Here is a 55,462-nt window from a genome sequence, read left to right as displayed (position 1 = left end):
TCTTAAGTTCAATCCAACAAAGTACTCAAAGAATCATTACTGACATCTGTGAGCACTCAATCTTTGCAACATTAAAACCGCCGAAGCAGTTCGGTCGCGCCAACCAAGCACCCACACTTATCGGTTGTCCAATTTTTTAAAGAACCGCCGCCGAAGCAGCGAGAAAGAGATTCTGACAAACTTAACTTCTTTCGTCAAGCACCGCAGCAAACTTTTTTAATTCGCCGCCGCACCGCCCTCTCTTTCCTGCCCTCCACCGCCGCCGCCAAGTCCGCCGCAGCGCTGAAGAGGCGCGAATTATATAGACCTCAAACAGGCCGTCAAGCGCTTTTTGCGGTCATCCGGAATTAAGTTCTTCAGGGGCGCGCCAAGGGGACGGGGGGATCGCCTGCGGCGGAAAAGTCGGCTCGGACTGTTACCGGTTCGACGAGCCGAATCGGTGCGGGCGAGGCATCCGACGAGCGAGAAGGACGCAGCTCGCGAACAGGGAAGCGCCGAAGACCAGATGGGTGAGGATGGTCACCCATCCGCGCGAGACGTCGAACCACGGGAAGACGTGGGTGAAGCCGTGGAGGTTGATCACGTAGATTGTCGCGCCGTAGAGGGCGCCGATGCTGATGGAGGCCGGGACGCTGAGGGTGCGCGCGAGAGGCCAGGCGATCAGCGCATAGATGAACGACAGTGCGAAGTGGATGGCGGTCGCCCACGCCATCACGTCCCAGCGCCAAGCTGGCCCCTGCCCCAGCACGCCTGTGCCCATGACGATGGCGGCAGTCAGGCGGGCGTCGCGCAGGAGCGTGTCGATGACGGGCGTGCCGTCGAACCACCACAGCAGCATCTGGGCGAAGGTGGCGATCGACCCGGCAATGATGCCGGCGCAGGCGGCAGGGAGCGCGTGCGGCGGGATCATGAGGATCGGGTTTCGTGACAGTGCAGCCGGGCGCAGACGTGGCGGGCGAGGCCTAAGCCGCCGGCGCGCATGAGGGCATCGTGGTTCCAGCGGAACACGGGACGGGCCAGGGGAGCGAGAAGGTTCATCCACAGGGGCCTGGTGGAGACGAGCCATTCGTAACGGAGGATGGTCATTCCGTCGCGGAAGGCAAAGTGCCAGCGGCCGATGCCTTCGACTTCACCGACGACCCGCGCTTCGAGGAGACGGTGGCGCTCGACACGGGTGACGCAGCTGGTGAAGCGCAGGCGGTAGGGCAGGCGCCCTTTCCAGGTGTAGTGCTGGCGCGCGCCGATGCCGTCGGGGTCGCCGGCATCCAGCGCGACGACGGATTCGGCGCCGGCCCACCAGTCGGGCCAGCGTTCGGGGTGCGTGATGACGTCCCAGACGGTCTCGAGCGGAGCGTCGAGTTGCCAGAGCGTCGTCAGGTGATATTGATTGGTGGCCGACGGCCGCATGCTTGCTCCCTGTCAGGGGGTGAAGAAACGCTCCGGAAAGGCTGGATCGAGCTCGGCATCGCTCATGTCGACGGTTTCGATGACGTCCAGTGCCACGTCGTAGCTTTGCACCTCCAGGGGAAAGAGGGTCCCTTGCTCGAACCAGACGCGGTAGCGATGCACGCCGTCGACGTGGGCATTCCCGGCTCCGGTGATTTCGACGAGGCGCGCCGGGCGCCCGGCAAGCTCGGCATCGACCGGTGCGCCGGCCCCGCCCCTTGCGCGCAGTTCGACGAGTCTTGCAAGCAGCGAGCCGACGTCGGAGCGGTCGACGCTGTGCCCCCCGGCACTGCGGATCAGGGGGTTGTCGGGAGCGAGGTTGAGGACGGGGAAGTGTCCGGCGCCGAAAGGCCAGAGGTGCGCGCGGCGCGCGGTGGGATCATAGACAAGCACCGCACCGTTGTGGGGTTCGACGAAGTCCAGGCGTATCCAGCCCGGCTTGCGGTAGGCGCATGCGATGATCTGTCGCTGACCGTCGGCGGCGAGCGAACGAAGGGTGACGCGATAGCCTTCGAGCGCACGAAAGCGTTCCTGCGCGTCGTGGAGGAGATCCGCGGCAGCCGGACCGGCCGCACTGAGGGCCAAGGCTAGCATCAGCCACCGCACGTCGGGCCCCCGCGCGTCATGACAGCGCCGGCGCGCAACGCGGGCGTGGTCCGCTGCTTATCGGCGGATCGCGCACCGAAGGCTCCGGGGTCCGGGTTCAGAACGTCGAACAATGAAAGAAGCCGCGATGGCCGATGCACGTGGTCGACGTGGGCATCCGGCTGTAACGCTCATAGCGCTCCTGCGCATTGAGCCGCAGGATGCAGTCGCGCCACTGGTCGGCGTCCTGCTTGTAGCCAAGCCTTTCGCAGGCCGGTCCATACACGGCGATCATTTGTTCGACCTCGCGTTCGACTTGGGCGGCACGCTCGGCTGGGGTGGCGCAGGACGCAAGCAGCGCGGCGAGCGCGAGAAAGAGGGCTGTACGCATCTCTGGCTCCGGATTTTTCGAAGGGTGATCAATGCTTGTTCGCGACCTTGTTCTATTAGAGTGAAGCCGGGACATGGTGGTTTCAGGATCGGCCGGAGTCTTTGCGGAGGCGATCCGACGCGGGACGTGGCCCCAGCTAGTTGCGGATTTCAAGCGTGCCGGACATGCCGCGTTCGCGATGGCTCTTGAACATGAGGAGGCGGTTCGGGCAGGTGTATGAATACCGCCCTGGCGGCAGGTCGATCTGAACCGTCTTCGGCGTCGTGGCGAGTTCGATATCGGCGACCGGTTTGCCATCCGGGCCGTCGAGCACGAAACGGTGCGGAACGATGCCCTCCTCCATCCTGACGATGAGGTGAAGCGGCTGGCCGGCCTTCGCGAGGATGCGATCGGGCCTGAAGAAGTAGCTCCCGCCGACGATGGCGATGCGCTGGACGCCGTCGCTGTCGATGGTGGTGACGGCCCTGTCCTGCGCGGGAAGATTCGGCGCCCAGACGACGGACAACGCGGTGCAGCCCGCGGCGACGAGGCGCCGGACAAGGTGACGGGGAGAGACTCGAGAGAGGGGCCGCACGCGGATCGTTCCAGGGGCGCGGGGATATTCTTTGGCTTGAAGTCGTTCTTCGCCGCGCTACACGAACAAGTGGCGCAGTCGGGATGCCGGGGCCGCGTGGGGAGAACCGCTTCAGCAGGCGGACCATGCCGCTTCTGCGTATTCCCGGCTGCTTTCGCGACTGCGACGTGCGCGGCACGCAACCACGGCCGCACGGCACCGGCAACTGCGTAGACTGCAGCGGGAAGAAAAATATCCCGGCACGCAACGACGCGAAAGTAGATGAAGAGCAAGGTGCCGCCGGGGAGCGCACCGTCCTTGCCTCTTTGCGCTAAGCTCTCGCGTTCGATCGCGGCCGATGCCCGGCCCGCACCCACCGCAAGAACAAAACGCCCGTGACACCCGCTGCGCCAGACTACCCCCGCCCGCGCTCGCCGCTGCATCTGTTCATCGCCTTCACCGTGCTCGCGCTGCAAGGCTTCGGCGGGGTGCTCGCCGTCGCTCAGCGCGAGCTCGTGGACCGCCGCCGCTGGATGACGCGGGAGGAATTCGTCGATGCCTATTCCGTCGCGCAGCTGCTGCCCGGCCCCAACGTCGTCAATCTGTCGTTGATGCTCGGCGACCGCTTCTTCGGCTGGCGCGGCGCGTTCGCGGCGATCAGCGGGATGCTGTTCGCGCCGCTTGTGCTGGTGATCGTGCTCGCCGCGAGTTACAACCAGCTCGCGAGCTTCCCTGCGGTGGCCGGCGCCCTGCGCGGAATGGGGGCGGTGGCGGCCGGGCTGATCCTCGCGATGGCACTGAAGATGCTCGGCACGCTGCGCCGCAATCCGCTCGGGCCCGTGCTGTGTGCGCTGCTCGGACTGACGACGCTGGTCGCGGTGACCGTGTTCCGGGCGCCGCTCGCGTGGGTCGTGATCGGGCTGGGCTCAGCCGGCTGGTGCATCGCGCGCTGGTGCATCGCACGCCGGGAACACGGCCGATGATGAGCACCCTGCCGCTGGCCGACCTCGTAGACCTGTTCCTGCGTTTCCTGATGCTGTCGCTGCTGTCGATCGGCGGCGCGATGTCGACGGCGCCCGAAATGCACCGCTTCCTCGTCGCCGAGCGCGGCTGGCTCGACGATGCGGAATTCACGACCGCAATCGCGCTGGCACAGGCCGCACCGGGGCCGAACGTGCTGTTCGTGCCGGTGCTGGGCTTCCAGGTCGCCGGTGTAGTCGGCGCCGCCGCCGCGCTGGTCGGCATCCTGCTGCCTTCCACGCTGCTGTCTCTGGGCGTGAGCCGCTGGGGGGCGCAGCGCCGCGATGCGCCGGTGGTGCGCGCCTTCACCGCGGGCCTCGCTCCGGTGTCGGTCGGACTGGTGTTCGCGACCGGCTGGCTGCTGAGCCTGCCCTTCATCGCGGCGCCGGATCACCGGCTCGGCGCGCTGGCGCTGATCGCCGCGACCATGGCGGTGACCTTGAAGACCCGGCTCGCTCCGATCTGGATGATCGTCGTCGGCGCAACGGCCGGCGCGCTGGGCGGGGTCTGAGAGGACCAGCCCCGGGGGCACCAGCCGACCGGGCGGCACCACCCGCCGACGCCTATTTCTTTCGATGTACTGCAAATTCGACAAGTATCTGACCTGCAAACACAATTCGCACTTTCTGAGATTGACACAGATCAAAGCTTCCGCGTATCTTGGAAGCAACAATCCGTAACACAAATCGGCACTCCCGCGCGAAAGGCGGGGTCGCAAAGCTTCCGGTCTACAACCTTTTAGAGGTCACGATAGCGGGGTTGCCGGGCCCGGTCCGCGCGCTGCAGGGCGGCGCGGACGGGGCTCGTGATGGCGTCGCGGGCGACAGTCTTCTTCACTGCCCCAGGCATTAACATGCATGGGGAACAATTTCGCAGGCGAAGCCGGTGCGCTCCGACACAATTCGAACGGCGAGGCTCAATCGCGCGGCCGGAAGACAGGCCGCATTCGGGCAGGCGCCGCACGAATCATCGTCACTGCGTGCAGCCGCCTCACTCCGACCTCACCAGACCGGTCGCGCCACGACGAGAGCGTTAGCATGCAACCGACAATCCGCAGCGCCGGCCGCACCCCCCGCACGGCGAGAAGGCATCGCGCGACCGCCCGTGCACCGATGCTTCCACCCTTGAAGGCGTACTGAACGATGGCAGCGCAACTGCCCGGCTCCTGTTGTTCGTCACGCCCCCTGCACGCCGCCGGCGAGTTGCTGAAGCGCGCGCGCAGCGCGCTGCCGCGGATGTTCGCCGGCCGCGTAAGCATGACGCGCTTCGTCGCGCATCAGGTCATCGTCTTCGTTGCGCTGCTGCTGGTGGCGATCCAGCTCGTGACCCTGCTTGCGCTGAACTGGGCGGTATCGGAGAACGCAAGCGAGTCGGTGCGCAAGGAAGTCGAAGTCGGACGACGGATCTTCGTTCGCATGATGGAGGATCGCACCCAGCAGCTGACCACGGCCGCAAGCGTGCTGGCCTCGGATTTCGGGCTGCGTCAGGCACTGATGAGCAGCGACCAGGCGACCATCGTATCCGCCCTGAACAACCACGGCGCTCGCATCGGCGCCGCGAAGATGATGCTGATCGGCCTTGACCGCCGGGTGGTGGGCGAAACCGCAGCGCAGAGTAACGGCGAACGGCCGCTGTTTCCGTTTCCGCACCTGATCGAGGACGCCGAACGCAAGGGTGCTGCATCCGCGATCGCGCTGATCGGACATGCGCCCTTCCAGATCGTCGTCGTGCCGGTGCTGGCGCCGGTTCCGGTCGCGTGGGTGATGGTGGCGTTCAGCGTCGACAACAAGCTCGCGCAGGACCTCGGCCTGCTCACCGGCCTCGACGTCTCTTTCGCCACCTGGGCGCGGGAGCGCGGCTGGAACGTCGCCGCAACGACGCTGCCGCCGGCCGGAACCCGCGCCCTGCTGGGCGCGCTCGGCCCCCCGACGGGAACCGCCGTGCCGCCGATCACTCCCGACCTGCTCGGCGCCGATTTCCTGCTTTCCGGTTCGGTCCTCGGTCGCGTGGACGAAGGTGCGGTCGTCGCCATCCTGCAAAGCTCGCTGCGCGACGCGATCGCCCGTTTCGACGGATTGCGCGTGATCCTGCTCGCGCTCGCGGCCTTCGGCCTGTGCGCAACGGTGGCCGGCAGCCTGCTGATCGCGCGCAGCATTTCGCGGCCGGTGTCGGCGCTGGCCGAATTCGCGCGCCGCATGGAACGCGGCGAATACGACCAGGGACCGCCGGAGACCCGCTCCGACGAACTCGGCGAACTCGCGGCCAGCTTCAACCGCATGAGGCTGGCGATCGCCGCGCGCGAACAGCAGATCAAGTCGATGGCCCTGCAGGACGCGCTGACGGGCCTGCCCAACCGCGCGCTGTTCAACGAGCGTCTGCAGCAGGCGCTCGGACTCGCCCGGCGGCTCACACAACCGGTCAGCGTGCTGCTCATCGACCTGAACCGCTTCAAGGAGGTCAACGACACGCTCGGCCATCATGTCGGCGACCGCCTGCTGTGCGAAGTCGCCGAGCGCCTGCGCACGGTTCTCGTGCGCGCGTCCGATACGCCCGCCCGCCTCGGCGGCGACGAATTCGCGGTACTGCTGCCGGCCTCCAGCGAGGCGATGGCCGAGGCGACCGCGCGCAAGATCCTGCAGGCCTTCGAAGCGCCGGTATTCGTCGAAGGACGGCAGCTCGACGTCAGCGGCAGCATCGGAATCGCAAGCTTCCCCGAGCAGGGCGACGACGCCAACGTGCTGATGAGCCGGGCCGACGCGGCGATGTACGTTGCGAAGCGCAAGCGTATGGGCTGCGCGGTCTACGACCCCCGCTTCGACGCGGAAGCCGGGAATCACGACCGGCTGTCGCTCACCGGCGAATTGCGCCAGGCGGTCGAGGAAGATCAGTTCGTGCTGTATTACCAGCCGCGCCTCGATCTCGCCAGCGGCGCGATCACCGGCGCCGAAGCGCTGGTGCGCTGGCAGCATCCGGTGCGCGGCCTGGTGCCGCCGGACCAGTTCATCCCCTTCGCCGAGCAGACCGGCTGCATCCGCGAAATCACCCAGTGGGTGATCGGCCGCGCGTTCGAGCAGTGCGCCCGCTGGCGCGCGTCAGGGCTGGCGCTGCAGGTGTCGATCAACCTTTCCGCGCGCGACCTGCTCGATCCCGAACTGCCGCAGCGCTTCGCCGAACTGCTCGCGCGCCATGGCGCCTCGCCGCAATGGTTCCTGCTCGAGATCACCGAGAGTGCGATCGTCGATGATCCTGCGCGCGCACACGACACGGTGACGCGGCTGCACGAGATGGGATTCGGCCTGTCGATCGACGACTTCGGCACGGGCTATTCCTCGCTCGCGCAACTCAAGCGCCTGCCGGTGGCCGAGCTGAAGATCGACAAGAGCTTTGTCCTGGACATGGCGCATGACCCGGACGACATGACGATCGTGCGTTCGGTGATCGATCTGGCCCACAATATGGGACTGAGCGTCGTCGCCGAGGGCGTCGAGACCGACGAGGTACACCAATTGCTGCACGACATGGGCTGCGACTACCTGCAGGGCTATCACATCTGCCGACCGCTGCCGGTCGCGCAGCTCGAACCCTGGCTCGCACGCGATGCGGCGCAACACGGCACGACGGCAAAGGAGACATGACATGAAGTTCGATGAGAGGCTGGCCTGCCTTGCGCTGGTCCTGTGCGCGGCGCAGGCATCCGCGGCACCGCTCGACGACCTCGGCGTCGAGCTCGTCTATGACGACAACCTCACGCGCGCGCAACTCGGGCGGGACATCAAGGGCGACCTCGCGCTCTCCGTCTCCACGTCGGGCGGCCCGCGCTTCCAGCTCACCGATTACGACAGCCTGGCGCTGAGGGGGGCCCTCGCCGCCACCAAGTACCGCCATTACGACGGACTCGACAACATCAACGCCGGTCTGGCGCTGGGTTACCGCCGGAAGTTCGGTCTCGGCCCCTACGTGCCGCAGTTCGCGCTGACCGGATCGGCGTCGCGGCTCGAGTACGACAACCGCCTGCGCGACGGGTGGCTGTATGCCGCCGAAGCGGAGGCGAGCAAGCGGGTAACGGACCGCCTCGCCCTGCGTGCCTTCGTGCGCAGCGAGCGGCGCGAATCGGACGACGTGCCCGCGCGCGTGGTCCCCTTCATCCGTGCCAACGTCTTCGACCTGAGCAGCCGCAGCGCGGGCATCGGCGCCGACTTCGCTTGCGACCCGCGCTACCTCGTTTCGGTCGGTTTCACCTGGCACCGCGGCGACATCGTATCCACGACGCAGCGCAACCGGCCGATCTTCCTCGCATCGAGCGCGATCGCACCCGATCCGGTGTTCGGCGACAATACCTATGCATACACGATGCAGGCACGGACGCGGGTGTTCAGCATCGGCGTGAGCCGCGAAGTGGGCCGCCAGTCCTCGGTCAGCCTCGGCTACGAATACCGCGACAGCCGTGCGGACGGCGGCATCGACTACAGCGGGAATCTGTTCCGCGCGACCTATCTTTACGGGTTCTGAACGGCGATGAAGACACGCGCTCGCTTACCTGCCGCACCACCCATCAGCGGATCGAAGGCCGCTCTCGGCCGCCTGCTAGCGCTGCTGATGCTTGCATTGCCGGCGGCCCCCGCCGCCGCAGGGGACATCCGCGCCACGGTGCGCGACCGCGACGGCAAACCCGTCGCCGATGCGGTCGTGGTCGCGGTTCCGTCCGGCGGCGCCACGGGCGCCGGCATCCCGCCGGGCCTCGCCGAAGAAGACCAGCGCAACAAGGAATTCGTCCCGTACGTGCTGCCGGTGCAGGCAGGCACTCGGGTCCATTTCCCGAACAACGACAACATCCGGCACCACGTCTACTCGTTCTCGCCGGCCAAGACCTTCGAACTGCCGCTCTACAGCGGCACGCCGACCTCGCCGGTGCTCTTCGAAAAGCCCGGCGTCGTCATCCTCGGGTGCAACATCCACGACTGGATGGTCGGCTACATCTACGTGTCTGAAAGCCCGCATTTCGCAAAGACCGGCGCCGACGGCAAGGCGACGCTCGGCGGCCTGCCCGGAGGCGACTACACGCTGCGGGTGTGGCATCCGCGGCTCGAAGGCAGCGAGCAGGCGACCGCGCGACCGCTCGCGGTGCCGGCGACCGGCGCGGTGGACGCGGCAACGACGATCGGGCTGACGCCGGACTTCCGCGCCCGGCGCGCACCGACGCCGGGCCGCGGCGGCTACTGAAGCGCGCCGGCCTGCACCGACACGGTACTCACGCCTTCTGCGGCAGCTGGATCGCCTTGTACTCGAGGAATTCCTCCAGCCCGTAGACGCCGTTCTCGCGGCCAAGGCCGGACTGGCGGAAGCCGCCGAAAGGCGCGCGCGGGTTCCACGGTGCGCCGTTGATGTCGATCTGGCCGCTGCGGATGCGCCGCGCGACGGCCAGCGCATGCTCGTCGCTGCCCGCCCATACACCGCCGCCCAGCCCGTAGATCGAATCGTTCGCCAGCGCGATCGCATCCTCGTCGCCGTCGTGCGGCAGGATCACCAGCACCGGGCCGAAGATTTCCTCCTGCGCAACGGTGGCCTTGCGGTCCTCGACGACGAGCACGGTGGGCGCGACGAAGAAGCCGCTGCCGGCCGGCGCGGCGTCCGGGCCGCCGGCGACGAGCTTCGCGCCTTCGGCGATGCCGCGGCGGATGTAGCCGACCACGCGCTCGCGCTGCACGTCGGAGACGAGCGGGCCGAGCTTGCTGTCATCCGCGAAGGCCGCTCCGACCTTGAACGATGCTGCCGCCGCAGCCGCGAGTTCGGCGGCCTGCGCGAGCTTCGCGCGCGGCACGATCATGCGCGTGTGCGCCGAGCAGGTCTGGCCCGAGTTCAGCAGGCAGTTCGACACCGTGCCCTTCACCGCGGCGGCGAGGTCGGCGTCGTCGAGGATCACCGCGGCCGATTTGCCGCCGAGTTCCAGCGCGACCTTCTTCACCGTCGCGGCAGCGAGTTCGGCGACACGGCGGCCGGCACGCGTCGAGCCGGTGAAGGACACCATGTCGACGCGCGGATCGGACGCGAGGACTTCGCCGACGACCGGGCCGTAGCCGGTCACGAGGTTGAACACACCCGCCGGCAGGCCCGCTTCGGCGATGACGTCGGCGAGGATGAAGGCGTTGATCGGTGCGACCTCGGAGGGCTTCAGCACCACCGTGCAGCCGGCCGCGAGCGCCGGGGCGACCTTGAGCGAGATCTGGTTGAGCGGGAAATTCCACGGCGTGATCGCGCCGACGACGCCGATCGGCTCGCGCACGACGAGCGAGTTGCCGACGCGCTCTTCCCACTGGAATTCGCGTGCGAGCTTCGCGTAGTGCTTCCAGCTGCCGACCGGCCCGGCGACCTGGAAGCGCCCCGCCATCTTCAATGGCATGCCGACTTCGTGCGCAATCGCCGCGGCGAGCTCGTCGCGGCGCGCTTCCAGTCCGGCGGCCACGCGCTCGATGCAGTCCGCGCGCCCGGCGGCCGGCAGGCGCGACCACGCATCGAAGGCGGCTTGGGCCGCAGCGATGGCGGCTTCTGCGTCGGCGGGGGCGCCTTCGGGGATGCGGGCGTAGACCGAGGCGTCGCTCGGATCGATGACGTCGATCAGGCCGCTGCCGGCCGGGGCGACCCAGCGGCCGCCGATGTAGAGCTTGTCGCGCAGGATGGTCATGGGGCTGTCCTCGGGGTAAGGAAACCCGCCGATTCTAGCCCGCGAGCCCGTATTTCCGGATCTTGTCGTGCAGCGTGGTCTTCGCGATCTGCAGCGCCTCGCTGCTGCGTGCAAGGTTGCCGTTCTGGCGGCGCAGCTCGGCGGCGATCAGCGAACGCTCGAAGTTCTCGACCGCTTCGGCGAGCGAGGCGCCGCGCGCTTCCGGCGACGGCGAGGCGCCGAAATCGCGGCGCAGGCCGAGCACCAGACACTCTGCTGCGTTGCGCAGTTCGCGCACGTTGCCCGGCCAGTCGTGCGCCATCAGCTGCTGCATCTGGTCGCGCGCGACTTCGGGGATGGGACGCTGGTGCACTTGCGCGGCATGCAGCATGAAGTGTTCGAGCAGCAGCGGGATGTCCTCGCGGCGCTCGCGCAGCGGCGGCAGTTCGACGCGTGCGACGTTGAGGCGGTAATAAAGGTCGGCGCGGAATTTCTGCCGGTCGGCGAGTTCGCGCAGGTCTTCCTTGGTCGCGGCGACGACGCGGCACACGACCGGGATCAGCGCGTTGGAGCCGAGGCGCTCGACGACGCGCTCCTGCAGCACGCGCAGGAGCTTGATCTGCACCGCCATCGGCATCGACTCGACCTCGTCGAGGAAGAGCGTGCCGCCGTTGGCGTGCTCGATCTTGCCGATGCGGCGCTTCTGCGCGCCGGTGAAGGCGCCGGCCTCGTGGCCGAAGAGTTCGCTGTCGATGAGGTTGTCCGGCAGGCCGCCGCAGTTGAGCGCGACGTAGTTCGCCGCGTGGCGGCTGCTCAGATCGTGCAGGCAGCGCGCGACCATCTCCTTGCCGGTGCCGGTCTCGCCGACGATCAGGACATCGACGCTGGTGTCGGCGAGCTCGAGCAGCAGGCGGCGCACCTTTTCCATCTGTGGCGAGCGGCCGATCAGGCGGCCTTCGATCGCGTCGCGATGGTGAAGGCGGCGGCGCAGGCTCTCGACTTCCATCGTCAGCGCGCGCTTCTCCAGCGCGCGGCGCACCACCTCGACGAGGTGCTCGGGCGAAAAGGGCTTGGGGATGAAGTCGTAGGCGCCGCTCCTCATCGCCTCGACCGCGAGGGTTACGTCGCCATGACCGGTGATCATGATGACCGGCAGGGCGGCGTCCTGGGCGATCAACGCGCGCAGGAACTGCATGCCGTCCATGCCCGGCAGGCGCATGTCGGTGACGACGACGCCGGGAAAATCCGGGCCGACGAGGCGCTGTCCCGCTTCGGCCGAGGCGACCGCCTGTACCGGGATGCCGGCGAGCTGCATCGCCTGCTCGCAGCCGAGGCGCACGTTGGGGTCGTCCTCGACGATGAGGACCTTGAGTTCTTCGGTCTGGGGGAGCGCGAGAGGAGGGTTCATGCCTGTTGTTCTCCGGCCATCGGCAGGTCGAGCGTGAAGACGGCGCCGCCGTCGGGATGGTTGGCCGCGGACAGGTCGCCGCCGAAGTCGCGGACGATGTCCTGCGAGATCGCAAGCCCCAGGCCCAGCCCCACGCCGACCGGCTTGGTGGTGAAGAAGGGTTCAAAGACGTGCGCGAGAGCATCTTCCGACAGGCCAGGCCCGCTGTCGATGACGCGTACGAGGAGCCGCCCGGACGGCGCCGCCTCCGCTTCCAGGCGCAGCGTGCGCACGGGACCTTCGCTCATGGCGTCGACCGCGTTGCCGATCAGATTGACCAGCACCTGCTCGAGGCGGTTCTGGTCGCACCACGCGAGCGCCTTGCCCGGCTCGCAGCGGTTGTCGACCGCGACGCCGGCGCGGCGCAGCTTCTGGTCGAGCAGGAACAGCGCGTTGCGCAGCGCGTGCGCGACGTCGACGGACGCGGGGCGCGCGGGCGACTTGCGCGCGTAGGTCTTGAGCGGATCGATGATCTCGCCCATGCGGTCGACCAGCGTCGCCATGATTTCCAGGTTGCCCTGCGCGGTCGCCTGATCGCCGCGGCGCATGAACTCGATCGCATTCCCCCCCAAGGTGCGCAGCGCACCGAGCGGCTGCGTGAGCTCGTGCGTGATGCCGGTCGCGAGCTGGCCGAGGACGGCGAGCTTGGCTGCCTGCACGAGTTCGTCCTGCGCCGCGCGCAGTGTCTGCTCGGCGCGCTCGCGCTCGGCGACCTCGGCGCGCAGGCGCTCGTTCGCGGCGGTCAGGTCGGCGGTGCGCAGGCTGACCTTCTGCTCGAGCTCAGCGTTGGCCTTTTGCAGCAGCGCCTGAGCCTCCGCGCGGCTCTTCAGCGTGCGGCGGCGCTGGTGCAGGAAGAGGCCGAGCAGCAACACGCAGCCCGTCGCCGCGGCGCCGAGCGCGGCGTCGGTCAGCGCATCGGCACGGCGCGCGCGAAGATCCGCAAAGGTCACGAGCTGCCAGCCGGTTCCCGACAACTGGCGGGTCTCGACGACAAAATCCCGCGCCTTCAGGCGGCGCCCACCCACGAGCATCGGCGCTTCGGGGAAGGAGACGAGCGCGGCCCCGCCGGTGCCCGTTGCATCGAGCGTCACCGGGAAAGGCCGGATCGCCTGATCGGCGAAACGCCGCGCCGCGCTGATCTCGGCGGCCACTTCGCCGCTCAGCGGGCGCAGCACCGTGTATTTCCACTCGGGCACCGACGCGACGATGACGACCCCGTTCGCGTCGGCCAGCAGCATGGGCTCGTCCCGGGGCATCCAGCGCCGTTCGAGTTCGCTCAGGCTGATCTTCACGACCGCGACGCCAACGATGCGCCAGTCCTGGCCCTCGTCACGGATCGGGTGGGCAAAGAAGTAGCCCGCTTCGTTGCGCGTCTCGTCGATCGCGTAGTAACGGTCCGGCGCGCCGCGCACGGCGGCCTGGAAATAGGAGCGCAGCTTCTGGTTCTGGCCGAGCAGGTTGTCGGAATAGATCCAGTCGCTGGATGCGACCACCGTCCCTTCGACGTCGAGTACGAAGATCGCGAGGCCGCCGAAGAAGCCGTTGAGCTGTTCGAGGTAATGGTTCGCCGCCGGTTGCAGCGGCGCAAGCTCGTCCTTCCCCGCGCGCAGCAGCCGCAGCACCTCGCTGCTCAACGCGACGGCACTGGGCAGATGCTCGTAGCGGGTGACCGAGCCATCGACGGCGGTCGCCAGCAGGTCGAGGTCGTGGCGCGTGTCGGCGCGCAGGGCCGCCAGCCCGGCACGGGCGCTGAAATGATAGGCCGCGACGCCTGCCAGCAGCATGCAGGCGGCGACCAGGGCAAGGCGGACAGCGACGTGGAGTCGTGGGCGGGGGGGCATCGATGGGGATCGAGGGGCTGTGCGCGGATTCTAGTGCAGTCCGCTCGATGAATCGCGGCGGGCGTGGGGCGGGAGGCGCGTCAACGCATCCGCCCCACCCTTGCCGTATCAGGGATACAGGCCCCGCACCGCACGCGCTTCGAGCACGCGACGGCAAGCGACGACGAAGGCTGCGGTACGCAATGTGAGCTTGCGCTCCTGGGCGATGTGCCACACGGCACCGAAGGCCTCGGTCATGATGCGCTCGAGACGGGCGTTGATCTCCGCCTCGGTCCAGAAGAAGCTGGAGAAGTCCTGCACCCACTCGAAATAGCTCACCGTCACGCCGCCCGCGTTGGCGAGCACGTCCGGCACGACCAGCACGTTGCGGTCGTGCAGGATGGCGTCGGCTTCCGGCGTCGTCGGGCCGTTGGCGCCCTCGACGATCATCTTGGCGCGGATGCGCGGCGCGTTCGCGGCCGTGATCTGGCCTTCGACCGCCGCCGGCACGAGGATCTCGCAGTCGAGTTCCCAGAAATCCGCCGGGGCGATCTCGGTCGCGCCAGGATAGTCGGTGAGTTTGCCGCCCTCGGCGAGATGCTTGCGCAGCTGGTACGGGTCGATGCCAGCGGGGTTGTGCACGGTCGCGGCGACGTCCTGGATCGCGACGAGCTTCGCGCCGGCGTCGTGGAAGATGCGGGCCGCGGCCTCGCCGACGTTGCCGAAGCCCTGCACGGCGATGCGCGCCCCGGTGATCGGCAGACCGATCTTCTCGGCGGCCGCGCGGGCACTCACGAACACGCCGCGGCCCGTCGCATCATGCCGGCCGAGACTGCCGCCGAGCGCGATCGGCTTGCCGGTGACGACACCGGTCGCGGTACGGCCCTGGTTCATCGAGTAGGTGTCCATCATCCACGCCATCACCTGCTCGTTGGTGTTCACGTCGGGCGCGGGAATGTCCTTGTCCGGCCCGAGGAGGATGTTGATCTCGCTGGTGTAGCGGCGCGTCAGGCGCTCGAGTTCGGCCCGCGACATCGGCTTGGGGTCGACGCGGATGCCGCCCTTGGCGCCGCCGTAGGGCACGTTCACCACCGCGTTCTTGATCGTCATCCACGCCGACAGCGCCATCACTTCCGAGAGCGTCACGTCCGGATGGAAGCGCACGCCGCCCTTGCCGGGGCCGCGCGACACGTTGTGCTGCACGCGGTAGCCCTCGTAGTGCGCGATCTCGCCGTTGTCGAGGCGGATCGGCACGTCGACGACGAGGATGCGCTTCGGGCGGCGCAGGGTCTCGATCCACGGGCGCAGCGGCGCGTCGATATAGGGGGCGACCGCCTCGATCTGGCTGAGGTAGGTCTCCCACGGGCCGAGGTGGTCGGCGGACAGGTAGGACGGAAGGTTCTCGTGATGCATGCTGTCTCCGGTGCTTGTGGTCTTTTGGAGTGAGTGCTGCGGATAATCAGTGCTGCAGGATCTTCGCGAGGAACTGCTGCGCGCGCTCCGAGCGCGGGTTGGCGAAGAAGGCTTCCTTGCTGTCGTCCTCGACGATCTTGCCGTGGTCCATGAAGATCACGCGGTGCGCGACGCGCTTGGCGAAGCCCATCTCGTGCGTGACACACATCATCGTCATGCCCTCTTGTGCCAGCTCGGTCATCACGTCGAGCACCTCGTTGATCATCTCGGGGTCGAGCGCCGAGGTCGGCTCGTCGAACAGCATGCAGATCGGGTCCATTGCGAGCGCGCGGGCGATCGCGACGCGCTGCTGCTGGCCGCCGGAGAGCTGACCGGGGAACTTGTGCGCGTGCGCCTTGAGGCCGACGCGGTCGAGGAAATACAGCCCCTTCTCCGCGGCCTCGTCCTTGTCGCGCTTCAGGACCTTGACCTGCGCGAGTGTCAGGTTGTCGCGGATCGTCATGTGCGGGAACAGCTCGAAGTGCTGGAACACCATGCCGACGTGGGCGCGCAGCTTCGAGAGGTTGGTCTTGGCCGCACCGACCGAGGTGCCGTTCACGTGGATGTCGCCCTGCTGGAACGGCTCCAGGCCGTTCACGCACTTGATGAGGGTGGATTTGCCCGAGCCCGAGGGGCCGCACACGACCACCACCTCGCCCTTGTTGACGTGGGTGGAGCAGTCGGTGAGGACCTGGAAGTTGCCGTAATGCTTGCTGACCTTGTCGATCGTGATCATGACGATGCCCTTGAAGTCGATGTGTATTCGTTAGGAACGGAGTGCGGCGGCGCTCAGGCGCGCTGCAGGCGTTGCTGGAAGTGGCGCACGGCTTGCGAGGCGGCGAAGCACAGCACGAAGTAGACGGCGCCGGCGAAGAGCACCAGCTCCACGAGCCGCCCGTCGCGGTCGCCGACCTTGTAGGCCGCGCCGAAGAAGTCGGCGAGCGCCGACACATAGACCAGCGAGGTGTCCTGGAACAGGATGATCGCCTGCGTCAGCAACAGCGGCACCATGTTGCGGAAGGCCTGCGGCAGCACGACGTGCAGCATCGCCTGCGGGTAGCTCATGCCGAGCGCGTGGGCGGCGGCAAGCTGGCCCTTGGGCACGGACTGGATGCCGGCGCGGATGATCTCGGCGTAGTACGCCGACTCGAACAGCGCGAAACCGATCATCGCGGAGGCCAAGCGCACGTCGGAGCCCGGCGGCAGGCCGAGGAAGCTCTCGAGGAACTTCGGCACGATCAGGAAGAACCACAGCAGCACCATCACCAGCGGGATCGCGCGGAAGAGGTTCACGTAGGCCGCGGCGGCCCACGCCAGCGGCTTGATCGACGACAGGCGCGCCATCGCCAGCAACGTGCCCCACACGATGCCCGCGACGATCGCGAGCGCCGTGATCTCGAGCGACACCATCAGGCCCTGGCCGAGGAAGGTCAGCGAGCCGGGGATAGACGACCAGTCGAATTCGTAGGAACCGAACATTTCATTTGCCTCCGAGGTAACCGGGGACGCGCACGAGGCCTTCCACCTTGCGCATCAGGAGCATCACGACGACGTTGATCATCAGGTAGGCGACCGTCACCGCGACGAAGGACTCGTAGGGCTGTGCCGTGTAGTCGACCAGCTGGCGCCCCTGGGCGGCGAGTTCGAGGAGGCCGATCGTCGAGCACACCGCCGAGTTCTTGAACACGTTGAGGAATTCGGACGTGAGCGGCGGCACGACGAGGCGGAAGGCCATCGGCAGCATCACGTGGCGGTAGGTCTGCGGCAGCGTCAGGCCCAGCGCGAGGCCCGCGTTCTTCTGCCCGCGCGGCAGCGCGTTGATGCCCGAGCGCACCTGCTCGGCAACCCGCGCGCTGGTGAAGAAGCCCAGGCACACCATCGCTGCAATGAACTGCTGCGCGATCGGGTTCAGCGCCTTGAAGGCGTCGCCGGCTGCCGTGGGCAGCAGCTCCGGCAGCACGAAATACCAGAAGAACAGCTGCACCAGCAGCGGGATGTTGCGGAACATCTCGACGTAGGCCGTCGCCACACCGGAGAGCCCGCGATGCGGCACCGTGCGCAGCACGCCGACGACGGCACCCAGCAGCAGCGCGATCACCCACGCCGACAGCGACAGCAACAGCGTCGTCTGCAGACCGGCGATCATCCAGTCGAGGTAGGTGCCGTCATTGACGGCGCTGGGGAGCAGAAACACGCCCCAATTCCATTGGTATTCCATGCAAGACTCCAGAAACGTCGGAGAAAAAGGCCCCTGCGGCTGCGACAGGCACAGCCGTCCGCTGCCCCCGGCGCGCGCGGCGCCGGTGGTACGGGATGCTTCAGGGGCGGGAGCCCGGAACGAGCGTTCCGGGCGTTCGGCTCAAGCCGGGTTTAGTACTCCCAGAAGATGCGCTGCAATTCCTTGCTGTCCTGCGTCCGCGTCAGGGCGACCGCGGCGAGGATGCGCGCCTTCTGCGGGTTGAGGTCGTGGGAAACGACCCAGTCGTACTTGTCGTCGGGCTGTTCGGCGTTGCGCAGCACGAAGCCGCCGCTGGTCACGCGCGCCGAGCGGATCACCTGCACGCCCTTGCCGCGCAGCTCCTGCAGCACCGGCACGATGTGCTTGGCGACCGAGCCGTTGCCGGTGCCGGCGTGGATCACCGCCTTCACGCCCGCCTTGTCGAAGGCGCGGTAGGCCGCCTCGCTCATGTTGCCGTAGCCGTAGGCGACCTCGACCGGCGCGAGCTTCTCGATCTTGTCGATGTCGAACTCGGAGCTCGTCGTATGGCGCTTCACCGGAGCACGGAACCAGTAGCTCTTGCCCTCGACGACCATGCCCAGCGCGCCCCACGGGCTCTTGAAGGCCTCGGTGCGGATGTTGATCGCCTTCGTGACGTCGCGACCGCTCTGGATCTCGTCGTTCATCGTCACCAGCACGCCCTTGCTGCGCGCATCCTTGGCCGCCGCGACGGCGACCGCGTCGTACAGGTTGAGCATGCCGTCGGCCGACAGCGCGGTGCCCGGGCGCATTGCGCCGACCACGACGATGGGCTTGTCGGTATGCACGACGAGGTTCAGGAAGAAGGCCGTCTCCTCCAGCGTGTCGGTGCCGTGTGTGATCACGATGCCGTCGACGTCGTCCTGCTTCGCCAGCGCCGAGACGCGCTTGCCCAGCGTCATCAGCTGCTCGTTGGTGAAGCTTTCCGAGGCGATCTGGAACACCTGCTCGCCGCGCACGTCGGCGACGTCGGCCAGTTCCGGCACGCCGGCGATGAGCTTGTCGACCGGCACCTTGGCGGCCTGGTAGGTCGCGCTGTTCGCGGCGGTGGCCCCCGCTCCGGCGATTGTGCCGCCGGTGGCGAGGATGACGACTTTGCTCTTGGCATCGGCGAAAGCGGTGCTGCTGGACAGCGCCAGCGCGGCGATCAGCGCCAGCGTGCGGCCGGCGGTCCAGCCCTTGTGGTTGCGAACCTGCATCTCGAGTCTCCTGAAGCGGCCCCGCACGGGGGCCTTTTGTATTTTTGAGGTGGGGTCGGGGTCCGGGCGATCACTCGAAGGGACGGTCGTTCGGCTCCTTGAAAAGCTTCTTCATCGCATCCGAGATCGGGAAGCCGAGGTTGATGTTCTTCGGCGGAATCGACGCCAGGAACCATTTGTTATAGATCGCCTCGGCCTCGCCGGAGGTCATCGTCTTCGCGATCGCGGCATCGACCACCTTCTTGAAGGCCGGATCGTCCTTGGCCATCATGCAGCCGTAGGCTTCATACGATTGCGGCGTGCCGGTGATCACCCAGTCGGCCGGGCGCTTGGCCTTGGCGAGTTCGCCGTAGAGCAGCGCGTCGTCCATCATGAAGGCCACTGCGCGGCCGGTTTCCAGCGTCAGGAAGGATTCGCCATGGTCCTTGGCGCTGATGATGTTCATGCCGAGCTTCTTCTCCTCGTTCATCCTGCGCAGCAGGCGTTCCGAGGTCGTGCCGGCGGTCGTCACGACGTTCTTGCCCGCGAGCTGCTCGAAGTCCTGCACGCCCGAATCCTTCTTGGCCATCAGGCGCGTGCCGACGACGAAGATGGTGTTCGAGAAGGCGACCTGCTTCGCGCGCTCGCTGTTGTTCGTCGTCGAGCCGCACTCGATCGACACGGTGCCGTTCTGCACCAGAGGAATGCGGTTCTGCGAGGTCACCGGCATCATGCGCACCTGCAGGCTCGGCATCTTCAGCTCGGCTTTGACCGCCTCGACGACCTTCAGCATCATCTCCTGCGAATAGCCGACCACCTGCTGGTTCTGGTCGTAGTAGGAGAAGGGGATCGAGGATTCGCGATGGCCGAGCGTGATCGTCCCGGTCTCCTTGATCTTCTGCAGCGTATTGGCCTGCGCGACGGCGGGCATGAGGGCGACGGCGCCGGTGATCAGGGCGGCGAGGGTGGCATTCAGGGGCTTGCGCAGCAGCATCATGTCTCCTTTGGTATGGCGGGATAAACAATCCCGATGGCCATATCCATTGCAGACGGCGTGCCAGGTTTTTTGCTGCGCCGCGCAACGCGCCAAGCCCGTGAAATCCGCGATCTGCCGGGGGCCGCGTTGTGCGGCTTCGTTCGGAAACCCGAACCCGGACCCTTGGGAGCGTTCGGATTTCCGAACGCTCGCCCCGTTAGCCGACACCTTTTGCTGAACGACCCCGCGCTGCCCCCTGCTCCGCACGCCTCGCAGTCATCCCCCTCGCCGCCAAATTGTGCGGGATACCACAACCATGAGACTGTGAACCGATTGCCGAGGCTTCGGGGAGCCTGCCATTACGCTCGTGACCGCCCTCTTTCTTCTCGCCGGTGCCGCAACCGTACTCGTCACGCTGCGCGCCGCCGCGCATTACGCGATACGCGCGAGCCTCGCCGCGCCACGCATCCGCGAGACCGAGACGCCCGCTGCCCGTGGCCTCGCCTTCGAGACGGTGCGCATCCCGACGGCGAACGACAGGCAGCTTCACGCCTGGCTGATCCCAGCCGCGGCGGCAGGCCGCGCACCCGCCGTCGTGATCGTGCACGGTTGGGGCGGCAACGCGCAGATGATGCTGCCGCTGGCCGCTCCGCTGCATCGTGCCGGCTTCGCCACGCTGCTCATCGATGCACGTTGCCACGGGCTCTCGGACGCCGACAGCTTCGCCTCGCTGCCGCGCTTCGCCGAAGATGCGAGCCACGCCTGCAACTGGCTCGCAGCTCGTGCGGAGATCGACCCGCGGCGCATCGCGCTGCTGGGGCACTCCGTCGGCGCCGGTGCAGTGCTTCTCGCCGCCGCACGCCGCGACGACATTGCGGCAGTGGTCAGCGTCTCCGCCTTCGCACACCCGCAGGAGATGATGGGCCGCTGGCTCGCCGGCAGGCGCCTTCCGGCGATCGTGACGCGCTACGTCCTCGGCCATGTGGAGCGCACCATCGCGCACCGGTTCGACGACATTGCCCCGCTGCGCAGCATCACCCGGCTGAACTGCCCGGTGCTGCTGGTGCACGGCGAACAGGATACGGTCGTCCCCCCGGCCGACGCCCATCGAATCCAGGCCGCCGCCCGCCCGGGCACGGTCGAGCTCCTGATCCTGCCCGGCGATCACGAATCCTTCATCGACCTGGAACGCGAGATCGCGGGTGTTGTGGCCTTCCTTCAGCGCGCCGGGCTGTAGGGGTGTTCGCGGAAGGCGGCGATGAGTCAGGGATGACGCTCGAGCGCCAGCGCCACGCCCACGGCCGTGTCCACGAAAGCGGCGCCGTTCAACAGGAAGCAACGTCCATCGGCTAAGCCTCCGGGTCGTTCTTCCTCGCCCCGCGCAAGTTCAGCGCGAAGAGCCCGAACTGCAGCGCGATCAGCGCGTAAGCACCGTCGTGCCAGCCCCAGATCGCCCACAGCACATTGCTCGCGATGAACCACCCGAAGCCCCAATTGCGTTTCCGCTTGTGTTGCGACGCAACGAGCCATGCCGCGACCAGCGTCGTCAGCATCGCCGGCCACTGAAGCGCGTCGAGCAATTCGTTCATCGTCTCGCCTCGTCCGGATTCACCTGGATCTTCCCCGGATAGCAATCCGCTCCGCTGCGCCGGTTTTCGTACGCATCTCGCCTCCTCGATCGTCGTGTCCCGAGGAGCAAGACACCGCTCAGCACATCGGGTTTCCGCCTCTCACCCTCGGAGCGCCCCCAAGCAAGGGCCCTCAGGCAAAGATGCCCCACCAGCGCAGGGTCTGTTCGAAATGCCGGCGCACCGCCTCGGCCGCCGCCTGTTCGTCACCGCCGATGATCGCATCGATGATCGCGACGTGCTCCTCCATCGCCGGCACGATGCGGTCCGGCAGCAGCGGACGCGAGTGCTGCATCACCGAGATGCGGTCGCGGTTCTGGGCGTAGATCTCGCGCACGGTCGCGTTGCCGAGGGCGCCCGACAGCGTCGAATGCAGCGACCAGTCGACCGCCATCGCCTCGCGTTGCAGCGAGGCAGTGATGCCGGTTCGCGCGGCATCGAGGAGACGGATGTGGATCTCGCGCAGCTCGGCGAGGCGCTTGCCCTCCCCCTGCCGCACCAGGCGGCGCGCGCCTTCCTGGTCGAAGATCAGGCGCAGGTCGAAGTATTCGCGGACGAGGTCCGGCGTCGCTTCCATCACCGCAACGCCGCGCTTGGGCAGCACATTCAGCAGCCCCGCCGACTCGGCACGTTTCACTGCCTCGCGCACCGGCGCGAGCGGCAGATCGACCATGCGCGCGAGGTCCGGCATCGACACGAACTGGCCGGCGCGCAGCTGTCCACCGGTCAGCATCGCCTTCAGTGCGTTGAGTGCCTTTTCGGCAAGCAGCAAACCTTCACCATCCGGCATGTTCATACGTCTGCCTCTCCAAGATTGCCCAAATGGTACACCCGTGCCGCGACAGGGCAAATGTCGGATGACATGTGATCCACATCCATAAAAAAATTTTTTATTGACTAATAAGTGACACGCCAACTAACATGTCAGTACACATTTGAGAAAGCATCTGCGGCGGACACACCGACCCGGTGACCGTTCGACGGATGGCCGAAGCCCCGGAGTTCCACACCAAAGGTCCGAGACGACACGGCACACGAGCGGTTGCGATACGCAGCCTTCTTCATCCGGTTCGCGAGGTGAACCATGCATAAACGTTTTCACAAGACCCTGTTCGGCCAGGTGGTCATCGCCCTGATCCTTGGCGTCGTCGTCGGCTTCGTATGGCCGGAGTTCTCGGTCCAGCTCAAGCCGCTCGGCGATGGCTTCATCAAGCTGATCAAGATGATCATCGCCCCCCTCGTCTTCTGCGTCGTCGTCCACGGCATCTGCAGCACCGGCGACCTGAAGAAGGTCGGCCGGGTCGGCGTCAAGGCGGTCGTCTACTTCGAGATCGTCACGACCTTCGCACTCGCACTCGGCATCGTTCTCGCCTACGTGCTGCAGCCCGGCGTCGGCATGAACGTCGACCCGAAATCGCTCGACGCCTCGGCGATGAGCGGCCTCACCGAGCGCGTGCATCAGGCGACCAGCACCGTCGACTTCCTGATGAAGGTCATCCCGGCGACCTTCTTCGACGCCTTCGCCAAGGGTGACATCCTGCAGGTGCTGCTGATCGCGATCCTGTTCGGCTGCGCGGTCGCGGCCCTCGGCGAACGCGGCAAGCCGGTCACCGCTGCGATCGACAGCCTCGCGCACGTGTTCTTCAAGCTGATCGGCTTCATCGTCAAGCTCGCCCCGCTCGGCGTGCTCGGCGCCATCGCCTTCACCGTCGGCAAGTACGGCATCGGCTCGCTCAAGCAGCTCGGCATGCTGGTCGCGCTCTTCTACGTCACCTGCGCGATCTTCGTCGTCGGCGTGCTCGGCTTCATCCTGCGGCTGGCCGGCTTCAACATCTTCAAGCTGCTGCGCTACCTGCGCGAGGAACTGCTGGTCGTGCTCGGCACCGCCTCGTCCGACTCCGTGCTGCCGCAGGTGATGCGCAAGCTCGAGCTGATGGGCATCAAGGACTCCACCGTCGGCCTCGTGATCCCGACCGGCTACTCCTTCAACCTCGACGGCTTCTCGATCTACCTGACGCTCGCCGCGGTGTTCATCGCCCAGGCCACCAACACACCGCTGTCGATGGTCGACCTGCTCACGATCCTGGCGATTTCGCTGGTGACATCCAAGGGCGCCCACGGCGTACCAGGCTCGGCAATCGTGATCCTGGCCGCAACCCTGAGCGCGATTCCCGCGATTCCGGCGATCGGGCTCGTGCTGGTGCTCTCGGTCGACTGGTTCATGGGCATGGCCCGTGCGTTGACCAACATGATCGGCAACTGCGTCGCAACCGTCGTCGTCGGCGTGTGGGAGAAGGACATCGACCGCCAGCGCGCAAACAAGGTGCTCGACCGCGAAATCGTGATCGACCTGAACGCCCTGGCCGGCACGCCCGCGCCGCAAGCGACGGTACCCGGCCCGCTCGCCGCGGAAGCCCTCCCCATCGACCCGCTCGCCGCCGGCGCCCGCAGCGCCTGACGGGCTCGCAAACAGAACGGCACCCGCAGCGGCCAACGCTGCGGGCAATATATCCACCATCCCCGACAAGGAAGACACAATGAGTCATAACACCGGCAGCATCCGCATCGCCGAACCCGCCGTCCTGCCCGACTGGGCCGCCCGCTCGGTCGACCTCGCCAACCCGAGGATCGGCGCCAAGGCGCTCTACGCCTCCGACGACTTCTTCGCCGAAGTCGCGCGCATGTTGAACCCCGAGCCCGCCCAGTTCGTCCCCGGCAAATACGACGACAACGGCAAGTGGATGGACGGCTGGGAGACCCGCCGCAAGCGCACCACCGGTCACGACTGGTGCCTCGTCAAGCTTGGCCGCAAGGGGACGATCCGCGGCTTCGACGTCGACACCAGCCACTTCACCGGCAACTACGCGCCGGCGGTGTCGATCGAGGCCACCGTCTCGGACAGCGACGACGTCGCCGCGCTCAAGGACGCGAAGTGGGTCGAGATCCTCCCCTCCACCTCGCTCTCCGGCAACAGCCACCACCTGCTGCGCGCGAACTCCGACGCTGCCTTCACCCACCTGCGCGTGAACATCTACCCCGACGGCGGCATCGCGCGGCTGCGCGTGTATGGCCAGCCGGTCGGCGTGTTCGAAGGACGTGGCGACGAGCTCGTCGATCTGGTCGCACTGGAGAACGGTGGCCGCCCGGTCGCGTGGAACGACGCGCACTTCGGCACCGCCGCAAACCTCATCCTGCCCGGGCGCGGCATCAACATGGGCGATGGCTGGGAAACCCGCCGCCGCCGCGAACCCGGCAACGACTGGTGCATCCTGCAGCTGGGTGCCGCCGGCACGATCGAGAAGATCGAGGTCGACACCGCCCACTTCAAGGGCAACTACCCCGACCGCTGCTCCATCCAGGCCGCCTTCGTCGACGGCGGCACCGACCAGTCCGTGATCACCCAGAGCATGTTCTGGCCCGTGCTGCTGCCGGAACAGAAACTCAGCATGGATGCCATCCACAGCTTCGCCGAGCAGATCGCCAAGCTCGGCCCCGTCACCCACGTGCGTCTGAACATCATCCCGGACGGCGGCGTCTCGCGTCTGCGTCTGTGGGGCAAGGTGGCGCGATGACCGCCCTGCCCTTGCGGGCGGACGTACCGGAACCGCGGCACATCGTCGCCGAAGCGCTGACACCCGCAGCCTTCGCGCCCTTCGGTGACGTGATCGAGGCGACGGACGCGGCGCACCGCTTCACGATCAACGGCGGCAACACCGAGCGCTTCCACGACCTCGCGAAAATCGACCCTGGCCCCGACGGCCGCACGATCGTGTCGATCTTCCGCGGCCAGCCGCGGGCTCTGCCGTTCACGGTGACGATGATGGAGCGCCACCCGCTCGCCAGCCAGGCCTTCATGCCGCTGTCGGCACGCGCCTATCTCGTCGTCGTCGCCCCCGCGGGCGACGCCCCGCGCGCCGCCGACCTGCGCGTGTTCCTCGCACGCGGCGACCAGGGCATCAACTACGCGCGCGGCGTGTGGCACCACCCGCTGCTCGCGCTCGATGGCGTCTGCGACTTCCTCGTCATCGACCGCGCCGGCCCCGGCCACAACTGCGAGGAGATCACCCTCGACGAAGCGGTCCTGATCGAGCCCCCCCGCTAAGCGGTGCGCCCGGCACGTAGCGACGCCGGGCCGTGACAGGAACACACTGTCACGGCCCGTGGACGGCGCGCGGATTTCCCACGGGGGGACCAGCAACGAACAGGTGGCCAAGCCACGCGGCAAACAGCAGCAAAGCAAGCTTGACCATGAGCCATCCGGCGCTTGCCTGCTGATCGACGAGGTAGCTGTTGCACAACCGCTGCGGCGCGGCGATGTACAGCCACCCGAGCACGGCCAGCATGCTGATGAAGTTGGTCCACACGAATCCGCGGCCGATGATGCCGAGCCGGCGCCACGCGAGCGCCAGCGGCAGGCCGACGAGCGTCGGGAGACTGACGAACTTCGCCACCTCGACGAGCGGATGCGCGAGCGCGTCGTCGAGCGCACGCGGCAGCATCCACCAGCTCGACGCGAAGAACGCCATCACGACAAGCGGTATCGGGCCGCCGGCAATGGCGAGGAGCCGCTCCTGGTGGCGCGCTCCTAGCAGGCGACAGGCGGCGAAGCCGATCGCGGCGAGAAGCGGAATCTGCACCAGCATGTGGCCGCTCATCGTCGCTTCGAGCCAGCTCCGTACGGGCGGGGCGGCGAGCAACAGGTACAGCGCGCCGAGAGCGCAGAAGCCGATACGGGCGCGATCGGGAGCGATGGCTGTCACAGTGTCTCCACGAGCTTCGCGGCAAATTGCAGCGGCGCATCGAGATCGCTGATCTCGACGAGCCGGCCGTCGCGGCCGACGAGGTGGATCGCGGCGTTGTGCTCGAAGCCGCCGAAGCGGTCGGCGATGACGACGACACCGAACGCCTCCAGCAGCGCCCGCAGCTGCGCCGCATCGCGCACCCGCGCGAGCCGCCAATGCTCGCCGTCGGCGCCGTGGGCGATGCCGTAAGCCTTGAGACTCGCGGGATCGTCGCGCTCAGGGTCGAAGCTGATGCTCAGCAACGCGACATCCCGCCCAAGGGCTTCGGCCGGCACGCGGTCGCGAATCTGCCGGAACGCCATGCCGAGGCTGTTGCAGATCGTGGTGCAGCGGGTGTAGATGACCTCGACCGCGAGCAGGCGCCCGCGGTAGTCGTCGAGATTGAAGACGCGGCCGTCCTGGTCTTCGAGGACGGCCGCGGGCAAGGGGCGCGGCGCGCGCAATATGTCCACCCGCCGCGCGGTCTCCGCGGTGAATGCGGTGAAGCCGTCGGTGCCCCACCAGAAGGCGCCGCTGCCGAGGACGGTCACCAGCGCCGTGACGGCGACGCTGCGCGCGACGGCGCTCATGTGCCGCGACTCACGCAGTGGCAGGCCGCGCGACCGGGGCGCGCTGGTAGTCGTGCCGCGCCAGCCCGATGCGGGAGAAGAAGCGGCCGACGAACAGCAGCGACGAGGCGATCACCAGCATCGCGAACACCGCCCCGATGCGGTCGTACGGCACCCATTCGGGGAGATGGGCGGCGTAGCGGCGGGCGACGCTTTCCTTTCCGGAATACAGGAAGCTCAGCGTGAAGCCGAGCACCGACGCGGTGAAGAGCCAGAACGCGATGCGATCGATCAGCCGATCGTCGGCCTCGTGGTCGGGCTTGCCGAGGTAGTACATGAAGCCGAACACCATCGCCACCATGCCGAGCAGCAGGTAGGTGTGGAAGTGCCCCGGCACCCACAGCGTGTTGTGCATCACATAGTTCACGGTGATGGTGCCGTCGATGAAGGCCGGCATCGCGCCCGCGGCCCAGCCGAACAGCGACAGGAACAGCAGCTTCGACGCCATGTCCCAGCGGATGCCCGAACGATAGACGATCATCAGCGCGCCGTAGCCGGTGACGACCAGGATAGGCACGGTGTTGAGATAGCCGATGATGTGGCCCATCACCAGCATCCATTTCGGAAACGCGAAGTCCATCAGCAGGTGGTGCGGGAAGATGAACATCACCATCAGCGTCGAGGCGGTCCACGACGCGAGGAAGACCTTGTTCGACTTCCATGGCCGCTGCGTGTAGCGCGGGAGGATTTCGTAGACCGCAATCACCGCCATGTAGATCGTCGCGTTGATGAAGATGTGGCCGAAGAAATAGATCATGCCCTTCGCCAGCAGCGGATCGATGTCGAAGCCGGGCACGTAGAGGTTCACCAGCATCATCGTCAGGATGCTCGCGCCGACCACCAGACCGATGACATTGACGACCGTGACCATCGCGCTGGCGACGACCGTCGGCGGCGGCGCCTTGCCGTCGTCGTGGCCGAAAAGCTGCGGCCAGCCGAGCGCGCGGGCGAAGTTGCCGTAGCGCGCGACGATCGCGCGGGCGATGTCCAGATGCAGAAGCAGGAATCCCACGCCGATGACGAGCAGCCCGCCCATGAAAAGTGCCGCGGCGCCCGGGCTCCACATGCCCATCGACTTGCCCGGCAGCGGGAACAGGAAGGTCCACGCGCCATGGAAGTGTCCGATCAGCACGCTACCGAGGATCATCACGACGCCGGCAAGGAACAGCACGAGGTTGGCGATGAAGATGCGCGACGACAGGTCGACGTACTGGCGCAGGAAGTGCCACATCACCGACGCGCCGGCGATCGCGGCGATACCGACCATGCCGGCGCCGTGCAGCGTCATCAGTTCGTAGAAGCGGTCCGCGCCGATCGAGATCCACTGCGCCTGCTCCAGCCGCATCAGCAGGCCGAAGACCATCATCAGCAGCAGCACTGCGGCGGAGGTCGCGAGATAGGCCAGCACGCCGGCCTTTGCCCCGTGGTCCGGGGTGTGTTCGTAGGTGTAGGTCGCCACGTTCATGTCCTCCGTTACTGAGCGACGACCCGGATCTCGGTCATCATGTTGTGGTGGGCGACGCCGCAGTACTCCATGCACAGGACCTTGTAGGTTCCGGCCTCGGCGAAGGTGTGGCGCAGCGTGTTCGTGTAGCCCGGCATCGCCTGCGTCTGCGCGACCAGATGCAGATTGGCGTCGTAGATGCCGAAGCCGTGATTGACGTCCGCGCTGGTCACGCGGAACTCGACCGGCTGGCCCGCGGCGACGTGGTCCCGGCTCAGTTCCCAGCGCCACTGGTAACCGGTCGCGTCGACGACCTGCACCGCCCCCGAACCGGCGCGTGCGCGTGCTGCGTCGTACGGCAGATCCAGCAATGTGTAGATCATGGCCGGACCGAATACCAGAACCAGCCCCCAGAACAGCCGCGTACGCAGGCGATAGGCGCTCTTCTGCAGCGGCGTGTAGTCGTCCTGGCGCCGGCCGGAATTGATGGCGACAAAGGCAAAGCCGAACGCGACGAGCGTCATCAGCACAAGCGATATTTGCCAAGCGATTGGTTGCACGGTGGATTCTCCTGTCATGCGATCGTCTTCGGGACGGAACGTCCCCCGTGCATTCACTTAGCCAGCACCGTGCCACCTTCTGCAAACGATTGATCCCAATCATTTTTCGTAGCGGCGATCGCTGTTGAAATGTGGTCGCCAGCACAACTGAACGTTCACGTTGAACGTTCAGTCTGAACGGAAGGAGGATTTCGATGCCGAGTCTGGCGACCTTGAGAGTGTTTCTCGACAGCCTCGAAGAAGGCGTGCTGTTTCTGGATTCCACGCGTCGCGTGCTCGAGATGAATAGCGCCGCCGCGCGGATGATTGGGCGCGACAATCCGCGCGTGGTCGATGCACTGTGCCCGACCTTGTTCCCCGGCACGGAGTGTGCCCGCGCCTGCGAAGCGCGCGGGCAATGTTCGCTGACCCCGGCGAAGGGCGAGGACGACAAGATCCAGGACATCGTGATCCCCTCGCCTGCAGGCATCGACGTCCCGCTGCGCATGTGGGCGATGCTGTTGCCGCCGAACGAATCCGGGCTGTACTGCGCGATCATCCTGCGCGACCGCTCACGCGAGCTGGAACTGGAAGCCGAGGTCCGCGACCGCTGGCAGCTCGGCGGACTCACTGGCCGCAGCCGCGCGATGCAGGACTTCTACCAGAAGGCGCTGCGCGTCGCGGCGAGCGAAGCGAACGTGTTGATCACCGGCGAAAGCGGCGTCGGCAAGGAGTTGGTCGCCCGCGCGCTGCACGACAATTCGCCGCGCGCGAAAGGCCCGTACGTGGCCGTGCATTGCGCTTCGCTGCCGGAGAACCTGCAGGAATCCGAACTCTTCGGTCACGCGAAAGGTTCGTTTTCCGGCGCCACCGGCGCGCGCATCGGCCGTTTCGAGGCGGCCAACGGCGGCACGCTGCTGCTCGACGAAATCGGCGAGATTTCTCCCGCGACGCAGACCCGGCTGCTGCGCGTGCTGCAGGAACGAGAGATCGTGCGTGTGGGCGAAAATCATCCGCGCAAGGTGGATGTACGCGTCGTCGCGGCGACACACCGCGATCTGGCTGCGCTGGTCGCCCGCGGCGAGTTTCGTGAGGATCTCTATTACCGTCTGCACGTCCTTCCGCTGCACGTGCCGGCGTTGCGAGAGCGCCGGGAGGACATCGCACTGCTCGCGAGCCAGTTGCTCGGCGAACTGAGCGGACGCTACCACCGGCCCGAGCTGCGACTGTCGCCGGAGGCAATCGTGGCGATGGAGTCCTACCCCTGGCCCGGGAATGTGCGGCAACTGTTCAACGCGCTGGAATATGCGGTCGTGAACTCGGATGGGACGACGATCCTGCCGCGACACCTGCTGCCCGACGTGGCGGCGCGGATCGAGTCGCCACCCGCCGCACCAGTGCCCTTGTCGCTGACGCGCTACTACGCGACACCACTGCCGCCGGACGAGGAGCACGCGCAGATCCGCCGCATGCTCGACGCGTGCGGCGGAAACAAGGCCGAGGCCGCCCGTCGCCTCGGCATGTCGCGCACGACCTTGTGGAAGCGGCTCAACCGCGCCTGAGCCGATCGGCAGCGGGCGTCCTGGCCCGGCGGGCAGGAGCGGCTAGCGCGAGCGCCCGTCGAAGTGCTTCACGGGCAGGGACGCGAGCTTCACGCCCTCCAGGCAACGCACGTTGATCGCCGCCATGCGGTTGCCCTGCGGATCCGTCCCTTCGCCGAACGGGTGGATGCCGCAAGTCGGGCAGAAGCGATGCTTGATCGTGTGCGTATTGAAGGTGTAGGTGCTGAGCTTGTCCTCCGGCGTCAGCAGGCGCAGCTTGTCGCGCGGAACGAACCACATCAACGCCCCCTTGCGCGAGCATATCGAGCAGTTGCAGTCCATCACCTGGGTGAGTTCGCCTTCGACCTCGAAGGTCACCTGACCGCAATGGCAGCTACCCTTGTAGATCATCACCTTGCTCCTTTCATCGGATTCGGCTCCGACGGAAACTCACCGACAGGACGATGCCGAGGAAGAGCCCGTCGAATACGATCAGCCTCCCCCTGCCCTTAGCCTGCGTGCCGATATGTACCCGCACCGTACTGCGCCGCGAGAAATTCCGGTAGGGCTTCGGCCTTGGCCGAAAGCGCCGCCAGGTTCGGATAGTTCGCTGCCGGGACCACCTCGGGATGCGTCTGCTGCGTGAAGTGCCACGCGATCGCCGTCGTCACGCCCGCCTGGTCGATCGTCGCGCTCGTCACCGCGAGCGGTCGCCGCTTCACCTCCTGCTCCAATGCGCCAAAGGCGGCAAGCAGCTGTCCGGTGACGCGCTCGACCCACGGTTCGTGCCTTTTCTCGGGCGGACGCTGTCCACGCTCGTAGATGATCTGCACACTCTTCTCGCACGCCGCCAGCGCCAGCCCGATCACGCGCAGCGCGTGCTGAAGCTCCGCCACGGACGTGGGCATCAGGCTGCGACCCGGCCGGGCGAGCGCTTCGGCATATTCCAGGATCAGCGTCGAATCCATCAGCACCTCGCCGTCGTCGCAGATGAACGACGGCGCCTTCACCACGGGATTGATCGCCTGGAATTCGGGGAAATTGCGGAACACCGACAGCGACTGGTGTTCGAAGCGCAGCCCGAGAAGCTGCATGGAAACCGCCACGCGGCGGACGTAGGGCGAGTCGAGCATGCCGATCAGTTTCATTGTCACTCCTCGAGTGTGCGAATCGAATCAGGCGGATGCGAGGGACCGACGCGCCGGGATCCTGCCGCGGGCGCCCGTCCGGACCCGCCTCACGCCGCGGGAAGGTACATCGGATAGAGGATATCCTCCTCCCGCCGGATCCGGCTCACCAGGGCTTGCCCGATCGCCGCGAGATCCTTCCGGAATGCCCCGGCGAGTTCGGAGTGGCGGCCCAGCTCCTTGTACTTGTCCAGAAAATCGACGACGGCGCGTCCGATGCCGTCCATTTCGTGTCGAAACTCGCGCATCAGCTGGTGACTGACCGCGTCCGGCCGCAGGGAATGCTCCAGATAGACGTAGAGCCGGACGTTTTCCTTGAGCAGATGATCCATGAGCGCGATCCTGAACTCCTCCAACCGCCTCTGCACGACATCGAGCCGCCCGCCGTCGAGGGCCGCAGCGATGGCCGCATGGATATCCAGCAAAGCCACGTGATCCTGCATGAGTGCGGAGATCAGGGCCGGATCGTGGCGGATCTGCGTGCCCGGCGCAGCGGCTCCCGTCGCCGGATTGGCGGGCGCACGGACCGGCGCTGGTCCGGATGAGTCGCCCGCTGCCACCGCGGCCGGTGCCGCCCCCTTGATCCTGCCGAACAGCTTGTCGAGTAGGAACATGTTTCCCTCAGTGAAACAACGGTCATTCGCCAACTCGAGCGCGGCCGGATTCCTGGGGCTGGACCAGTCCTTCTACGGATAAGGGATTCGAGCCGCCGATCGATCCAAAAAGCATACACGGCCTTCATGGCAGGTTCTACCATGAAGGGAACATGGGAATAGGCTTCCACGCCCGCGCCGCGAGTGCGGCTGCCTTGCGATCAGGGCGCCCGGCAATAGAACTTCGAATCGACCGCCATCACGGGAAAACTCGCCGGCAGGTCAGCTCGGGCGATTTCGCGGAAGCCATTTTTCTCGTAGAAGCGATGCGCCGCAAGGAACTTCGCCGTCGTGCCGAGAAACACGTCATGCACATCGCATGTCCGGCACCACTCCAGCAGGGTTTCAAGCAGGTGCCGCGCGACGCCATTCCCCCCGCCGCGGTGCGAGGCCTTCACGAACATCTTGCGCAGTGCCGCCTGGTTCGCGCCGATATCGAGCAAGCCGATGGTCCCGACGGGCAGGCCGCCGTCCAGCGCAACCCAGAAATTGCCGCGCCCCTGCTGATAGAAGCCGGGGATGTTGCGCAGATCGGGTTGCCCCTCCAGCGTGATCGGGATACCGAATTCGGATTGCTGGATGGGCAGGATCACGTCGACGACACCGTCGGCATGCGCCGGCGAGTAAGGGACGATCTCGATCATTCCTTTTCCTCTCATGCATGACCTCCGGACAACCCTGTCCGGAGCGGATTCGCGTGGCTAGTCCTCGCCACCCCGGGTCTCGCGCTGGAGACGCTGCGCCGCTGCGTACAGTTCCTCGAAGCCAAGGGGCGACACGTTGAAGGTCCTGTCGCTGCTCGCCGTCGCCAGTCGGGTCCCGTCCGGGCTGAAGGCGAGGTCGCGCACGTCGTTCTTGTGCACGGTGATGGTCTTCACGAGTTCAAGCTTGTCCATGTCGAAGACCCTCACCCCGGCATCGTTGCACGCGACGGCAAGCTGCCTGCCGTCATGGCTGTATGCGATTGCGGCACAGTAACGGACGCCGTCGATGGTGAAGGTGGCGGCGGGCTCGGCATTTGGCTGCCCGAAGGCGCTGACCGGCCACAGGTACACACGGCGCTGCACGAGCGCGGCGATATGGGAGCCATCGGGGCTGAAGGCGAGTTCGGCGAAGCGCGTCCCGAGCGTGCGCGCCGCCTCCGGAAGCTCGATCGTGCCGACATTCCGCGCAGCGAAGTCCCACAGCTGGAGCTTGCCGTCGAAGCCGCTGGTCGCCCACTGTTCCTTGCCCGGATGGAAAGCGACGGCCGAGGCCTGGACGATACTCTTGCCGCCATGCGATACCGATACGGCAGGAAAGCCGCTGCCATCGAGTTCGTACAGCCACGCGTAACCATCGGCTCCCGAACTCGCGAGCCGTTTGCCGTCGGCGCTAAACGCCAGCCCCCGCAACTGATCCTTGTGCTTTTGCAGGATGGCCGTCTGGGCCCCGGTCGCCACGTCCCAAAGCCTGACCGTGTTGTCCAGCCCGGCGGTGGCGACCTGCGCACCACCCGGAGCGAAGGCGACACGGAACACCTGACCGGTGTGGCCGCGCAGCATGTGGCGCAGGACCGGCGAGCCGCCGGACAGATCCCAGATCCTTGCCGTGCGGTCGCCGCTGCCCGTGACGAGCTGGCGGCCATCGGCGCTGAATGCGAGGCTGGTGACGGTCTTGAAGTGGCCCTCGATGTTCCAGAACTTTACCGTTCCGTCGCGACTCGCAGTGGCCACATGGCGCCCGTCCGGACTGAATTTGACCGCCTCGACAAAGGACGTATGGCCGACCAGCGTCAGCAGGTTTTCGCCGGTTTCGCTGTCCCAGATCCTCGCCGTGGAGTCGCCCGCGGAACTTGCGAGGTACCTGCCCTCCGGGCTCGCGGCCACATCCCGTACCCGGTCGCCGTGACCGGCCAGGATGCGCATGCTCCAGTCCGGATGCAGTGAAAGTTCGGCACCGGGCGGCGGGTTCGATTCGCCCACCCGGGCGAGCAGCTCGTCGAGCGTCTCGCCGGCAGGCTGCCACACGCGCACCCATGCGTCGCGGCTGGCGGTGACCAGCGATTTTCCGCCGTGCGTGAACGCCACGGCATCGCTCGCCTCGGTGAGCGGCAGCCGCAGGATCTCGGCGCCGGTTGTCAGGCTCCACATGCCGGCGGCGGTTCGGGCCCCATCGCCCCGCTCCACGCAAGCCGTCGCCAGGCAGCAGCCGTCCGGGCTGAAGGCGAGCCCCATGACCCACGCGCCACCGACATCGAGGGTGGCGAGCGGCACCGTTTCAGTCGCGGAGTCATCGAGCTCCCACACCTTGATCACGCGCCCCTTGTGTTCCTTGTCTCCGGCACCGCCCGTCGCAAGGCGCCTGCCGTCCTGGCTGACGGCGAAGGCGCTGTAGATCGGGCTTCCGTGCTCGAATGTGCGGAGCGGCGTCTGCGGCGCATCGACCGCCCAAAGATAGGCCTTGTCCTCGGCGGAGGTCACGAGCCGGTCGCCCGCGGGCAGGAAGGCGACATTGCGCACCCACTTGTCGTGGGCAAACGAAACCAGGGGTTCTCGCGGGCGTCCTTCGGCGATGTTCCACAGCTTGACCGTCTTGTCCTGGTCCGCCGTGGCCAGCCGGTGCCCGTCGGGGCTGAATGCCAGGTCCGACACCCATTTCTTGCTCACCGGCAATGTCCAGACGAGGCGGGAGGCCTGGATCGCCTGGCGCAAGGCATCCTCGGCCACGGCCGTCGGCGCCAGGCCGATCCGCGCCGCGAAGGTCGGCGACATGCCGAATGGTGCCGTCGCTTCGACCGCCTCGAGCGCGAGATCGAGCGCGCGCCCGGCATCGAAGGGCGCGATGGAGATCGATTCGGCCGCCTTCTGGTTCGCCCCGGAGCGCCGCTCCTCCCACGACGCGTAGATCCAGCCGGTGACTGCGGCGCCGGCCATCACCCCCATCGCGAACAGCCACTGGCGCAGCGCGCGCTTCGCGGCCTGTTCGCGCGCCTGCCTGACCTCGGCGGCTCGCCCCTGGTCGGCGACGTAGCGCCGGCGCCAGTCGAGAATCGCCGGGGCCAGCACGTCGTGGAACACCTCGTAGCGCGTCGCGTCCGGACGATCGGGCACGGCAACGGTGCGCAGGATGCGGTTTCGCGCATCGGTGAGCGAACCCAGCACCTCGGGCACCTTGGGCGCCAGCTCGCCCGCCCAGCTGGTGAGGTCGGCCGCGCTGCAGGCGACCTTGCTGCCGGTCGGGGTAACGAGGCGATCGAAGAAAGTGGCGCACACCGCCTGACTGGTCTCGTCCAGTCGGGCCATCGCATTGTCCAGGTGCGTGCGGACGATCTCGTTCGCGCCCTTCAGGCGGTCCAGCGTGGCTCGCCGCAGGGTGTACGAATGTGCTTCGCGCTCCTCCTCCCACAGCCGGACCATCACGAGCTGGAGGAAAGGCGCCTCGATGTAGCCATCGTCCGTCTGCCTGCCGCCGCTGCCGCCGTGGCGACCGGCCGACACCTCGCCGATGCGCACCTGGCGCAGCAGCTCGTCGATCAACCCGTCCTCGATGTCGACGTGCGGCTGCCCCGGCGCCTGCCTGGCGTTCCACACCTCGAGCGGCTTGCGGATGGCGACGGCGGCCCCGGCGGTGTCGAGATGGTTCAGCCGCAGGCGGTTGCTCATCAGGTTGTGAATGCGTTCCTGGAAGCGGTCGAGCTTGGAGAGACTGTCGTCGCGCAATGCGATGAGAAAGCCGACATCGACATCATCACGATTCACCGCGCGTGCGAACTGCGCTTCGAAGGAGTTCGGGTCGGTGGACTTGGGGTGGTAGAGGAAGTACTCCTCGAACTGGTCGAAGAGCACCAGGACGGGGCCGTGGGCCGCCTCGCCGCAGGCGCGCAGGACTTCATCGAAAGGCAGCGACTCCGCCGGCTTCGGCTGGTCCCCATGCTGCGCCCACACGGCGTCGATGCACGCACGCGTGAGCGCAAGCTGGAAGTCGCGATCCACCCAGTTGCGAAACACCACCACGGGGGTTTTCGGCCGTTCGCGACGCAACTGCGGAATCACCCCCGCCAACAGCACCGAACTCTTGCCGACGCCGCTGGCGCCGTAAAGAATCGTCAGCGGCGAGGACAGCAGGTTGGAAATGATGATGTGTTGATCGCGCTCACGTCCGAAAAAGAATTCATGGTCGCGTTCCTCGAACGGCTGCAAGCCCACGTAGGGGCAGCGCACCCGTTCGTCGCTGCCCGCACTCACGGCGTCATCCTCGAACGCAGCGTGCGGACGAACTCGTCTATCGTCACCTCATAGGGGTACACCCCGCGTTTCTGCCAGAACTTGAGTTCGAGTTCCGAGAACTGGTCGTCGATGGCCCAGGACTGGATCTCGTCGTCACCCGCAGCGGCCGACCGCTTGGCAAAGAACCGATTGAGGCTCTGCAGGATCGTGCGGAAGCTCCAGTCGCGCAGGCTGTAACCGAGGAACAGCAGGTTGCGGTCGCGGCAATGCGTGGCGAACAGCGCCGGAATCGCGGACTTGCTGGCGATGCGCGACAGCAGCTCCACGTAGTCCGATTCGGTGATCACGAAGCTGTCCCATTCGGACGTCTCGGGCAGGATCGACCCGTGCATCTTGAAGATCACGGTGGTCGTGTCGAGATCGATATAGAGCTCGTTGGGCGCCGGGGTCTGCGGCTGCGCGGCCCCATGCGGCCACCACAGGACGGCATTGCCGAGATCCTTCAGTTCGGAATAGACGACCAGGTCATAGGGCCGCTGGGCGGCGCGGAAAGCCTGCTCGATCTGGGTGTCGTAGTTGCTCGTGATGATCAGCAGCGGCCGCGACACCTCCGCCAGGAATCCGTACAGCGAAGGAATGGCAACCCCGGCGACTGCCTGCGGCGCAAGGATCTGGCGCAGGCGCTCGTGCAGCGCGTCGCGCGTGTGGAAGGCCTCGTAGTACGACGCGACCTCGGCGAGCTGGTCGCGCTCCTTCTCCGACGGGAACTCGGTATCGTCCGCGAGAAAGAGCGAAAGCTCCGCACCGCTGGGCAGGAACCTGAGCTCCTGCGGATTCCAGCGGACATCGGGCGGACGCCCGGAATGGCTGATGCCGTTGCCGATGATCGGCACGACCATGCCCGAATTCAGCGCCTTGACGATGCGCCCGTATGGCGGCGGCGCCTTGATCCGGGGCGCCCGCGCATCCGTTTTCCCTGCGGCGAGTTGATGCTCGACGAAAGCCCGCAGGTCGAGTCGCAGGCGGTCGCGAAATTCCTGCGGCGTATCGTATTCGGCGTAGCCCCCCTTCAACGATCCATCCGGGTTGCGGAAGCGGTCGAAGAACGCCTTTACCCGGCGGAACTGCTGCACCCGCTCGTCGAAATCGGGATCGTTCGGGTCGCCGAAATCGGGCTTGCCCTTGCGGTGATAGACGAGGATGAACGGCGGCGGCTTGGCCGCCAGCGCATCCTCGTACTCCCATTCGGTGCCGGAAAGATACGGGCTGCCGTCGGGCCGGGTGCAGGTATCCGGCAGCCGCGTGCCGAGTCGCGACCACAGGATTACGATGACGGCATCGCATTCCGATGGCTTCGCCAGGCCGCGATTGACCGCGTCCTGCGGGCTGAGGGTGGCGGGCATCGACACGGGCGCAGCCGGATCGTCCCAGCGCATCGCCTCACATGTGATCTGGCCACGCAACAGCGGGTCTTTCGGCAGCTCCTGCTCGATGACCTGCTGCGCGAAGGTGCGCTCGTCGGCGACATCTCCCGGTGAAGACAGGAAAAAACGGAGATGCAGCATGGACGCGCCCTCCCCGGAATACGTTTGTACTAGCCTCCGAAATATAGCTCATACCATCGGGTTTGCCGGCGCCGCACATTCTCCTGTCACGATGCCAACGGAGTTGCCGTCACGATGCACGACCGCCGGTCAGCGGCTGCAGGACGTCCGCACGTGCGACGGGAAGGCCAGCACGAGGAAGGTCAGCATCAGCACGGCAACCAGCAGCGGCCAGAAGGCCGGCGGGCGCGAGAAGCTGAAGTGCTCGACGAGCACGCTCCCGACACGGTAGAGCTCGTAGGCGGCCGCCCCCATGCCGAGCCACCAGGCCCAGCGGTAGTGTTTCAGCAGCCCCCACGCGACGAGGATGCCGATCAACCCCATGATCCACGTCAGCGGCTGCGAGAAGCTGAAGCGCAGCATCAAGGCGTCGCTCGACAGGGCGATACGGATCACGGTACCGCCAAGCACGATGGCGGAAAAGGCCACGGCAGTCGCTGCGGCAAGGTGAATGCGGGTAATGGCCATAAGACTCGCGGTGAGTTGAACGATAGTTGCGCACGACGGGCGGAACCGTCCGCCGCGGGGCGCAGCAATTCTGCATCAAGCCGCCCGCATTTGGCATGCGCGATACACGACTCAAGCGACGTTCAGCACTTCGGCGGCAAGGCGATCGAGGTTCTGTTCGTTCGCCTCGGTCACGAAGTCGGCAATCCGCTGCTTCTCCGCCGCCGTATCGAACAGCTGGCGCCAGCCGACCAGCGTCCGTTCGCCCTGCACCGTCAGCGTGATCGTCAGCTCGAAATGGTGACCGACGACATGTTCGACCACGATCCGCTCCGGCGCGACGTCGACGAACACGTTTTCGTTCGGGTAGTTCCTGCCATCCGGTCCGTGCATGATGAAACGCCACCTGCCGCCGGACCGGAAATCGAACTCCTCGAAAGTATTGCTGAAGCCCTTCGGCCCCCACCAGCGCGCGAGGTGCGCGGGATCGCTGAAGGCCCGGAAGACGCGCTCGCGCGGCGCATCGATCACGCGCGAATGGACGAACTCGCGGTCCGCCGTCGACTCCCTCTTGGCTGCAGGCTTCTCGTTCATGTGCATCCTCCTCGCGAATACCCGACGCAATCCAGTGCAGGTGCGCGTTCAGTGTGAAGGCCGGGCGCAGCTCACCGTCATCCCCTGTGCGGCATCGGTCGACAACAGCCGAATAGGAACCTTCATCGCCACATCGCCCCGAACACCGGCTTCTCAGGCCGCATACCAGAGAATCGCAAAATAGTGGCATGCCGTCCCGGCCAGAACAAACAGGTGCCAGATCAGGTGACCATATTGCAGCCGCGAATCGGTCGCGAAGAAAGCCACCCCGACCGTGTAGGACAAACCGCCGGCGACCAACAGGAGCAGGCCCGCGGAAGGCATTTGTGTAAGCAGGGGATCGATCGCGATGACGACGACCCACCCCATCAATAGATAAAGGCCGGTGGAAAAGATGGGATTCGATGCCTTGTCGAACACCTTGAGGACCACGCCGAGCATCGCGAGACCCCAAACAATCCCGAGTAGCGCCCACCCCCAGGCACCACGAAGTATTCCGAGCGTGAACGGCGTGTACGTGCCGGCGATGAGCAGAAAGATTGCGGAATGCTCGATGACGCGAAAAATCCGCTTGGCTTTGCCGACCGGCAGCGCGTGATACAGGGTCGACGCAAGGTAAAGAAAAATGCTCGTCGCGGCGAAGACAATCGTGCCGACGGTGAATGCGGTCTGCCCCTGCTCCGCCGCCCGGTTGATGAGAAATGGCGTCCCGACCAGCGCTGCACCCAACCCTATGCCGTGGCTCACGCTGTTTGCGAGCTCTTCATCTCGCGATTGCTCACGCCTGGGGCCAGAGGCCGACATACGCACGGCAGCTCCTTTCAAGGACTCACACTCAAGTGGGCGGGGACCACTGGAGTTTAGTGCAGCCTGACGCAGAGGCAACCGGGCACCACCGGAGGTCGGCGCGGCGGCTCCGCACTCAGCGCACGGTTTGCGAATCCGCGCCGCTAATGTGACACTAGCGTAGCGCGCCGCCCTGCTGGCGCGCTCCGGATCTCCCGCAACGACGCCCGGCCGCTCCGGCGGCGACGAGACGCACGCATGTACAACGAGTATTTCGGGTTTTCCGCGGCGCCCTTCTCGATCGCGCCCGATCCGCGCTACCTCTTCATGAGTGAACGTCATCGCGAAGCGCTCGCGCACCTGTTGTACGGGCTGCGCGTCGATGGCGGCTTCGTGCTCCTGACGGGCGAAGTCGGCACCGGCAAGACCACGATCTGCCGCTGCCTGCTGGAACAGGTGCCGGACGGCTGCGACATCGCCTTCATCCTGAACCCCAAGCTCGACACCGTGGAACTGCTCGCGACGCTGTGCGACGAGCTGCATGTGCCGGTCGCGGCCGGCGAGCGCTCGATCAAGGTGCTGGTGGATCGCATCAACCGCCATCTGCTCGACGCCAACGCGCGCGGACGCAAGACGGTGCTGATCGTCGACGAAGCGCAGAACCTGTCGAACGAAGTTCTGGAACAGCTGCGCCTGCTCACCAACCTCGAGACCCACGAGCGCAAGCTGCTGCAGATCATCCTGCTGGGCCAGCCGGAGCTGCGCGAACGCCTCGCGCAGCCGGAACTGCGGCAGCTGGCGCAACGCATCGTCGCGCGCTACCACCTGGAACCGCTGTCGCGACAGGAAGTAGGCGCGTACGTGAATCACCGCCTGGCGGTCGCCGGTGGGCAGCAGCGGCTGTTTCCGGACGCGGTGATCAACCGCCTTTACCGCCTGAGCGGCGGCACGCCGCGGCTCATCAACGTGATCTGCGACCGCGCGCTGCTCGGCGCCTACGTCGAAGGCAAGACGAGCGTCGGGCGCAGCACGCTCGGCAAGGCGGCGGCCGAAGTGCTGGGCTCCGTGCCGCAAGCATTCGTGGCACGGCGGATCGTGCTGGCCTCGGCGCTCGGCATCGCCCTCGTTGGCGGCGCGGCCGCGGCCTGGCATTACGGCTTTTCGGATCCCGCGACCGGAACGGCAACAGCCGTCGCAGCGGCCCCCACGGCGTCCACGGAACCTGCTGCGCCCCCCGCGCCGGAACGCCAGGCACACGACGCAGACAGCTCCGCGGCGGGCGCGCCGCCTGTCGCCACGGTAGCGGCACCGCCCCCGGCGCCGATCGTCTGGCCCAGGCCCGAGGAGCACTGGCTGCACGAGGTCATGGCCGTACATAGCCTGTTCGCGCTGTGGGGGCTGGACGCACGGCTGGTGGGCATCGACGACGCCTGCCGCCTCGCCGCGCACCGCGACTTCGGCTGCCTGCGGCGCGACGGCGGGCTGGACGAGCTGCGGGCAATGAACGCGCCGGCCATCGTCGAACTGCGCCAGCCCGACGGCCCGAACTTCCTCGCGACGCTGCTTGCGATCGACGGCGAACGCGCCCGCATCTCGTTCGCCGGCGACACGCGCGAGGTAGCGCTCGACAGCCTGCGGCAGCAATGGCACGGCCACTACACGCTGCTGTGGCGGATGCCGTCCGGATGGCACCGCACCGTCGGCACCGGCATGCGCGGCGCCGACGTGGCGTGGGTGGTGCGCCAGCTCGGGCGCTGGGAGGGCCTCGCGGAGCCCGAAGCGCCGGCCGGCACCTACACCGCCCGGATCGAGGAGCGCATGCGCGCCTTCCAGCGCAGCACCGGGCTGCCCGAAGACGGGGTGGTCGGCCCGATGACCATCGTGCGCCTCGCGACCCTGGCCGACCCCGGCACGCCCGTCCTGACGAAGCAGGCCCCATAGCATGTCCTACATCCTCGAAGCCCTGCAGAAATCCGAGCACGCCCGCCATCGCGGCAAGGTGCCGGACCTCAGCACCCTTCCCGAGACCACGCCGAACGCAACGGGTCACGCGGCCACGCCCCGCCCGCCCTATCTCGCAGCAGGTTTCGCGCTCGCACTCGCGGCGGCGATCCTGGGCTGGTGGCGCCCGTGGCAGGCAGCGGCACCGCATCCGGCAGCGCCGGCGCCCGTCGCAAAGGCTGCGGAAACGCCGCAGCGGACCACGTGGGCACAACCCATGCCGCAACCGGCACCTCCGCCGCAGGCGATACAGGAGGTGCCGGCGGGCCCGAGCCAGTCCACCGCCGCCAGCGCCCTCGCTGAACCTGCAGCGCCACTGGCGGTGGCGCCGCAGCCTGCTCCGCCCCCGGTTCCGCTTGCTGCTGCCGCACCCGCCTCACAACCGGCACTCGCCCCCCTCGCCCCTGTGCGCCCACCTGCTGCGGCCCCTGAAACGATGAAAACCGCAGCCCCCGTCTCGACGACACGCCGCGAACCGCAGGCATCCGAAATCCAAACGCAGGCCGCAGTGGGCACGCCGGTCCGCCGCAGCGAGTCCGGTTCGCGGAAGTCGGCCGAGTCTGCGCCCCCCTCACCGTCTCCCGCTCCCGCCGCCACACGCATCGCCACCGCAAGTCCTGCAGCACCTGCACCGGCAGCGATCCGCAAGCGATCGGACGGACGCATCCTGAGCCTCCACGAACTGCCGCCCGCGGTACGCGGCATCCTGCCACGCCTCGACATTTCCGGCTTCGCGGCGGCGCCGGACTCGGGCAAGCGCATGGTCGTGATCAACGACCGGCTGGTGCAGGAAGGCGAGGAAGTCGTGCCCGGTGTGACGCTCACCAGCGCCGAGAAGGACGGCGTGGTGCTCGACTTCCAGGGCTACCGCTTCCGCGCCCAGCAGTAGTCGCGGAAGGGGTGCGGACTAGCCGCGCTCCCAGTAGCCGGGCGTGTTGTAGATGCCCTTCAGGTAATCGATGAAGTGCCGCACCTTGGCCGGCAGGTAGCGCTGCTGCGGATACACGGCCTGGATGTCGTAGGTGGGCGCAGCGAACTCGTCGAGCACGGTCACGAGTTCGCCGCGCTTGAGCTCGGCCTGGATCTCCCAGGTCGAACGCCAGCCGATTCCGAGCCCCTGCCTGACCCAGCTATACAGGAGCTCGCCGTCGTTGCAGTCGAGGTCGCCATCGACGCGCACCGCGACCAGCTTGCCATCGCGCACGAAGCTCCAGCCGCGCTGTTGCCCGCCCTGCAGGTTGAATGCGAGGCAATTGTGGCGCGCCAGATCTTCCAGAACACGCGGCTCGCCATGGCGGGCAAAGTATTCCGGCGTGCCGCAGACGACACGCCGGTTGGGGAAGAGGCGGGGGGCGACGTAGTTCGGATCGGTGACCTCGCCGATGCGGATGCCCATGTCGTAGCCCTCGCGCACCAGGTCGACGACGCTGTCGGTGAGGTTGAACGACAGCTTGAGCTCGGGATAGCGCGCCTTGAAGGCCGGCGCGTGCGCGGCAACGTGGCGGCGGCCAAAGGCCGCAGGGGCGGACACGACGAGGTGGCCGCGCACGGTGTCGCGCCCGGCGCTGACGCTGGTCTCGGCCTCGTCGAACTCGTGGATCAGGTAGCGGCACTGCTCGAGGAACTGCTCGCCCAGGTCGGTCAGCGTGAGGCCGCGCGTCGAGCGGTGCATCAGGCGCACGCCGAGGCGCTTCTCGAGGCCGTCGAGGCGCCGGCCCATGACGACCGGCGTCACGCCTTCGACCAGCGCGGCGGCGGCAAAGCTGCCCTTTTCGGCGACGAGGACGAAGCTGCGGATTTCGGTGTAACGGTCCATGCGGGGTCCGGTCAGTCGTGCGAACGGTTCGGGATCCGACGCCGCCGCTCGTGATCGGCGAGCCGTTCGGCGAATTGTACGAGCCCCGCGTGCTCGACCATCTCGCGCGGCGTCTCGTAGTCGTCGATGCGTGCGCAGGGTCGGATCCGCCCCCGCCTCGAGCAGACGTACTTTACAGGATGCGGCGGACAACGGGCCGGTGCGGCTTGCGGCGGGCCACTTCGTCGAAGCCGGCGGCGTCATACATCGACTTGGCGCCGAACCACATCGCATCGTCGCGGGCGCGCCCCGGCTGATCCACCGGATAGGCCTCCAGCACGCGTGCGCCGCACTGCGTGGCGTAGGCGATCGCGCCGTCGAGCAGCGCGTGCGCCACGCCCTGGCCGCGGTATTGCGACGGCACGACGAAGCACACGATCGACCACACGGGCTGCTCATCGACGGCTTTCATCACCGGCGAACGCTCGAGCCGCGCGAAGTCCTCGCGCGGGCCGAGCGACACCCAGCCGACGGGCGCCCCGTCCCGGTACGCGATCAGGCCCGGCGGCGGCCCCTCGGCCACCACCGCCCTGAAGCGGGCATGCCAAGCCTGCGCCCTCTTTATGCCATCCACTTCGGGACCGCGCGCGCCGCTGAGGCGGTAGTACATGCACCAGCATCCGCGGGCGACGGAACAGCCCCTGGCATTGAACACGGTCTCGAAATCGGACCAGCGTTCCGGCGTGAGGGGTTCGATGGTCAGCTTCATGCGGGAAATTCTACGCCCGCGTCCGCCCCCTCGGTCAGATCGCCGCCCCGGCGGCGCCCGTACCGCGCAGCGCACGCGGACGATACACAAGGCGCAGCAGGCGGCCCGCCCAGCGAATCGGCCACGGCGCATCGGCAACGAGGCGCACGTTGCCGCGCGGCACCCCCTCGATCAGCACCAAGCCCTTGCTGACGACGCGCATCACGTCGCCCGCGTCGAGGAAGAAATCGCCGGCCTGCCCTTCCACCGTCACCCAGATGCGGCCGTGGGTACATTCCACGCGCAGCCCGCTGGCGTCGCGCAAGGCGAGCGGACTCCATTCGTCCAGTTGGATCGTTCCGCTGCTCCTCAACATCCGCATGATCGCTCTCCTGAAGTCGTCTTTGACCGCGCACTGCCAGTCTAGGAATCGCGACCACTCCAGTACAGACACACGGAAACGAAATTGACATCGATACAGTCAGCAGTTTTTTGAAGTGTACTGGTCGGAAATGGAGGCAACTGTGCCTTTCGGTCGCGGTCGGTCGGCGGGACAATGCAAAGCGACGGTTTGCCGGGACGGGACGGAAATGGAGCAACGCGCGCTGCGCTATGAAGTGCTCGCCGACGAGCTGGGCGGCATGATCGCGGAGCGCATCCTGCGCCCGGGCGATCGGCTTCCCTCCGTGCGCACGATGGCGCGCGAGAAGAAGCTGTCGATCTCGACTGTCGTGCAGGCGCTGCGGCAACTGGAGGAACGCGGCCAGATCGAGGCGCGACCGCAATCGGGCTTCTTCGTGCGGGCGCCCACGGCAACCCACGCCGCGCAGCTCGAACCTCAGCCGCGCCCGCGCCGCACACGCCCCGTCGCCGTGGACATCAGCAGCCGCATGATGCGCGTCGTCACGCTGAACAACCGCCCGGACATGGTCCCGCTCGGCGCCGCGCTGCCCGCCCCCGAACTCCTGCCGATCGCGACGCTGCAACGGCTGTACGGGCAGATCGGGCGGCACGCCAAGCATCTCCTCGACGCCGCGAGCCACGCGATGATCAATCACCCCGAGCTCGTGCGCCAGCTCGTGCGACATTCGCTGACCTGGGGGCAGGCCCTCGCCGCCGACGAGATCGTCGTCACGAATTCCTGCACCGAAGCCCTGCTGCTGTGCCTGCGCGCGGTGACGAAGCCGGGCGATACGGTGGCGGTCGAATCGCCGTCCTATTACCTGATGCTGCAGCTGCTCGAACAGCTCGGCCTCAAGGCGCTGGAGATTCCGACCCACCCGCGGCTCGGCCTGTCGGTGGATGCGCTGGAGATCGCGAGCCGCGAACGGCGCATCGCCGCGTGCCTGCTTGTGACCAACTTCAACAACCCGCTGTGCAGCCTGATGCCCGACGAAGAAAAACGCCGCCTCGCCGCACTGACTGCCGAACGCGGCATTCCGGTGATCGAGGACGACATCTTCGGCGAGCTGTATTTCGGCCCGCAGCGCCCGTGGCCGCTCAAGTCCTTCGACACCACCGGCAACGTCATGATGTGCTCGTCGCTGTCGAAGACGCTGATCCCGTCACTGCGCCTCGGCTACGTCGCGGCCGGGCGCTATCACGCCGAGGTCCTGCTGCAGAAGACGCTGACCTCGGGCGCGACGAACCCGGTGACGCAGGCGGTCGCCGCACGCTACCTCGAATCGACGGCCTCCGACCGCCACCTGCGCTTCCTGCGCCGCGCCTTCCAGAAACAGGTCATGCAGATGTCGGAAGCGGTGCTGCGCTACTTCCCCGCCGGAACGCGCATCTCGCAGCCGCAGGGCGGCTTCGTGCTATGGGTCGAACTGCCCGCCGGCGGCGACGGCATGACGCTGTTCGAGGAAGCCGCGCAGGCCGGCATCGCGATCGTGCCCGGCGAACTCTTCTCGCCCGGTGGCCACTTCCGCAACTGCCTGCGCCTCAATTGCGGCAACCCCTGGTCGCCGCGCATCGAGGACGCGATCCGGCGGCTCGGGGCGTTTGCGGCGGCTCAGCCTGCCATGGATCGCAGGGCGGACGAACCAAAGGCCAAAGTCGCCAACTGCGCCGCTGCATGACCTTCACAGAGCCAAAGCGCCGTCATTTTCTGCCGTCCTTCGCCAGTTTGGCGTCGCGTTGCCTGGCTTCGAGCGCCGCTGACTGCGCCTGCGCTTCCTTCAACTGGTCCGCGGTCAGGCCGCGTGCAACGTCCGCGCGATGTCGTACCGCGTCGATCTGCCGCGCCGCGGCCGCACGATTGAACCACACATAGGCAAGCACCGGATCCCGCGGAGCACCGACGCCGTCACGGTACAGCCGACCCAGTTCGAGCATGCCCTCTGGATCCCCCCTTTCGGCTGCCGTCCGGATCCACTTCACGGCCTGCCCATAGTCCTGCAGCACACCGAAGCCGCTACGGTACAGTTTCCCGAGCATCACCATCGCCGCGGAATTGCCCTTCTCCGCCGCCGACTGCAACCACCGCACCGCTTCGGCGGCTTGCGCGCCGGCCTGCGCACCGCCGAACAGCAGCAGCTTCGCAAGGCGGACTTGGGCCTCCGCATCACCCTCCTCCGCCGCCCTCAGCGTATAGGGATCGATCGCCGCCGGCGCCGCAACGGGCTCATGTGCCGCGTTTCCGCCCACTCGCGGTTCGTCGAACGCCAAAAACACCGCAATAGCGATGACCACCAGCGACAGCGCGCCGGCGGAAAACGCGAAGCGCCGGCCCGACGACGCGCGCGGCGCCCAAAAGCGGTGGTGACAGACGCGACAACGATACGGACGGAGACCCGGATTCATCTGCCTTTCGACGTCCGATCGCCAACCGGACTTGCGGCAGTCCTGGCTCGTGCAGGCGGGGCATGTGACGTTGGCGTGAAGTGTCATCCTGGCTTCGCTAGCTCAGTATGCAAGTTCGGGCGGTCAGACTGCGCGGTCATGGATTCATTCAGCACGATTATGCGCTTGCCCGCCAATGAGCGACCGGCACGTTGCCGCAAACGAGCGCCGGCTGAACCAAGGGGCGGCCAGGGAACTCACCCTGGTCGCCCTTCGCGACAGATGGCTCAGGCGTTGTCCTTGATCGTCTTCGTCGCCCCGTTTTCCTTCACGCTCACGATGCCGGCGTGAGGCCGAGGACCGATAGATCTGGCGCGTACCGACGACCTGACTTTGGACACCCCACCTATCGAACAAGGACTACGCAGTATTGCGCGGTGATCACGCGGCAATCGCCAAACGCTCAAAACGGGAACATTTGGCTACAGCAGCTCGCGCGGAATATTTCCGCCGTTATCCGCCAAGCGCTGCAGGACAGTCTTGTGGAGCCAGACGTTCATCTGTGCGGAGTCCGCCATCTTGTCTGCCGGGCAGCCGAGTTCGGTGGCGAGTTCCTTCCGCGCGGCAAGGCTGCTGTCCAGGCCAAGCAGTTTCATGAGGTCGACGATCGAGACCTTCCAGTTGAGCTTCTGAGCATTCGCGGCCGAAAGTGCCTCAAGCTTTGCTACGACGTCGACCTGCGAGATCGCTGCAGGGGTGGCGGACGCTGACGGCGCGGGCGGCGCTCCAGCGGTTGTCGAAGCCGGGGCGGCCGAACCTGCGGGGGTTGGTGCGTCATCGCCGAACCCCAACTTCGCTAGGATGCTGCTGAAAAGTCCCATGACGACTCCTTTAGGATGATCCGCCGACCGCGGAATGCCATCGGCAACACTTCACCATACCGCAACTTCGATACGCCGGGTCCACCCGCGACGCCCAACGCTCACGGTCAGAAGCCCGGTCAAGCGCAGGAAAACTAGCCGCCGACACCGCGCTGCCTGACCGTCCTTCCCATGAAAGCAGGGTCGGCGAGGCACTTCTCGATCGCCATTGCAGATGCTTCGCCGTCCGTGGATAGAGCGCACATGACCCGTTTGTAATAAATCTTTGCAGCACATTCCGTAGAAAAAGACGTTCGACGGCTATCTTCAATGCAATCGGAAACCGCTATTTCATCATCCGTCTGCATCTTCAGCATGCAGTAATCGGCGACCCACTGAATGACCTCGCCCTGAACCGCACAGTCTTGCTTTCCCTCAATGTCTGCCTCATAAGTCTCCAGCCGGTCCATCACCACCCGGTTGTCCCTGTATTTCGCCTTCAACTCTCGAATAGCCTGATCCGCGCCCTTGCAGTAATGAAGCAACTGGGCGGCAATGAAATCTCGCCGTTCCCGCTCTTCGCTGGAGCCCCCCTCGGGCCAAGGCTCTGCCCGAAAATGCTCACACACTTCGCGGCGCTCGATGTACCCGGCGACGTCCCGCGGATAGATCTCGGTCGCGAGCGCGGATCCTGCCAACAGGAGACCGATCGCCATGGACAATTGCTTCGTCATGTCGCACCTAGCGTGAAGCCAACCGGACTTCACCGCTTACCCCATAGGACGAAAATCAGGGACGGCCGCAACATGGTGAGCGCATCTTGCTGCGTAAGACATCACACATCATGGTCCCCCCCTGGTTCCAGACTGAGCAGAACGAACAGACTATTCAGTTGGTCGACTGCTCTGCTGGCGAGACGCCTCAACGACTTCTTGAGGAACCGGTTCGACCAGCAGTGCTCGCAGACCGCGAACCAATGCTGCCAATTCAGGAGTGAGCGCTGCATTTGGAGATACAAGAAGTTGGCGAAGGACTTCCGCGACATCCTGACCAAGACGAGCGTTGTCGGTAAATATAAACTTGAACAGGGTTGAATTCAGCTGGAGTTGAGCTGAAATCATTTTCTCCAGGTAGGCAACCCGATCTTCGAGTGATTCGGCCATTCTCTCATCCCTTAAAAGAAGCGTACGCGGGAAGACATTCTGATTCGGATGCGTACGTAAATTTATTGACGCCCAACGTTTGCATCCACGCGAATGCCCGAACGGTCGGTCCACCTCCCGTTCATGATTACGCGGAGCTATTTACCTACCTCATATCGCAGCTCAACCATGCCAACCCCCATCTGTCGAACTGAAACGAGGCGCAGAGTTGGGCTCAGAACCCGGCGCGGAAACACTTGCTTGCCTCGGCCCAGCGTCACAGAGCCAATTTGGATGATCAGCTCATCCAGGAGTCCTGCATCATGAAACTGCCCCGCCAAGTCTCCACCCCCCACAATCCAGATGTTTTTTCCCCCGGCGGCCACTCTTATCTCATTGTGAATATCGCGCACATCACCTTGCACGAATCTAATGTCTGAACCCTCAACTACCGGCAGTACGCGACTGGTGAACACCCAGACAGGCTGGGTGTAAGGCCAAGGTGATCCAGTCTCGGTTGCAACCTTGTCGGCATTGCGGACGATCCATTCGTAGGTGGCGGACCCCATTGCCAGTGCGCCGACTTCCGCAATGAAACTCGGGTAGCTGGAGTCATTCAGATCCGCAAGAGGAAACAGCCACTCCAACGAGTCATCCTCGGTAGCGATAAATCCATCAAGACTTGATGCGGTGTAGTACTGGGTCTTCATGACATCGATTGCCTCTCGTAAGGTGTCGACTGCCTATGGCTTGCACCCGCCGGACGGCGCGGCGTTTCGCGCAGGCTGCAATAGCTTGTCTGCAAGCATGCTGTTCTTGATCAAGATTCAACCCTTCTCGAAAGGATAGCAACGAAATACGAGAAAAACCGCGCTGTTCGTTCGGAGAGCGTCCCGCTTTCGGTTGTCTGACCGAAAAGCTAGGCACCACTAGAAGAAAAGCATGCAAATAGCACAACGAGGTTCGCTAGGCGCCGAGAATCACCTTGGAGTTGCCGACTCCAAACGACACCAACGCGAAAGCAACGGCGATTTGCAGCGCCAGGACGACGACAGAAAAGCCAACTATCGAACGACCTGGAACACGAAGTGCTACGACGTAGGTTGTCACCAACGCGAGATACGAAATAACAAAACCGAGAAAGCCACCGGACGCAATGCGGAACGCTATGGCTGCGACAACGGGACCCAGAAAAGCTGCGATCATACAAACGAGCCAACCCGTTCTTTCCCCGCCCGTGAAATCCGCAGCCCATTTGATCGGCAGTGCAGTAACGAGTGCAAATACAATAATCAGCGTAATCATCGTGAGGCGTGTGTATAAAGTGTCTAACTTCGAAGCCCTGCTGATGAGCAGAAGTGCAGGTCTTGGCAGATCGGCTACGGTGTAATGTTGCGCAATAGATTAATCAACTAGGAAAACCGCGAATCCGCCTCTCGCGGGCCACATGACGGGCAATGCGAGTCGGGCACTTTCGGTGAGCCCACCATTTTCCATAGCGCCCAGATAATCAAACCCGGAATGCCTACGATTACGGCTAAGCTATAGCGCCCGCCCGGCAGACCGAAAATATAGGCGAAAAGGATAACCAGTCCCACGACCAACAGGCTCAACAGAGAGGCGCCTACAACATCGACCACGCTTCGTGGCTGGCTTTCTGGTTCCTGCACAGCTCCGCATGTGGCGCAAGTGCGTTTGGCCTTCTGGATTGTGGTGTGCATATTCTCGGCACTACCTTGTCGAATGTAGAAATAGTCTGACGCGCACAAAGAATAAAATAAGGGACCGACCGCAAATCCCAAACCGTGGTCTGTCCCCTATTTTCATTTACTTGGGGAAGGATTAGAGCTTTGCTGACGTGCCATAGACGACGCCCTATCCCATCTTAAGGAGCGGGCCTGAATACATGATGTAAAGCATTCCGATGGCTGACGCCAGAGACAGCACAAGTGGGAGGAATAGCCAGCGCGAGCGATTTGCGATAAAGCAAACGATGGATAGAAGCAAGGCGTTGCCGAATGGAAGGCCCCACCAATAAGGTAATGTTCTAACGCCGAACGATACCGATCGAGGAACCGTCTTTCCAAAGGTGCTATATACGTCGGCGAAATGCTGAAGGGTTCCGGTATTCCAAGCGTGCCAGATTAATCCCTGGAAGACGATGCAAATCAGCGTGAAAAGAAATAGCGCGGCGAATGCTCTTGAACTCATATTTTCGGAGGCTTAGCTAGGATGATAAATAATGATAAATAAGGGACAGACCACAATTTCCAAACCGTGGTCTGTCCCCTATTCTGCGCGTAGCAGTGTTGGCCGTCACGTCGATGAAAGCGCCCATTCTGCAGCTCCACGCGCGTGAATGCTCGTTGTGTCAAAGAGTGGCGCGGCCGAATCTTCGCGGCCGACCAGAAGCGAAATCTCAGTGCAACCAAGGATGATTGCCTCTGCGCCACGACTCACAAGATCACATATCACTCGGCGGTACTCTATGCGTGACGCGTCGACAATCTTTCCTTGGCAGAGCTCATCGTAGATGACGCGATGAACGATTTCGCGGTCTCCGTCGTTTGGTGTGAGCACCCTGAGCCCGTGTCGTTCGCGCAGACGATCTCTATAGAACGCCTGCTCCATCGTAAAACGGGTGCCAAGTAAGCCCACCGTGGAGAACCCCGCCTTGTTTATTGCGTCGCCCGTTGGGTCGGCAATGTGGAACAGCGGGATGTGGATGGCCGCCTCAATCGTTGGAGCGACCTTATGCATAGTATTTGTGCACAGGACCAGGAACTCGGCGCCGGCACCCTCAAGTGCACGCGCAGCCTTGGCCAGCAGCGTGCCAGCAGCGTCCCAGTCGCCCGCGTGCTGAAGCCGCTCAATTTCGTAGAAATCGACGCTGTAGAGAACGATCTTCGCAGAGTGAAGTCCTCCCAAGCGTTCCTTGATCGACTCATTGATTAGGCGATAGTACGGAACAGTGGATTCCCAACTCATGCCACCGATAAGGCCGATGATCTTCAAGTTCCCTCCTCAGAGTTGAACGCTGATGCTCAACGGTTGAACTCAGACCGCGGCCCGTGAGGCCTGTCGAGCCTGCAGCGAATGGTCAGAGCGCCCCCGGTATATGAGAAGCGCCCAGATACAGATTGCCAGCTCCACTGCAAACGACCAGTGCAGGATAAAGCTCAGCCACCATGGCTTGAACCTCGCGGGTACCGTGAACATGGCGTACGGTTGGTCGATGAATGGTGCAAACCACCATATGTCTCCTACAAAGGAGTCGAGGATTATGTGCAACACACCGCCCACGCAAAAAACCAGCGACAGGATGGCGGCCTTCGACCGTCTGGCGTACCCGAACCACAATGCAGACGCTGTGGCCAACGTTAGCCAAATGATTGGCCAATGCGACAGGTACTTGTGATGATGGGTTTGCCTATTGTCGAGAAGGTGGAAATACACCATGTCGAAGTCTGGCGCCAACGCGCCAACGATTCCGGCTGCAACAATTGCCTTTGCGGAGACCGCAACGCTGGCGACCCGCCCCATGATCGAAGTTGCCAGAATGTAACCGGAAGGAGCGTGGGCGATAATCATTGGGTGCTCTAACGAATTGAGTTCCGCGAACGGACGCAAACAGTGCAAAGCGCCGCTTGTGGCCCGTCCACAGCAACGATTGGTTGGGCCTCACGATGCCTCGCGTGGAGGTTGCCTGGTAAAATCGCCCCTTCCTCCTTCCAAAATTGCAGATCAGAAAAATAGGGAAATGGGGGAAAGACCACGGTCTCGGAACAAGAAATAGCAAAACCGTGGTCTGCCCCCTATTTTCCCGTGCTCGCCAATCAATTCTGCGTCCACTTTTGCTTTGCAACGTGGCAGGTAATTAGCATGCGGGATCTCCCCTGATAGGCCTAACGAGGCTAGTCAGCGGACGACAAAAACCGTAGCTTTTTGGCGGTCCGCTGGGGCTGATGACTAGAATTCACGTTGCGCCAATTACTTAACTACGCGTAGATGCCCCCTACTTTTAGCAGGGGGTCTCGGCGCTTCTCGCTGCGGAAGAAACTGGGTCTTGGCCGCCAGCACAAGCGCGTCGAGTTTCTCAAGGTACATTGAACACAATTCCTCAACGCTATGATTTGCGAACTCAGGCGCCTTTGCAACGGGGAAGTTTGCGAATTGTTGCGTCACTTCGCCAATAGACGAAGGTAACTCGACGTAGTACTTTTCGATTCGCCCATCGGCCAACTCAACCTCCCAGCCCGTACCGCCTAGATGATCGCCAATAAAGAATGACTTGGCGCCGACAGGAGGGCGTCCGAACTTACGGATGTCGCCCGTAGAAAATGACTTAATATGTGTGCAGGTGGAAACGCTTAGCTTGCCTTGCTTCTCCAGTTCGTTGCGAGCGTCAATGAAATAACGCATGAGTGGGTCGTTCTTCATGGCTTCTTGGTGGGGCGTGTACCAGGAGTCGAAGTCCAAGCCTTCAATGCCGCGTAGGTTCTGCATCACAAATGTCGCGGATCTGCCAAATGTGATCAGGTTTCTGAGTCCTGTATAGCGCCGTGAACGGGACGGATCAATCAAATCGGCAAGGCCTTGCTTGGCCGTTTCCAACGTTTCTTCGACCCGTTTCAGAACCGTTGCTATGTCGTTCCCGGTGGCACTCATACGCGTGACTCTCGAATTTCTATCGTGAAGGCAACCTGCAAGAAATAGGGACAGACCACAATTTTCAAACCGTGGTCTGTCCCCTATTCTTCCCAATTTTCAAACCGTGGTCTGTCCCCTATTCTTCCACACTATTCTTCCACATCCCCTATTCTTCCAATTCAGCAAATGTGAACAGCCCCTAGGCCCAACGTAGAGATCACCGGACGACAAAAGCGAAGCTTTTGACGGTCCGGTGCATTGAGATGTTAGACGAAATAGTCATTTCATATAAACTCGGAGACGTCGAATTATAAACACTGCCAGTCCGCCAACGACGGCGCCGGCAACAGCAAAAACAAGAAACGCAATATCGGCGAGCAGAGCCGTAAGAACATGATCTCTCCTTAGGCCGCAGGCTCCCCACGGCTCACTAGACGCGGCGAAGGCACTGAATCTGATTGCTAAATGCAACGCAAGCACTGTGAACCAGATTTCTATGGGCCACCGCGAAGCTATAGAAATAAAAATTAGCCCAAGAATTGCGGGGGGTGCGAATGCTAGCATCCATTCAATTCCGCCAGAAGCCAAGAGCGAGTCTACGACTCCTGGCATAGGTGGGCGTGGGGTCTCGCATAGCCATTTATTTAGAGATTCCCGCCACGCCTTCTGTCGCCCCAATGCAATGGACTCCAGCAGCGCACTGCCAAACACAAAAAATAGAATGCCGCGGTGCTTCATGTAGTTCGAGAACTAACGTTGGCCTTCAGCGGACGGCAAGAAGCGCAGCTTCTTGGCGGTTGATTTATTTGTTAGCGCTGTCGCTTGAGATAATAAAAAATTGCAACGATAACTGCGGTTACGGCCACTACAACAAAGAAAGACGCGACGACGACAACAAAAAATTCAACGTTCTGTGCGTCATCAACATTCGCCACTCCAAATAGCTGATCGAGGTAGTTCCAGAATGACTCGTGAAAGTGTGGGAAGTGATCAGGATTTGTGTACCACCAGCGACTCAACAATATCGTTCCAGCGAGCACCCACAATACAAGCGCACAAGTGCGCAAAGCCTTCTTCATGCCACAACTACCTTGCCGTAGGCTCGCAAATTGCTGCCTGGAACGGCAGACGGCGATGTGCTCTTGAGTATCGCGCGAATGTGATGAAAGTCGGCGAGATTTTCGATAGTGATGCAGCCTTCGCTAATGCCGCGAGGTCCTCTTGGATGAAGACGGAAGTGACCTCGCGCTAACTGATTACAGAACGTTTCGTCGTCGATTTTTCCATCAATCGAATAGAGAGCAAACCAGTCGCTGTGGTCACTGAACAAGTTCCTGAACCACTCAAGCCGGCCGCCCCCTTCGCGATCAAATATGTAGTAATGACCGGGAGGAATTGGGCCTTGTCCAGTCAGGCAGGCGGAGCTACGTTGGTTAACGTTCTGACCTTGACCTGAGAAGGCGGGGGCGGATATGGCGCCTATTTTGAAGGCACTCATGGGTTGATTGTTTAAACCAAACTGCATTGAAACATACGAACCTTTCTCGACGGGCATTCGATACGCTAACAGGGTGATGCAAAAACGCGCGACACGGTGTCAACCGGGGGGGCACGGATTGATTTTCATGACGACTTCCTCGCCGGAATTGGATTTTCAA

Annotated in this window: 57 protein-coding genes and 1 riboswitch; of the genes, 14 read left to right on the top strand and 43 right to left on the bottom strand. The window is 65.1% G+C overall.

Annotated features, from left to right (window positions below; translation table 11 throughout):
- Nucleotides 1-415 precede the first annotated feature (415 nt).
- The 5 genes from BW991_RS22800 to BW991_RS22780 all read right to left on the bottom strand — a co-directional run bounded on the left by BW991_RS22800 (nucleotide 416) and on the right by BW991_RS22780 (nucleotide 2,927).
- Nucleotides 416-910, bottom strand: coding sequence for a hypothetical protein (locus BW991_RS22800; RefSeq protein WP_076604408.1), 495 nt, complete (start codon nucleotides 908-910; stop codon nucleotides 416-418).
- Entirely contained in the window at nucleotides 907-1,407 is a 501-nt protein-coding gene (locus BW991_RS22795; RefSeq protein WP_076604407.1) for an SRPBCC family protein, read from the bottom strand. The genes BW991_RS22800 and BW991_RS22795 overlap by 4 nt, the downstream gene beginning before the upstream one ends.
- 12 nt (nucleotides 1,408-1,419) lie before the next feature.
- Nucleotides 1,420-2,040, bottom strand: coding sequence for a LolA-like protein (locus BW991_RS22790; protein WP_076604406.1), 621 nt, complete (start codon nucleotides 2,038-2,040; stop codon nucleotides 1,420-1,422).
- A gap of 109 nt (nucleotides 2,041-2,149) precedes the next feature.
- A complete protein-coding gene (locus BW991_RS22785) occupies nucleotides 2,150-2,422 on the bottom strand; it encodes a hypothetical protein (RefSeq protein ID WP_076604405.1) in 273 nt (90 codons plus the stop codon).
- Nucleotides 2,423-2,558: 136 nt separating this feature from the next.
- A complete protein-coding gene (locus BW991_RS22780; RefSeq protein WP_244551796.1) occupies nucleotides 2,559-2,927 on the bottom strand; it encodes a cupredoxin domain-containing protein in 369 nt (122 codons plus the stop codon).
- A 194-nt stretch (nucleotides 2,928-3,121) separates the two neighbouring features.
- Between BW991_RS22780 and BW991_RS23785 the strand changes: the two genes are divergently transcribed.
- The 6 genes from BW991_RS23785 (at nucleotide 3,122) to BW991_RS22755 (ending at nucleotide 9,215) form a co-directional block, all read left to right on the top strand.
- Nucleotides 3,122-3,310, top strand: coding sequence for a hypothetical protein (locus tag BW991_RS23785; RefSeq protein WP_139335990.1), 189 nt, complete (start codon nucleotides 3,122-3,124; stop codon nucleotides 3,308-3,310).
- A 60-nt stretch (nucleotides 3,311-3,370) separates the two neighbouring features.
- Complete coding sequence (locus tag BW991_RS22775) at nucleotides 3,371-3,958, top strand: chromate transporter (RefSeq protein WP_076604403.1); 588 nt, start codon at nucleotides 3,371-3,373, stop codon at nucleotides 3,956-3,958.
- A complete protein-coding gene (locus BW991_RS22770) occupies nucleotides 3,958-4,506 on the top strand; it encodes a chromate transporter (RefSeq protein ID WP_076604413.1) in 549 nt (182 codons plus the stop codon). The genes BW991_RS22775 and BW991_RS22770 overlap by 1 nt, the downstream gene beginning before the upstream one ends.
- A 167-nt stretch (nucleotides 4,507-4,673) precedes the next feature.
- Nucleotides 4,674-4,762, top strand: a riboswitch (cyclic di-GMP riboswitch).
- Between the two features lie 375 nt (nucleotides 4,763-5,137).
- The gene (locus tag BW991_RS22765) at nucleotides 5,138-7,630 is read left to right on the top strand and encodes a putative bifunctional diguanylate cyclase/phosphodiesterase (protein ID WP_244551794.1); all 2,493 of its coding nucleotides are present in this window, start codon (nucleotides 5,138-5,140) and stop codon (nucleotides 7,628-7,630) included.
- Nucleotide 7,631: 1 nt separating this feature from the next.
- Nucleotides 7,632-8,504, top strand: coding sequence for a hypothetical protein (locus BW991_RS22760; RefSeq protein WP_076604402.1), 873 nt, complete (start codon nucleotides 7,632-7,634; stop codon nucleotides 8,502-8,504).
- Nucleotides 8,505-8,510: 6 nt separating this feature from the next.
- The gene (locus BW991_RS22755; protein ID WP_084205208.1) at nucleotides 8,511-9,215 is read left to right on the top strand and encodes a methylamine utilization protein; all 705 of its coding nucleotides are present in this window, start codon (nucleotides 8,511-8,513) and stop codon (nucleotides 9,213-9,215) included.
- Nucleotides 9,216-9,243: 28 nt separating this feature from the next.
- Here BW991_RS22755 and BW991_RS22750 read toward each other — a convergent pair whose 3' ends face one another.
- From BW991_RS22750 to BW991_RS22710, 9 genes are all read right to left on the bottom strand, one after another.
- Nucleotides 9,244-10,674, bottom strand: coding sequence for an aldehyde dehydrogenase family protein (locus BW991_RS22750; RefSeq protein ID WP_076604400.1), 1,431 nt, complete (start codon nucleotides 10,672-10,674; stop codon nucleotides 9,244-9,246).
- Nucleotides 10,675-10,708: 34 nt separating this feature from the next.
- Nucleotides 10,709-12,061, bottom strand: a complete 1,353-nt coding sequence (locus BW991_RS22745; protein ID WP_076604399.1) for a sigma-54-dependent transcriptional regulator — start codon at nucleotides 12,059-12,061, stop codon at nucleotides 10,709-10,711.
- A complete protein-coding gene (locus BW991_RS22740) occupies nucleotides 12,058-13,941 on the bottom strand; it encodes a sensor histidine kinase (protein ID WP_076604398.1) in 1,884 nt (627 codons plus the stop codon). Before BW991_RS22740 ends, BW991_RS22745 begins: the two co-directional genes overlap by 4 nt.
- 108 nt (nucleotides 13,942-14,049) lie before the next feature.
- Nucleotides 14,050-15,333, bottom strand: coding sequence for a Glu/Leu/Phe/Val family dehydrogenase (locus BW991_RS22735; RefSeq protein WP_076604397.1), 1,284 nt, complete (start codon nucleotides 15,331-15,333; stop codon nucleotides 14,050-14,052).
- 46 nt (nucleotides 15,334-15,379) lie between these two features.
- Nucleotides 15,380-16,108, bottom strand: coding sequence for an amino acid ABC transporter ATP-binding protein (locus BW991_RS22730; protein WP_076604396.1), 729 nt, complete (start codon nucleotides 16,106-16,108; stop codon nucleotides 15,380-15,382).
- A gap of 53 nt (nucleotides 16,109-16,161) precedes the next feature.
- On the bottom strand, nucleotides 16,162-16,851 hold the full coding sequence (gltK, locus tag BW991_RS22725) for a glutamate/aspartate ABC transporter permease GltK (RefSeq protein WP_076604395.1): 690 nt from the start codon (nucleotides 16,849-16,851) through the stop codon (nucleotides 16,162-16,164).
- 1 nt (nucleotide 16,852) lies between these two features.
- Nucleotides 16,853-17,590 (bottom strand): amino acid ABC transporter permease, encoded by a 738-nt coding sequence (locus tag BW991_RS22720; protein ID WP_076604394.1) that lies wholly within the window; start codon nucleotides 17,588-17,590, stop codon nucleotides 16,853-16,855.
- A 152-nt stretch (nucleotides 17,591-17,742) separates the two neighbouring features.
- The gene (locus tag BW991_RS22715) at nucleotides 17,743-18,828 is read right to left on the bottom strand and encodes a type II asparaginase (RefSeq protein WP_076604393.1); all 1,086 of its coding nucleotides are present in this window, start codon (nucleotides 18,826-18,828) and stop codon (nucleotides 17,743-17,745) included.
- A gap of 70 nt (nucleotides 18,829-18,898) precedes the next feature.
- A complete protein-coding gene (locus BW991_RS22710; RefSeq protein WP_076604392.1) occupies nucleotides 18,899-19,804 on the bottom strand; it encodes a glutamate/aspartate ABC transporter substrate-binding protein in 906 nt (301 codons plus the stop codon).
- A 346-nt stretch (nucleotides 19,805-20,150) separates the two neighbouring features.
- Between BW991_RS22710 and BW991_RS22705 the strand changes: the two genes are divergently transcribed.
- Complete coding sequence (locus BW991_RS22705) at nucleotides 20,151-21,020, top strand: alpha/beta hydrolase (protein ID WP_244551793.1); 870 nt, start codon at nucleotides 20,151-20,153, stop codon at nucleotides 21,018-21,020.
- Between the two features lie 112 nt (nucleotides 21,021-21,132).
- On the opposite strand, the gene BW991_RS22700 is transcribed toward BW991_RS22705, so the two are convergent.
- On the bottom strand, nucleotides 21,133-21,372 hold the full coding sequence (locus BW991_RS22700) for a hypothetical protein (protein ID WP_076604390.1): 240 nt from the start codon (nucleotides 21,370-21,372) through the stop codon (nucleotides 21,133-21,135).
- A gap of 172 nt (nucleotides 21,373-21,544) precedes the next feature.
- A complete protein-coding gene (locus BW991_RS22695; RefSeq protein ID WP_170879162.1) occupies nucleotides 21,545-22,207 on the bottom strand; it encodes a GntR family transcriptional regulator in 663 nt (220 codons plus the stop codon).
- Nucleotides 22,208-22,495: 288 nt separating this feature from the next.
- Between BW991_RS22695 and BW991_RS22690 the strand changes: the two genes are divergently transcribed.
- From BW991_RS22690 to BW991_RS22680, 3 genes are all read left to right on the top strand, one after another.
- Nucleotides 22,496-23,869: a C4-dicarboxylate transporter DctA gene (locus tag BW991_RS22690; protein ID WP_076604389.1), complete on the top strand. Its 1,374-nt coding sequence runs from the start codon at nucleotides 22,496-22,498 to the stop codon at nucleotides 23,867-23,869.
- A gap of 79 nt (nucleotides 23,870-23,948) precedes the next feature.
- Nucleotides 23,949-24,983 (top strand): allantoicase, encoded by a 1,035-nt coding sequence (gene alc / locus BW991_RS22685; protein ID WP_076604388.1) that lies wholly within the window; start codon nucleotides 23,949-23,951, stop codon nucleotides 24,981-24,983.
- Nucleotides 24,980-25,513, top strand: coding sequence for an ureidoglycolate lyase (locus BW991_RS22680; RefSeq protein WP_076604387.1), 534 nt, complete (start codon nucleotides 24,980-24,982; stop codon nucleotides 25,511-25,513). The genes alc and BW991_RS22680 overlap by 4 nt, the downstream gene beginning before the upstream one ends.
- Nucleotides 25,514-25,562: 49 nt before the next feature.
- Here the strand turns inward: BW991_RS22680 and BW991_RS22675 are convergent, their stop codons facing one another.
- Genes BW991_RS22675 through BW991_RS22660 form a run of 4 tightly spaced genes read right to left on the bottom strand, consistent with a single transcriptional unit; the run spans nucleotide 25,563 to nucleotide 28,825 of the window.
- Entirely contained in the window at nucleotides 25,563-26,171 is a 609-nt protein-coding gene (locus BW991_RS22675; protein ID WP_076604386.1) for a hypothetical protein, read from the bottom strand.
- Nucleotides 26,168-26,782: an SCO family protein gene (locus BW991_RS22670; protein WP_076604385.1), complete on the bottom strand. Its 615-nt coding sequence runs from the start codon at nucleotides 26,780-26,782 to the stop codon at nucleotides 26,168-26,170. Before BW991_RS22670 ends, BW991_RS22675 begins: the two co-directional genes overlap by 4 nt.
- 10 nt (nucleotides 26,783-26,792) lie before the next feature.
- Nucleotides 26,793-28,286, bottom strand: coding sequence for a cbb3-type cytochrome c oxidase subunit I (locus BW991_RS22665; protein ID WP_076604384.1), 1,494 nt, complete (start codon nucleotides 28,284-28,286; stop codon nucleotides 26,793-26,795).
- 8 nt (nucleotides 28,287-28,294) lie between these two features.
- A complete protein-coding gene (locus BW991_RS22660) occupies nucleotides 28,295-28,825 on the bottom strand; it encodes a cupredoxin domain-containing protein (protein WP_088179660.1) in 531 nt (176 codons plus the stop codon).
- A gap of 194 nt (nucleotides 28,826-29,019) precedes the next feature.
- Between BW991_RS22660 and BW991_RS22655 the strand changes: the two genes are divergently transcribed.
- Complete coding sequence (locus tag BW991_RS22655) at nucleotides 29,020-30,366, top strand: sigma-54 interaction domain-containing protein (protein ID WP_076604382.1); 1,347 nt, start codon at nucleotides 29,020-29,022, stop codon at nucleotides 30,364-30,366.
- A 42-nt stretch (nucleotides 30,367-30,408) separates the two neighbouring features.
- Here BW991_RS22655 and BW991_RS22650 read toward each other — a convergent pair whose 3' ends face one another.
- From BW991_RS22650 to trhA, 9 genes are all read right to left on the bottom strand, one after another.
- Nucleotides 30,409-30,756, bottom strand: coding sequence for a GFA family protein (locus BW991_RS22650; protein ID WP_076604381.1), 348 nt, complete (start codon nucleotides 30,754-30,756; stop codon nucleotides 30,409-30,411).
- Between the two features lie 98 nt (nucleotides 30,757-30,854).
- Entirely contained in the window at nucleotides 30,855-31,493 is a 639-nt protein-coding gene (locus BW991_RS22645) for a glutathione S-transferase (RefSeq protein ID WP_076604380.1), read from the bottom strand.
- A gap of 89 nt (nucleotides 31,494-31,582) precedes the next feature.
- The gene (locus BW991_RS22640) at nucleotides 31,583-32,146 is read right to left on the bottom strand and encodes a hemerythrin domain-containing protein (protein WP_076604379.1); all 564 of its coding nucleotides are present in this window, start codon (nucleotides 32,144-32,146) and stop codon (nucleotides 31,583-31,585) included.
- Between the two features lie 200 nt (nucleotides 32,147-32,346).
- Complete coding sequence (locus BW991_RS22635; RefSeq protein WP_076604378.1) at nucleotides 32,347-32,829, bottom strand: GNAT family N-acetyltransferase; 483 nt, start codon at nucleotides 32,827-32,829, stop codon at nucleotides 32,347-32,349.
- A gap of 57 nt (nucleotides 32,830-32,886) precedes the next feature.
- A complete protein-coding gene (locus BW991_RS22630) occupies nucleotides 32,887-36,411 on the bottom strand; it encodes a WD40 repeat domain-containing protein (protein WP_076604377.1) in 3,525 nt (1,174 codons plus the stop codon).
- Entirely contained in the window at nucleotides 36,408-37,958 is a 1,551-nt protein-coding gene (locus BW991_RS22625) for an SIR2 family NAD-dependent protein deacylase (protein WP_244551792.1), read from the bottom strand. The genes BW991_RS22630 and BW991_RS22625 overlap by 4 nt, the downstream gene beginning before the upstream one ends.
- Before the next feature lie 129 nt (nucleotides 37,959-38,087).
- A complete protein-coding gene (locus tag BW991_RS22620) occupies nucleotides 38,088-38,465 on the bottom strand; it encodes a hypothetical protein (RefSeq protein ID WP_076604376.1) in 378 nt (125 codons plus the stop codon).
- A gap of 111 nt (nucleotides 38,466-38,576) precedes the next feature.
- Nucleotides 38,577-39,038, bottom strand: coding sequence for an SRPBCC family protein (locus tag BW991_RS22615; protein ID WP_076604375.1), 462 nt, complete (start codon nucleotides 39,036-39,038; stop codon nucleotides 38,577-38,579).
- 153 nt (nucleotides 39,039-39,191) lie between these two features.
- Complete coding sequence (gene trhA / locus BW991_RS22610; RefSeq protein WP_076604374.1) at nucleotides 39,192-39,842, bottom strand: PAQR family membrane homeostasis protein TrhA; 651 nt, start codon at nucleotides 39,840-39,842, stop codon at nucleotides 39,192-39,194.
- A gap of 240 nt (nucleotides 39,843-40,082) precedes the next feature.
- On the opposite strand from trhA, the gene BW991_RS22605 reads away from it, so the two are divergent.
- A complete protein-coding gene (locus tag BW991_RS22605) occupies nucleotides 40,083-41,765 on the top strand; it encodes an ExeA family protein (protein WP_076604373.1) in 1,683 nt (560 codons plus the stop codon).
- Between the two features lies 1 nt (nucleotide 41,766).
- Complete coding sequence (locus tag BW991_RS23545) at nucleotides 41,767-42,714, top strand: general secretion pathway protein GspB (RefSeq protein WP_084205206.1); 948 nt, start codon at nucleotides 41,767-41,769, stop codon at nucleotides 42,712-42,714.
- Nucleotides 42,715-42,732: 18 nt separating this feature from the next.
- Here the strand turns inward: BW991_RS23545 and BW991_RS22595 are convergent, their stop codons facing one another.
- The 3 genes from BW991_RS22595 to BW991_RS22585 all read right to left on the bottom strand — a co-directional run bounded on the left by BW991_RS22595 (nucleotide 42,733) and on the right by BW991_RS22585 (nucleotide 44,750).
- Entirely contained in the window at nucleotides 42,733-43,641 is a 909-nt protein-coding gene (locus BW991_RS22595; RefSeq protein ID WP_076604371.1) for a LysR family transcriptional regulator, read from the bottom strand.
- Between the two features lie 172 nt (nucleotides 43,642-43,813).
- Complete coding sequence (locus BW991_RS22590) at nucleotides 43,814-44,389, bottom strand: GNAT family N-acetyltransferase (protein WP_076604370.1); 576 nt, start codon at nucleotides 44,387-44,389, stop codon at nucleotides 43,814-43,816.
- A 34-nt stretch (nucleotides 44,390-44,423) separates the two neighbouring features.
- Nucleotides 44,424-44,750, bottom strand: a complete 327-nt coding sequence (locus tag BW991_RS22585) for a DUF2917 domain-containing protein (RefSeq protein ID WP_076604369.1) — start codon at nucleotides 44,748-44,750, stop codon at nucleotides 44,424-44,426.
- Nucleotides 44,751-44,958: 208 nt separating this feature from the next.
- On the opposite strand from BW991_RS22585, the gene BW991_RS22580 reads away from it, so the two are divergent.
- A complete protein-coding gene (locus BW991_RS22580; RefSeq protein ID WP_076604368.1) occupies nucleotides 44,959-46,449 on the top strand; it encodes an aminotransferase-like domain-containing protein in 1,491 nt (496 codons plus the stop codon).
- Between the two features lie 22 nt (nucleotides 46,450-46,471).
- Here BW991_RS22580 and BW991_RS22575 read toward each other — a convergent pair whose 3' ends face one another.
- From BW991_RS22575 to BW991_RS22530, 11 genes are all read right to left on the bottom strand, one after another.
- On the bottom strand, nucleotides 46,472-47,173 hold the full coding sequence (locus BW991_RS22575; protein WP_244551791.1) for a tetratricopeptide repeat protein: 702 nt from the start codon (nucleotides 47,171-47,173) through the stop codon (nucleotides 46,472-46,474).
- 461 nt (nucleotides 47,174-47,634) lie between these two features.
- Nucleotides 47,635-48,033: a DUF3597 domain-containing protein gene (locus tag BW991_RS22570; protein ID WP_076604366.1), complete on the bottom strand. Its 399-nt coding sequence runs from the start codon at nucleotides 48,031-48,033 to the stop codon at nucleotides 47,635-47,637.
- 134 nt (nucleotides 48,034-48,167) lie between these two features.
- Complete coding sequence (locus BW991_RS22565) at nucleotides 48,168-48,728, bottom strand: hypothetical protein (RefSeq protein ID WP_139335988.1); 561 nt, start codon at nucleotides 48,726-48,728, stop codon at nucleotides 48,168-48,170.
- 168 nt (nucleotides 48,729-48,896) lie between these two features.
- Nucleotides 48,897-49,175: an SGNH/GDSL hydrolase family protein gene (locus BW991_RS23780; RefSeq protein ID WP_139335987.1), complete on the bottom strand. Its 279-nt coding sequence runs from the start codon at nucleotides 49,173-49,175 to the stop codon at nucleotides 48,897-48,899.
- Between the two features lie 137 nt (nucleotides 49,176-49,312).
- Entirely contained in the window at nucleotides 49,313-49,864 is a 552-nt protein-coding gene (locus BW991_RS22555; protein WP_076604363.1) for a dihydrofolate reductase family protein, read from the bottom strand.
- Between the two features lie 256 nt (nucleotides 49,865-50,120).
- Complete coding sequence (locus BW991_RS22550; RefSeq protein ID WP_139335986.1) at nucleotides 50,121-50,459, bottom strand: hypothetical protein; 339 nt, start codon at nucleotides 50,457-50,459, stop codon at nucleotides 50,121-50,123.
- A 1,011-nt stretch (nucleotides 50,460-51,470) separates the two neighbouring features.
- The gene (locus BW991_RS22545) at nucleotides 51,471-52,169 is read right to left on the bottom strand and encodes an aspartate/glutamate racemase family protein (RefSeq protein ID WP_076604361.1); all 699 of its coding nucleotides are present in this window, start codon (nucleotides 52,167-52,169) and stop codon (nucleotides 51,471-51,473) included.
- Nucleotides 52,170-52,211: 42 nt separating this feature from the next.
- Entirely contained in the window at nucleotides 52,212-52,745 is a 534-nt protein-coding gene (locus BW991_RS22540; protein WP_076604360.1) for a metal-dependent hydrolase, read from the bottom strand.
- A 399-nt stretch (nucleotides 52,746-53,144) separates the two neighbouring features.
- Complete coding sequence (locus tag BW991_RS22535; protein WP_076604359.1) at nucleotides 53,145-53,822, bottom strand: hypothetical protein; 678 nt, start codon at nucleotides 53,820-53,822, stop codon at nucleotides 53,145-53,147.
- 791 nt (nucleotides 53,823-54,613) lie between these two features.
- Nucleotides 54,614-54,883, bottom strand: coding sequence for a hypothetical protein (locus tag BW991_RS23775; RefSeq protein ID WP_139335985.1), 270 nt, complete (start codon nucleotides 54,881-54,883; stop codon nucleotides 54,614-54,616).
- Complete coding sequence (locus BW991_RS22530; protein WP_212566941.1) at nucleotides 54,880-55,359, bottom strand: DUF2778 domain-containing protein; 480 nt, start codon at nucleotides 55,357-55,359, stop codon at nucleotides 54,880-54,882. Before BW991_RS22530 ends, BW991_RS23775 begins: the two co-directional genes overlap by 4 nt.
- Nucleotides 55,360-55,462: the final 103 nt, after the last annotated feature.

It is taken from the genome of Aromatoleum tolulyticum (assembly GCF_900156155.1).
Classification (GTDB): Bacteria; Pseudomonadota; Gammaproteobacteria; order Burkholderiales; family Rhodocyclaceae; genus Aromatoleum; species Aromatoleum tolulyticum.
The sequence above is the reverse complement of the archived record's forward strand: the minus strand, read 5'-3'. Positions and strand labels throughout refer to the sequence as shown.

Coding starts and splice junctions, on each gene's coding strand:
- trhA (WP_076604374.1), bottom strand. CDS start 39,842: ATGTCGGCCTCTGGCCCCAGGCGTGAGCAATCGCGAGATGAAGAGCTC.
- BW991_RS22715 (WP_076604393.1), bottom strand. CDS start 18,828: ATGCAGGTTCGCAACCACAAGGGCTGGACCGCCGGCCGCACGCTGGCG.
- BW991_RS22585 (WP_076604369.1), bottom strand. CDS start 44,750: ATGCGGATGTTGAGGAGCAGCGGAACGATCCAACTGGACGAATGGAGT.
- BW991_RS22785 (WP_076604405.1), bottom strand. CDS start 2,422: ATGCGTACAGCCCTCTTTCTCGCGCTCGCCGCGCTGCTTGCGTCCTGC.
- BW991_RS22720 (WP_076604394.1), bottom strand. CDS start 17,590: ATGGAATACCAATGGAATTGGGGCGTGTTTCTGCTCCCCAGCGCCGTC.
- BW991_RS22770 (WP_076604413.1), top strand. CDS start 3,958: ATGAGCACCCTGCCGCTGGCCGACCTCGTAGACCTGTTCCTGCGTTTC.
- BW991_RS22700 (WP_076604390.1), bottom strand. CDS start 21,372: ATGAACGAATTGCTCGACGCGCTTCAGTGGCCGGCGATGCTGACGACG.
- BW991_RS22750 (WP_076604400.1), bottom strand. CDS start 10,674: ATGACCATCCTGCGCGACAAGCTCTACATCGGCGGCCGCTGGGTCGCC.
- BW991_RS22735 (WP_076604397.1), bottom strand. CDS start 15,333: ATGCATCACGAGAACCTTCCGTCCTACCTGTCCGCCGACCACCTCGGC.
- BW991_RS23780 (WP_139335987.1), bottom strand. CDS start 49,175: ATGGCCGAATCACTCGAAGATCGGGTTGCCTACCTGGAGAAAATGATT.
- BW991_RS22665 (WP_076604384.1), bottom strand. CDS start 28,286: ATGAACGTGGCGACCTACACCTACGAACACACCCCGGACCACGGGGCA.
- BW991_RS22790 (WP_076604406.1), bottom strand. CDS start 2,040: ATGCTAGCCTTGGCCCTCAGTGCGGCCGGTCCGGCTGCCGCGGATCTC.
- BW991_RS22595 (WP_076604371.1), bottom strand. CDS start 43,641: ATGGACCGTTACACCGAAATCCGCAGCTTCGTCCTCGTCGCCGAAAAG.
- alc (WP_076604388.1), top strand. CDS start 23,949: ATGAGTCATAACACCGGCAGCATCCGCATCGCCGAACCCGCCGTCCTG.
- BW991_RS22795 (WP_076604407.1), bottom strand. CDS start 1,407: ATGCGGCCGTCGGCCACCAATCAATATCACCTGACGACGCTCTGGCAA.
- BW991_RS22625 (WP_244551792.1), bottom strand. CDS start 37,958: ATGCTGCATCTCCGTTTTTTCCTGTCTTCACCGGGAGATGTCGCCGAC.
- BW991_RS22570 (WP_076604366.1), bottom strand. CDS start 48,033: ATGGGACTTTTCAGCAGCATCCTAGCGAAGTTGGGGTTCGGCGATGAC.
- BW991_RS22680 (WP_076604387.1), top strand. CDS start 24,980: ATGACCGCCCTGCCCTTGCGGGCGGACGTACCGGAACCGCGGCACATC.
- BW991_RS22670 (WP_076604385.1), bottom strand. CDS start 26,782: ATGAGCGCCGTCGCGCGCAGCGTCGCCGTCACGGCGCTGGTGACCGTC.
- BW991_RS22605 (WP_076604373.1), top strand. CDS start 40,083: ATGTACAACGAGTATTTCGGGTTTTCCGCGGCGCCCTTCTCGATCGCG.
- BW991_RS22640 (WP_076604379.1), bottom strand. CDS start 32,146: ATGTTCCTACTCGACAAGCTGTTCGGCAGGATCAAGGGGGCGGCACCG.
- BW991_RS22555 (WP_076604363.1), bottom strand. CDS start 49,864: ATGAAGACCCAGTACTACACCGCATCAAGTCTTGATGGATTTATCGCT.
- BW991_RS22615 (WP_076604375.1), bottom strand. CDS start 39,038: ATGAACGAGAAGCCTGCAGCCAAGAGGGAGTCGACGGCGGACCGCGAG.
- BW991_RS22755 (WP_084205208.1), top strand. CDS start 8,511: ATGAAGACACGCGCTCGCTTACCTGCCGCACCACCCATCAGCGGATCG.
- BW991_RS22745 (WP_076604399.1), bottom strand. CDS start 12,061: ATGAACCCTCCTCTCGCGCTCCCCCAGACCGAAGAACTCAAGGTCCTC.
- BW991_RS22690 (WP_076604389.1), top strand. CDS start 22,496: ATGCATAAACGTTTTCACAAGACCCTGTTCGGCCAGGTGGTCATCGCC.
- BW991_RS22590 (WP_076604370.1), bottom strand. CDS start 44,389: ATGAAGCTGACCATCGAACCCCTCACGCCGGAACGCTGGTCCGATTTC.
- BW991_RS22655 (WP_076604382.1), top strand. CDS start 29,020: ATGCCGAGTCTGGCGACCTTGAGAGTGTTTCTCGACAGCCTCGAAGAA.
- BW991_RS22530 (WP_212566941.1), bottom strand. CDS start 55,359: ATGCCCGTCGAGAAAGGTTCGTATGTTTCAATGCAGTTTGGTTTAAAC.
- BW991_RS22760 (WP_076604402.1), top strand. CDS start 7,632: ATGAAGTTCGATGAGAGGCTGGCCTGCCTTGCGCTGGTCCTGTGCGCG.
- BW991_RS22645 (WP_076604380.1), bottom strand. CDS start 31,493: ATGAAACTGATCGGCATGCTCGACTCGCCCTACGTCCGCCGCGTGGCG.
- BW991_RS22730 (WP_076604396.1), bottom strand. CDS start 16,108: ATGATCACGATCGACAAGGTCAGCAAGCATTACGGCAACTTCCAGGTC.
- BW991_RS22800 (WP_076604408.1), bottom strand. CDS start 910: ATGATCCCGCCGCACGCGCTCCCTGCCGCCTGCGCCGGCATCATTGCC.
- BW991_RS22765 (WP_244551794.1), top strand. CDS start 5,138: ATGGCAGCGCAACTGCCCGGCTCCTGTTGTTCGTCACGCCCCCTGCAC.
- BW991_RS22565 (WP_139335988.1), bottom strand. CDS start 48,728: ATGGCGATCGGTCTCCTGTTGGCAGGATCCGCGCTCGCGACCGAGATC.
- BW991_RS23775 (WP_139335985.1), bottom strand. CDS start 54,883: ATGAAGAAGGCTTTGCGCACTTGTGCGCTTGTATTGTGGGTGCTCGCT.
- BW991_RS22540 (WP_076604360.1), bottom strand. CDS start 52,745: ATGATTATCGCCCACGCTCCTTCCGGTTACATTCTGGCAACTTCGATC.
- BW991_RS22620 (WP_076604376.1), bottom strand. CDS start 38,465: ATGGCCATTACCCGCATTCACCTTGCCGCAGCGACTGCCGTGGCCTTT.
- BW991_RS22535 (WP_076604359.1), bottom strand. CDS start 53,822: ATGAGTGCCACCGGGAACGACATAGCAACGGTTCTGAAACGGGTCGAA.
- BW991_RS23785 (WP_139335990.1), top strand. CDS start 3,122: ATGCCGCTTCTGCGTATTCCCGGCTGCTTTCGCGACTGCGACGTGCGC.
- BW991_RS22650 (WP_076604381.1), bottom strand. CDS start 30,756: ATGATCTACAAGGGTAGCTGCCATTGCGGTCAGGTGACCTTCGAGGTC.
- BW991_RS22635 (WP_076604378.1), bottom strand. CDS start 32,829: ATGATCGAGATCGTCCCTTACTCGCCGGCGCATGCCGACGGTGTCGTC.
- BW991_RS22580 (WP_076604368.1), top strand. CDS start 44,959: ATGGAGCAACGCGCGCTGCGCTATGAAGTGCTCGCCGACGAGCTGGGC.
- BW991_RS23545 (WP_084205206.1), top strand. CDS start 41,767: ATGTCCTACATCCTCGAAGCCCTGCAGAAATCCGAGCACGCCCGCCAT.
- gltK (WP_076604395.1), bottom strand. CDS start 16,851: ATGTTCGGTTCCTACGAATTCGACTGGTCGTCTATCCCCGGCTCGCTG.
- BW991_RS22710 (WP_076604392.1), bottom strand. CDS start 19,804: ATGATGCTGCTGCGCAAGCCCCTGAATGCCACCCTCGCCGCCCTGATC.
- BW991_RS22550 (WP_139335986.1), bottom strand. CDS start 50,459: ATGATTACGCTGATTATTGTATTTGCACTCGTTACTGCACTGCCGATC.
- BW991_RS22695 (WP_170879162.1), bottom strand. CDS start 22,207: ATGAACATGCCGGATGGTGAAGGTTTGCTGCTTGCCGAAAAGGCACTC.
- BW991_RS22740 (WP_076604398.1), bottom strand. CDS start 13,941: ATGCCCCCCCGCCCACGACTCCACGTCGCTGTCCGCCTTGCCCTGGTC.
- BW991_RS22575 (WP_244551791.1), bottom strand. CDS start 47,173: ATGAATCCGGGTCTCCGTCCGTATCGTTGTCGCGTCTGTCACCACCGC.